Below are 57671 nucleotides of genomic sequence, written 5' to 3'. Positions count from 1 at the left end.
AGGTCCGCTCCTCGGCGAGTCCGAACAGTTTCGAGCCGCCGTAAAGCCCGACCGCATAACTCGGCAGGATGATGGCGGTCAGTGCGAAGACGGTGGGCACGAACAGTCCGCCGATATAATAGCTGATGGCACTGAAGACGGACGAGATCGAGAAATAGAGAACGACGTTCGCCCTGACGCGCGTGAAGTCGCTTTTGCCGCCAAGCCAGTAGGCGACAACAGGCGGCCCGCCGAGCTGCGCGGCGCCGCTGAAAAGCCCGGCGATTAGGCCGATGCCGCTGCTGAGTGCTGCCGAAGGCGCGCCGTGGTATCGCCATCCCGATGCGAGAAGCGCGAGTAGGGCGATCGCGATGATGGTAATGCTCCAGCGCAAAAGCAGCGGGTCGAGCAGCGCCAGCATCGCCGTGCCGGCCGGGACGCCGAGGGCCGCACCCGCCGCCATGACGAAGACCTCGGGTCGGTTGGCGCCGCGCCATGCGGGCGGGATCATCCCGACTGTCGCAATGCCGTCGATGACGAGCAGGATCGGCGAGACCAGCTTCGGCCCGACGATCGCGCCGGCGAGCGGAATGAAGATCAATGCGGCGCCGAAGCCCGAAAAACCGCGGGCGAGCCCGGCGACGACGGCGAACGCCATCAGCGCATAGATGCCATGGTCGGGCAGGGCGGCGGCAAACCAGGCGTGCACGCCGGCGATGAGCACATCGAGCGTCATGACGTCAGGAGGCGAGCATCAGGTCCATATTCTGCACGGCAGCACCCGAGGCGCCCTTGCCGAGATTGTCGAGCAGCGCCACCAGATTGACTTGCGAGGTGCCTGGCGTGCCGAAGACGAAGAGCTTCATCGTGTCCTTGCCTTCGAGCTCGACGGCGTTGATGCGGGGCAGGACCTTGCTTTCGGCGAGCGGCACGACGGTGACGATATCCTGGCCGGCATAATGGGCGACGAGGGCTGCATGGATGCTCTCCATCGTCGTGCCTTCGGCGAGGTCGCCGAGATGCAGCGGCACCTGGACGATCATGCCCTGTGCGAACTTGCCGACCGACGGCGAGAAGATCGGCGCGCGGTCGAGCAGTCCGTGCACGGTCATTTCAGGCACATGTTTGTGGGTCAGCGGCAGGCCGTAGAGGAAATGTGGTGCGGTGATCGCATCCGGGTGATCCGGGTTTTCCATCTGCGCGATCATCTGCTTGCCGCCGCCGGTATAGCCGGACACCGCGTTGACCGTCACCGGATAGCCGTCCGGCAGCATGCCGGCAGCACGCAGCGGCCGGATGAGGCCGATCGCGCCCGTGGGGTAGCAGCCGGGATTGGCGACAAAACGGGCCGCCTTGATCCTGTCGGCCTGCGCGCTGTCCATTTCGGCAAAGCCATAGGCCCAGCCGGAATTGACGCGGAAGGCGGTCGAGGTGTCGATGACGCGGACGTTATTGTTGGCCGAAACCATCTGCACCGCTTCCTTGGAAGCGTCGTCAGGCAGGCAGAGAATGGCGATATCGGTGCTGTTCAGCATGTCCTCGCGCATGGCCGCGTTGCGCCGCTCGGCCTCTGGAATGGACAGAAGCTCGACATCGCGGCGGCCAGCCATGCGCGTGCGGATCTGCAGACCCGTCGTGCCGTGTTCGCCGTCGATGAAGATTTTCGGTGCCATGTTAGACCTGCGCTTTCAATGGGTTCAGAAGGTTTCCGGATTCACTTTGGGATGATACGTCAGCCTTGTGACACGGCGATGGCGCGTCTCTCGGCATGAAGCCCCAGCATATACATCGCCACCGTTGCCCCCGCAATGGCGGTGATATCGGCATGGTCGTAGGGTGGCGACACCTCGACGACATCGGCACCGCGAATATCGAGCTGGTGCAGGCGCTGCAGCACCGAGAGGATCTTGGCGCTCGATGGGCCGCCGGCAACCGGCGTGCCGGTGCCCGGTGCAAAGGCCGGATCGAGGCAATCGATATCGAAGGTGAGATAGGCCGGCGCGCCGCGCGTATGCGAGATGATCGCCGAGGCGATATCGCCGGCGCTCATCTCCTCGACCTGATGACCATAGAGAATATTGACGCCGAAATCCTCCGGCGCATGGGTGCGGATACCGACCTGGATCGAGCGGTCGGGATCAATGATGCCCTCGCGGGCGGCCCGTGCCACGAAGGAACCATGGTCGATGCGCCGTTCTTCGTCGAACCAGGTGTCCTGGTGCGCGTCGAACTGCACAAGCGCGAGCGGCCCGTGTTTTGCCGCGTGGGCTTTCAGCAGCGGCCAGGTAACGTAGTGATCGCCGCCGAGCGTCAGCAGAAAAGCGCCGCTGTCGAGGATGACGTTGGCCTGGCGTTCGATGGCATCAGGCGTATCCTGATGATTGCCGTAGTCGAGCAGGCAATCGCCGTAATCGATGACGGCCATCTCGGTGAAGAGATCGCGGTTGAAGGGATATTGCGGATCATTGTCGAAGATCGCCGAGGCGCGCCGGATCGCTTGCGGCCCGAAGCGCGTGCCCGGCCTGTTCGAGGTCGCGGCGTCGAAGGGAATACCCCAGACGGCAACGTCGACGCCGGCGAGCTCCTTGGTGAAGCGGCGGCGCATGAAGGACAGCGCTCCGGCAAAGGTCGGGTCGCTGGCGGCGGAGGTGAGGCTGGTCGCCGTGAAGGCGTGGTCGATCGATCTGTTCGCCAAGTCATGCTCCTTTTTCGGTCGCAGAACCATTGTCGCGTCCGACGCCGGAGTGTCGGCGGCGGGATCCGCGCGGAGGAATTGGCCGATCCGCTCGCGCGCAGAAAGGGGTAGGCGAGGTGCGGAAAGATTTCAAGCAATCGTTCGGATGACGGCCGCTCGGTGTCATCGAGCGGCCGTCCTTTGGCCGTCTGCCCGTCAAGCCGGTTCTCGCAGGGACCACAATCCAGAAAGCGTTGTCAGCGCGGTCACACAGACATAACCCACGAGCGGCCAGGCGCTGTCGCCGCCGAGCAGAAGCACGAAGAAGGTTCCGGCAAAGCCGACGATGATGCTCTCGATGCAGAAATAGAGTGCGCCGCCGTTTGTTGCGGCCTATTTGTCCGCGGACTTGGTTGTTCCCATCACGCGCCCCTGACTTGGCTTTACTCTTCCCGAAGCGCTTTGCCGCGTTTCTATCTGCAGAACCCGATTGCGACAACGTCATGCCAGCACGCTTTCGCGTGGTTTAAACAGCGCAAAAGAAAAAGGCCGGGTTGCCCCGGCCTTCGTAATTCCGTCTGTCCGAAGCGATTAACGCTTGGAGAACTGGAACGAGCGGCGGGCCTTTGCCTTGCCGTACTTCTTGCGTTCGACGACGCGGCTGTCGCGGGTCAGGAAGCCGCCCTTCTTCAATACCGGGCGAAGGCCCGGTTCGAAGTAGGTGAGCGCCTTGGACAGGCCGTGGCGAACTGCACCGGCCTGGCCGGACAGGCCACCGCCGGCAACGGTTGCGATGATGTCGAACTGGCCGTCACGGGCAGCCGCAACGATCGGCTGGCGCAGGATCATCTGCAGCACCGGACGGGCGAAATATTCCGCGAATTCCTTGCCGTTGACGATGATCTTGCCGGAGCCCGGCTTGAGCCAGACGCGGGCAACGGCGTTCTTGCGCTTGCCGGTCGCGTAGGAGCGGCCGAGCGAATCAACCTTGCGGACATGGGCCGGAGCAGCAGCTTCGGAAACCGTGCCGAGATCCTTCAGGGAGGAGAGGTCAGCCATGATCAGGCGCTCCTTACGTTCTTTTTGTTGAGCACGGCAACGTCGAGGGCGACCGGCTGCTGGGCTTCATGGGGATGGTTGGCGCCGGAGTAAACGCGCAGGTTCTTCATCTGGCGACGGCCGAGCGGGCCACGCGGAACCATGCGTTCGACGGCCTTTTCGAGGACGCGCTCCGGGAAGCGGCCTTCGATGATCTGGCGCGCGGTGCGTTCCTTGATGCCGCCGGCAAAACCGGTGTGCCAGTAGTAGACCTTGTCGGAATACTTCTTGCCGGTGAAAACGACCTTGTCGGCATTGATGACGATGACGTTGTCGCCGTCGTCAACGTGAGGCGTGAAGGTTGCCTTGTGCTTGCCGCGCAGGCGCATAGCGATGATGGAAGCGAGACGGCCAACGACCAGCCCTTCGGCGTCGATGATCACCCACTTCTTCTCCACCTCTGCAGGCTTCTGGGAGAAGGTTGCCATAGTGAATACTCTCTTTTGAGACCCTTGGCCCGAAGGCTTGAAGGGCGTTTCTTGTTGCTTGGATTGGCAGGCTTGCGCCATGCCAAAAAGAAAGCAGCCCGGACAGGCTGCGTTCTGCGCGGTGTATAAAGGGAATGTGACATTGGGTCAATATCGGTCGTTCCGGCGAGGTGAAAAAAATACAAGCAAAAACAATTGGTTATGTATGAGGTATTATGGCACCACATATTGTTTGGGTGGCGGACTGCTATGCCGGGGCGTTTTTCATGTCCTCCGGGTTTGAAAAAGGCCCTAACCTTTAAATTCGCGCAGGCACTTCATGATGTCGCGGAGGCCGCGTGTCAGGTGTTTGTCGCGGCGCAGAACCATGCCGAGGCGGCGCGTGAGCTTCGGTTTCAGCGATGACGTCGTCACGAGGCTGGCCCGGTCGCGCCTCAGCGCCAGTCCCGGCAGGATCGACCAGCCGAGCCCGACGGCCACCAGTTCCTTGATCGCCTCGATGCTGCCGAACTCCATCGCCGGTCGGATACTGCTATCCGGTTCGGAAAGCCACGCATCGATTGCCCGTCGCGTATTGCCGCCTTCATAAAGCAGCAGTGTCTTGTCGCGCATGAAGGCGGCGTCCGGTCCGCCGTCGGGCATGAGACTGCCGGCGGGCGCGACGGCCAGCAATTCCTCCTCGTAGAATGGTTCGATCTCGAAGTTGCGTCCCGAAGCCGGCAGGGCAACAACGGCGATGTCGAGGCTGTTGGCCTCCAGATCGCGCAAGATGTCGTCGGCATCGCCGATGCGCACGACAATTTCGAGACCGGGCATGGATTTTCTGACGGCGGCAATGGCGCGAGGAAGCAGATGGATCGACGCCGTGCCGCCGCTGCCGATGCGCACGCGGCCGCTGGCGCCATCCCTGTAGGGCATCATCGCTTCCTCAGCTGCCCCCGCGTCCTGCAATAGTCGTCTTGCATGCACGAGCAGGTCGAGGCCTGCCGCGGTCGGCTGCGCCCGCCGCCCGATGCGCTCGATCAGCCGGACGCCGAGCCGCTGCTCGAGCCCCTTGACCTGCAGGCTGACAGCCGGTTGCGTCAGTCCTTCTTTGTCGGCTGCCGCCGTAAAGCTTCCGAGATCGGCGACGTTGACGAAGGTCGCGAGCTGATCGAGGTTGAGCGCCATACCAAGGAAATCCTTATGCATATCATAATATCCATAAGCTTCATTCGCTGCATTATCCAGCGCATCTTTTATCCATCGAAAAAAGGGAAAAAGAGATGGCCTTGGAGATTAGCGAGATCCTTGCGACACCGCGCGATATCGTTCAGTCGAGACTTCGCGGAACGGCGCGCTGGGGCCGGCGGCTGCTGGCAGCCGTCGCGCATCGCCTTGAAAAGCGACGGAGCCGCCGCAGGCTGTCGGAACTCACCGACAACGAGCTTTGCGATGTCGGTCTGACCCGTGCGCAGGCGAAGGATGAGACAGCAAAGTCCTGGTTCTGGTGCTGACTGTGCGGCTTGTGCGGAAAACGCGGATCCTGCTCGAAATTGCCGGCGCCTTGTGGCAATACGTGCCGTCTGGCAATCGAACGCAGGGAGCAGCATCATGGCCGAAATCGTAGCCTTCCCGGACGCAAACAAGGCGGATGGATTGCTGGTCCGCTCACTGCGCGACGGCGTGTTGCGCCTCGTGCTCAACAACCCGCCGGCCAATGTGCTGTCGATCGCGCTGCTCGAGAGGCTGATGATCGCGCTCGATACGGGAGGGTCGGATTCGGATGTGCGCGTCATCGTCATCGCCTCGACCGGCAATGTCTTTTCCGCCGGGCATGATCTCAAAGAAATGACCGCCCATCGCGCCGATGACGATCAGGGGGTCGGCTTCTTCGACAAGTCTTTCCGGGCCTGCGCCGATCTAATGCTCAAGATCGCGCATCTGCCGAAACCCGTCATCGCCGAGGTCGACGGGCTTGCAACGGCGGCCGGCTGCCAACTCGTCGCCTCCTGCGATCTGGCGGTCTGCACCGACAGTTCGACATTTTGCACACCGGGCGTCAATATCGGCCTGTTCTGTTCGACGCCGATGGTGGCCGTTTCCCGTGCCGCGCATCGCAAGCAGGCGATGGAGATGCTGCTGACCGGTGAGACGATCGATGCCTCGACCGCCAAGGATTTCGGCCTCGTCAATCGTATCGTGCCGAAGCAGTATCTGGCGCAGGTGGTGTCCAAATATGCAGCTGTCATCGCCAGCAAATCGCCGCTGACACTGAAGATCGGCAAGGAAGCCTTCAACCGCCAGCTCGAACTGCCGGTGCAGGCAGCCTATGACTATGCCACCAAAGTGATGGTCGACAGCATGTTGACGCAGGATGCGCAGGAGGGGATCGGCGCCTTTCTCGGCAAGCGCACGCCGGAATGGAAGGGCGAGTGATCACGCCAGTTTCAGAACCAGCCCGCCGATCGCGATGACGACGCCGGCGACGTAGCGCCAGGCACTGGCTTTTTCCTTGAAGACGGTAATCGAGATCACCAGCGCAAAGAGGATCGCGGTTTCGCGAAGGGCTGCGACAGTTGCGACCGGGGCTTTCGTCATCGCCCAGAGGGCCAGCCCGTAGGAAGCGATCGAGCCGGCGCCGCCGAGGAGGCCGCGCCACCAGTTGCGACGAACATGACGCGCCACGGCCAAGGTGCCGCGCTGCGAAACCGCCCAGGAGAATAATAGGACGGGTGGCAGTAGCGACATCCACAACGTGTAGGAAATCGCATTGCCGGAAAGGCGTGCGCCGATGCCATCAACATAGGTGTAGCTGGCGATGACGCAGGCATTGAGAAGCGAAAGCATGACGGCGTGGCTGCTGCCGCGTCGCGCCTCCAGAGCGAGCGTCAGGACGCCGGCGCAGATCGTCATCGTGCCGGCAAGAGCGCCGCCGGAAAGATCTTCCTTCAGGATGAAACCGCTTGTAGCGGCGATCAGCAGCGGCGCACAGCCACGCATCAGAGGATAGACGAGGCCGATATCACCGGCCCGGTAGGCGGCGGCCACCAACTGGAAATAGACGAATTGCAGGATGGCCGAGGCGCCGATGAACGGCCAGGCCGAGGCTTGCGGCAATGGCAGGAATGCCAGGAACGGCAGCGCCGAAACCGCGCCACCGGCCGAGATCAATGCCGCATCGAGGGATTTGTCGCTTCCCGCCTTGACGATGGCATTCCATATCGCGTGCAGCAGTGCGCCGAAGAGAACAAGCAGAATGACGTCGAGCGGCAAGGGAGTAAATCCGGAAAAGATGAGGGAAGCCGAAAACGCCTCGCCTTCGGCGTTTCAAATTCCTGAAAAGACAACTGGGATTTGCACGAAATGCACGGGCAGCGGTCGCAGACGCGTGCATATGTCGAATAACATTCTTTCAGTATGGAAACAATCGCGGCCGGTTGGGGCAATTTTTACGTGCGCGCGACATGCGTTCAATCCACGCGATCCTTTCAACTATGAGATGTTTCTAATGGATGCGGGAACGTAGCGCGGTACTATCGCGAACAAAACGGGAAACCATCTGAGGGATATAGGCGGCCGATTATTCTATGTTGCTGAAATGTAGATATTATTCTATAACTTTGACACACGGGAAATTTAAAGCTTTTGATTGTGCGTTCTTTGAAAAGTCGCAGCGCGGGATGAGCCCCGGCCTTTCGCAAGCGCGAAAGACATAGCGTTCCTACCACTGCTAGGACGGCGAAACCATCAGAGTTGATAATCGGGAACGAACAGCATCCCGTCAAGGTTGTCGATGTTCTGGCAGTTCAGCACTTGGCAGCGGGGATTGTCTTTCGAGGGGATATGCGTCCACTCCGCATAATCGGTCGCATCACAATAATTGCTGTTGCGGACATAGCGATCGTAAAGCGGCAAGCCGCGAGGAGACTGGTAGCGGAAGATGACGGCGCCCCGATTGTGGATGGCGGCACGCACGTTGGCGCAGCTCATGGTGAGCGGATTGTAGCGCGAGATCGCCAGCGCAGGGGATGCGGCGAGCACGAGCATGAGGGCAAGAGCGATTTTTTTCATCGAATCATCCTCCGGGAGCACTCGATTGATATATACGGAAAAGAAACGCAGCCGGTTTCACGGCAACGAAAAAAACTGCGGGCCGATCCAAATCAAAAATTGGGGCATGATGCCGTCCGAAAACCGCCTACACTTTTCGGCATCATGCTCTTGGGCTTTCGGGAGTGGAGAAGCAACATGAACCACGACAGCTATACGGATGATTATCTCGCCGGAATCCTCCATTCGGTAAAGACCATCGCGCTGACCGGCGCTTCGCCCAATCCGGCCCGGCCGAGCAACGGCGTCATGGGTTATCTGCTCTCGCGCGGCTACGAGGTCATTCCCGTCAACCCGGGGCAGGCGGGCAAACAGATCCAGGGCCGTACCGTTTATGCCCGACTCGCCGACATTCCGGTGCCGATCGACATGGTCGACGTGTTTCGCGCCGCCGAATATCTGGATGGGGTGGTCGAGGAGGCGCTGGCGCTGAGGCCGTTGCCGCAGATCATCTGGGCCCAGCTTGGCGTCCGTGACGATGCGGCTGCCGCAAAGGCGGAGGCGGCCGGCATCAAAGTGGTGATGAACCGCTGCCCGGCGATCGAGTATCCCCGTCTCATTGCCTGACCTCATCGTCCAGCTCATTGCTTGAGTTGCGGTCGGCTGAGACGGATTTTCCACCGAACGCCCATGGGTTGAAATGGATCGCGATTAACTTTCATAAGCGACAGGCTATGATCCTGCCCGTCAGCAACAAGTGGAGGACGACATGGCCAAGAACGATCCGGGATTCAACACGTTGGCGATCCATGCCGGCGCCCAGCCCGACCCGGCGACCGGCGCGCGGGTAACGCCGATCTATCAGACCACCGCCTTCGTCTTCAATGATTCCGATCATGCCGCGGCCCTCTTCGGCCTGCAGGCCTTCGGCAACATCTATAGCCGCATCATGAACCCGACGCAGGCCGTGCTCGAGGAGCGCGTCGCAGCGCTCGAGGGTGGCACGGCGGCCCTTGCCGTCGCCTCGGGCCACGCAGCACAAGTGATCGTCTTCCACACCATCATGCGACCCGGCGAGAATTTCATCGCCGCCAACAGGCTCTACGGCGGCTCGATCAACCAGTTCGGCCATGCCTTCGAGAATTTCGGCTGGCAGGTGCGCTGGGCCGATCCCGCCGATCCGGCAAGCTTCGAAAGCCAGATCGACGACAAGACGCGTGGCATCTTTATCGAAAGCCTGGCCAATCCCGGCGGCACCTTCGTCGATATCGCCGCCATTGCCGAGGTCGCGCACCGCAACGGCTTGCCGCTGATCGTCGATAATACGATGGCGACACCCTATCTCATCCGCCCAATCGAGCACGGCGCCGATATCGTCGTGCATTCGCTGACGAAGTTTCTCGGCGGTCACGGCAATTCCATGGGCGGCCTCATCGTCGATGGCGGCACCTTCGACTGGTCGAAATCCGGCAACTACCCGATGCTGTCGAGCCCTCGGCCGGAATATAACGGCATGGTCCTGCACGCGACGTTCGGCAATTTCGCCTTTGCGATCGCTGCCCGCGTGCTCGGCCTGCGCGATCTAGGCCCGGCGATCTCGCCCTTCAACGCCTTCCTGATCCTGACCGGCATCGAGACGCTGCCACTCAGGGTGCAGCGCCACAGCGACAATGCGATCGCCGTCGCGAAGTGGCTGAAGGCGCACAGCAAGATTGCCTGGGTGAATTATGCCGGCCTCGACGACGACCCGAACTATGCCCTGCAGCAGCGCTATTCGCCGAAGGGCGGGGGCTCCGTCTTCACCTTCGGCGTCAAGGGTGGCTATGAGGCTGGCAAGACGCTGGTCGAGGGGCTGGAACTCTTCTCCCATCTTGCCAATATCGGCGACACCCGTTCGCTCGTCATCCATCCAGCCTCGACAACGCACCGACAACTGAGCGACGACCAGAAGATTGCCGCCGGCGCCGGACCCGATGTGGTGCGCCTTTCCGTCGGCATCGAGGACGTCAAGGATATCATCGCCGATCTCGAACAGGCGCTCTCGAAGATCTGATGTTGTTCGTCACATACCTCTGACACCTACGTCAGTACCTTTGACAGCTTTTTGAGCAGGTTGTATTGATTCGGCCGCCGCGAAACCCCTGAAAACAGGGTGCTTTCGGCGGTCAAACTTTGAAAAAAGCAGATTTTTGAAATTTTTTTTGGTTGTGCTCCAAGGCCGTTTTGTTAACTCATTGCTGCGCGACAGAGCTTTTGGGATGGTGGTCCACGAGCCCAAATCGTGGGAAAATACCACCTCGGCGGGGGAGGACCACATCGAGACACACCCCAAAGAATTGTAGAACTCGCGGTGAAGGCAAGGCCGGCGGACGCGCTCAAAAGACGGTTCGTCCCGAGCGAAAGAGAGCCTATTTTCGAAGACTTGAAGTCGAACCAGAATTAAGGACCCCGACTGGCGTCTTTAATTCTGAAGTTTTCGTTCCTCCCCGGTACGCCCGGCTCACCTGACTTGAAAAGTGTAGTCAAAGAGCGACTGGGAGATCGTCCACGCTTCCTGTGCATCATTCAGCCCCGGTGCCAATGCGGCCGCAGTTAAAAGAAGACACCGATGCAAGAGCGCGCGGCGAGCGGGCTCTTCGGGTAAATTTGGAACTCGCAGTGCTCGACCTTCAAACGCCTACATCCCTGCGACGGTCGCCTCGCAGGTGCGGTGTGATGATGTTCACGAGCGGAAAAGTTAACGCGGCGGTGTCGTGGTGCCAATGAAGCCGAAATCGGCCCGGAACCCGTTAAGTTCTCTTTAAGCAGATGTCGACAAGCTCGACCTCGGCAAACGAACTCGATCACTATCCATCGTGACTTTCGGGGAGGAGGAGAGAGCCGGCCAAACTGGTTTGGCGACCGGCCCGGCTCTCTCATTGCCATCCTTCCGCGAAAAAGAAAGGAGGTATGCATGCTTTTGTAAGCTCTCTCACTATGACCGGTGGAGGTTAACGGATCGTTGACACGGCTGCTGTCCGTGCGCGTGACCGGTTTTCTGCGCCTGCTCGTTTGATCCCGCTTGACATTTCAGTTGTGTTCGCTATTTGTTCCTGCGATCGTCAGTTGAGGGCCATAGCGCCCCGATCCAACCGCAGGAAGAGCAATGTCGCACACGATGGCCCTGATAGTCCGAATATAGTGCCGCCCAGAAAACTGGGACGCCTTCGGATGCCATCTGAATGACAAGTCTTATTAGCTCACAGCGGGTTCTCCATGAGAAAGCTTCCCATCTCCCTGTTCCGAATAGGCCGTTAAGCGGCCTGACGTGACGCCATTCTGTTTTGTTCAGCGTAACCGGCCGCGATGCGCGCCGGAATGGAGAACTGCGTATGTTTGTTCGGATCAAACCAAACCCGCCACCATTCAGAATTTCTACCGCGCTCGCCCACGAGCTCGGTGTTCCCGCCGAAACGATCGCCGCAGTCGCGGTTCTCACTCCCAGCCAGAAGGGCGACGCCGAACGTGCGGCGAGGGGAGGCACCGATGCCAGGAAGTAGGTTGCCATATGGGTTCGAATTCGGCCACGAACCTGTCTATAAAGTGCCAAAACGAAAGAAGGGAGGCACCACTCCCAGTCACGTGCCGTCGCGAAAATCGGTATCTGGGAAAGGCATCCGTGCTGCCGACCCGTTAATGCGTGACTACATCTGGCACTTGGACGTCGATCCATCCATCCGCCTGATTTCTCCGTATCCGATGGAGATCGAGTATCAGACATTCGACCGCTACGGGCCGAATGGGACGGCCACACACATCCCGACGCTCGGTATTCTGAAGATGGACGGGACGGTGATCTATTCTGACGTGGTCACGGAGGCGATCCTAAAGGAACAGTGGTATCGCAGGCGGCGCATGCCACTACTGGAAGCGGCCTATGCAGATCAGTTCGGGGCCAGCTATTCGATCCTCACCGAACTCGCAATCCACATCCAGCCCCGCATGGACAACGTCCGTCGGCTTTGGCGGGACAACCGCACCAAAGCCCCGGAGGCGATGCGCGCGGTGCGCCGAGTGGTCGACGGCCATGACGGGACAGCAACGACCGTCGGCAGTCTCGTCGACATGATTGGCTGGCAGGATCGCGAGGTGGCGGTTGCGTGCATCCTCCAGCTAGCCATCGCGGGAGAAATCAACATCGAACTTGGCCGTCCGATCTCGGAAGGCACGACGGTCAGCTTCCCAATCGTTGACGCCGGAGAGGACTGAGATGTCTCTGGTCAGGCACAACGATTTCCTCAAGCGGGACAGGTTGCCGGTAGCAATGGACTTCCGACAGCTCGACCTCCCTACGGCTCCAGAGGCCGGTGGGAAGTCTCAAGTCTACAGCTTCCCGAAGGGCTATCGGTTTTCGATTCTCAACTCCGACCGTTCGAAGATCGGACATTGCATCGTCGTTTCCTACGGCGAGTGGGACGGCCTCGGCGGCAAGTTCCAGGTCCAGAACGTATCAGGCGATCAGCCTTTCCATCTTTCGAACTGGCAGATCAGCCAGCTCGAACGGCAGGGACGTTTCATCCCCCACGAGTCGAAGCTGACCGGACGGCAGATCGACACCTCGATTGCCCTCGATCCGGAGCAGACCAAACAGGCGCAGCGGAAGCTCGACTATGTCGTCTCGATCCTGAGGGAGAACGGCAAAGGCACCGTGATGCCGAGGCGGAAGGCAGTCCTCCGGGCGGCCCTCAAGCACGCGCAGAAAGCAGGGGACGAGAAACCATTCTGCTACAACACCCTCAAAACCGCCATCAGGGCTTACATCGACAACCCTTTCAATCGCCTGCTGGCGGTCGCTCCCGGGAGAACACGCGGCAACCGTGAACACACCTATTGCGATCGCCTTGAGGACCGCTTCAGGGAGGCGGCCGAGTACGCCTGGTCTTTGCCCAAAGGAACGGCACTCGACGCACGCAGGCGATACGAAGAACTTTTGCTCCTGCCAGAGAACCGAGACCTCATTCCCTTGGTGACCGACGAGGACGGCAACATCGTCAAGCCTAGCCAATCAACGATCGAGCGGCGGTTCTACGGTGTCGACCACTTTACCCGGGACGTCCTGCGCAAGGACCTCGAGAGCGCGATGCGCATCCACGACCTGCGCATTCCACAGCTCCAGCCAACCGTCCCGCTGGAAGTTGTCGAGGTCGACTACACCGAGCTGGACGTCTCGGTCATTGATGACCTCTACAGCTTCATCTGGGGCCGGCCCAATATCATTCTGTTCCGAGACCGCATGTGCGCCGGTATCCTGGGTTTCACGATCTTCTTCGGAAAACCCAGCTTCGAGGCATTTCTGCACGGCTTCAAGCAGGCCATTTACCCCAAGGATATGTCCGAATACCCCGGCCTCGACTGGACAATGCACGGTCTGATGAGCGTGCTCGTCGTGGATGCCGACACCCATCTGCAGAGCGACAAAATGCGCGCGTTCTGTGACGAAATCGGCGTCACGCTACACGAGGTCCGCCCCGGCGAGCCTAATTCGAAAGGCGGCCTCGAGCGGACGATCAGGACGCTGAACGACAGCCTCATCCACAATCTTCCCGGGACCACTCTTTCCAACGTCGTGAGGCGCAAGGAGGGCGGCAAGGAAAAGGAGCTTGGTCAGCCCAAAATCAAATTCAGCGAACTCGTCAAGCACGTGACAGCCTGGGCCTGCGACTACAACAGGTCGTCGCATAAAGGCCTTGGATTCCTCAGAAGCCTCAAGGGCGTTCCGCAGCAGCTCTTCGACGACAACATCCATAAGGCGGGCAACCGCCAGCCGATCAATCCCGAAATCTTCGCCAGGCTGTCGGGCGAGCAACACGAGGCGGCCATTCAAGACGGCTGCATCGTCTGGGACTACATCCGCTATTCATCACCCGAACTGGTGGTCATGGCAACGTCGCCGACGAGCACGCCTCCAAACCGCGCAAATGCCAGAAAGCCGCGCAAGCCGACTACGCTTTACCAGTGCTGTCGTGATCCTTCCGACCTTGGCTTCATTTACGTGACTGTTCCGGGTGCAGACCTGGCGGTCAAGGTGCCCGCGGTCGCCGCCGATCTGAGCTATGCGAGCGGCCTTCGGCTCTACCAGCACAAGCGGGCCATCCAACACCACAACAAGCACAGTCGACGACCCGTGACCAACATCAGGGACCTCGAAGCTTCCCTCGCGGCTGATGGGGACGACCTGACCAACATCCACGCCGAGCGAAGGAAGCACAAAACAGCCGATCAGCTTGCGGCTTTCTATCGCGGCGTTGCCACCAAGACCCGTCGTAGCCGTATCGTCGAGACGGTCACCAGCGCCGCCGCGAGCTCGAACTTCATCGATCCAGCGAACCCGTTTTCGCCGCCCGGCCGGAAGCGGGCTTCTCCGGCCGCCAATGACTACCGCCCCGAAGATACGCCCCCAGAAATCCATCAGCGCGACGAGAACGGTCAGCTCATCCCCGGCGATCCTCTTGCGGCGAAGGTCGAGCAACATGCCGCCCGGAAATCACGCAAGCCGAAAGCCGGCGTAGCCGAACAGAGGGAACACCTGTCCGGGTACGACAACACCGACGACATCGAATTCCTGCGGAAACTCTACGAAAACGACGAGGACGATTGATGATCACCCCAGCACTCAGCAGGCCGGAGTTGAGGTTCTTCCCGGAATTCCACATCACCGCCTTCAAGACCGACGAGGAAAGGCGGGCCGCTGCCAGCCTCTCTGTCACGGAACGACAGAAAATGATTACGAACCTGATCGTGCCGCACCGTCGTTTCAAGAACGGCTTGGAGTTCGTGAGGGACAGATTCCACCGGCCTGTTGACGGTGGGAATCACGCGGCCGGTTGGATTGGCGGTGTGATCGGAGAAGCGCGGACGGGTAAGTCATTCCTTGTCCAGTACTACGCTAGCAAGAACCCGCCGGTTTTCGGCGAGAGGGGTTGGCGCATCCCTGTTGCCTATCTGGAGGCGAGAGAAGACTGGGATCGCATCGAATTCGCCCGCCAGATTTTCACAGCTACGGGGGCGTCTACAATCCCCCGAATGACGATCGCGTCCATGAACTCGACTGTTACACGTCGACTCCGGCAAATGGAGACAGAACTGCTGATCATCGACGATGCGCATTTTCTTTTCCAGGTGTCGAGATTCCGGTCGAGCTCTCACGCGTCGTTGCTCCAGCACATCGCGAACCAGAAGCAATGCAACATTCTGTTGGTAGGTCTGCCGAACGTCAAAGAGGCCATTGTCGCAAACGACCAGCTCTACGGCCGAGGACAGTTCCCCTCGTTTACGATGAAGGAGTTTGACCATGGTAAGCCCAGTGGGCGCAGCCGTCTCAAGATTTTCCTCGCGGACGTCGACGCCCGTCTGCCGTTCCCGTCGCTCTCCAATCTCCATAAGGAGGAATACCTACACGACTTCATCACGTTCGGCGGCGGCTCCGTTGGGAAGATCGTCATGAACCTGATCATTCCTGCCGGCTACATGGCGATCAACCGAGGATCGCCGTTCATCACCCGCGAATTCCTGCGCATCGCCGCAGAGGACCGTCTTCCGAGCGGCCAGACGTTGGTCCCCTTTCGTGACCGGGAGGAGCCAAAATGATCGAAGGTGTTCTTCCCTTCAGTCGGTGGAATTTTGCGCCTGAGCACGATGAACCCGCCCACGGATACAGCCTCCGGCTGATCGATGCCCACGGCGTGAACAGCGCCGTGACCTTCAACATCTGGAACGGCATCGAGAGCGATGCGGTGAGCCCTCACGGTTCCCTGTCTTTGCTGGAGGCGCATCCGCTTCCCGCCGATTGGCTGGCGACCCTTCGTCTGGCGACGCCTCGTGAGGAACCGAAGGTCGCACATATGGGCGGGCAGACGTTCTCGGCAGCCCAGATTTCGCAATGGAACCGACGCTGGTGTCCGGGATGCATTGCCGAAAAGGCCTACCATCGAAATTGGTGGGACATCGTTGCGTTGCGCAAGTGCCCTTTGCACGGCGTGGAACTCGTTCAAAAGGACGCGGAAGGCAACGCCGTCTCCTGGACGTGGCCTCAGTTCGGGTTTTCCCGAGCAGGCTGGGACCTTGGCAAACGGATGGCCCGCGTCGAGACTAATGGTATCGGTCGCTATGTGCTCGGACGTCTCGGATATATGGAAGCCATCCAGATCGACGCTTTTAACGGCGTGGCGTTGAGGGATGTCATCGACGTTTCCGAAATCTTCGGGAAATTCCTTGCGAACCCGCGGATGGAGGAAATCCCGAAACCTGGCGTCGACGATATCGACAACGGCTTTCATGCCTTGAGCGGAGGAGGGCCTTCCGTCGCAGAGGCGGCACGTGCTTGGCTCCGACGATTCCCACCTCCTGCCGACAGCAACCCGGCAGTCGACGCCCAGTTTGGTTGGCTCAGCAAAAAGACGTCGGCAATCAGAGACCCCGGTCTCAAACGATTGCTTCGAAGAGCGCTCAAGGAGGCGAGGACTTTTGAAGTCTCGGGCGTGAAGCGGCATATCAGGGCCGCAGATTTTCTTGTCGAATACGTTTCGCCGGCACACCTGGCACGTGATCTCGGGCTGCAGCCCGCGGGCCTCATTGCCATCGCTGACGAACTGGGTATCCGCCACACCGCGCGGTTGCGTGATCAGGTGGCAAAGGGCGACGCTGATCGGATCAGGGCCTTCGTAGGGTCCTTGATCTGCCCAGAGGAGACGGCAAAGCGGCTGGGTATCCATAAGGACGCCATCAGACATCTAGTCCATGCAGGCCACCTCAAAGTCTTCAAGGGACTGAACCCGGGGAAGCGCAACGGGGCTCGCTATGACCTTGGCAGGGTCAACAAGCTTCTTTCGATTATCGGGGACCTCCCCATCAACGGCAAACCGGATTTCGGCATCACGTTCGATCTCTATCGCAAGCGAAACAAGCTAGTCCCCGGAAAGCTCGCGACCGATGTCCTGGAAGGACTGCACACGCTCGCAGATAGGCGGACTGACGCTCCTGGCTTCAAAAGCCTCATGATCGAGACGACCCACAGACGGCAAAGGCACGCTTTCGGACGAGATCACAAGATGGTGACAATCGGGCAAGCCCAGGCAATCCTGAACCTCAGCCATGTTACCGTGATGATCCTTGTCGAGAGGGGACTTCTGGGTTCAATCGATCGGCGGCCAAGGTTTACCCTCCTGCATCGCTCGCTTGTTTCGATGTTCGCCAAGCGTCATGCGAAGGTGGCTGACTTCGCTCCGGCGCTTGGCCTTCATCCCATCCAGCTTTTCAAAAAGCTATCGAAAGCAGGGGTGAAACCCGTCATCGCTTGGAACCACAACGGGCAGCGAACGGAAACGGTTGTGCGTCGGAAAGACGTCGTAGCCGCGCTTGGCCTCGATCACGATCCCTCCGTGGTCCACAATCCTAAGCTGGTCGAGTACTGGACCTCTTTGGTAGCCAAGGTTCGCAATCGTTGCCCGTATCTTTTCATGCCGGACTCCCTGCCGTTTGGCGGGCAGAGGGCTTGGCAGAACTCGACGTTCTCTGCGGTGTTCTGTTACGATCCCACTTGGTCGCGGCTGCTCGTTGAGATGGTCCCTTATGGAAACGAGCGCGAGTTCATTGAGCTAGACGTGACGGAACATGCCGATCGCGGTGAGGTCGACCGATTTCTTGACGGGCTCGTCCTTTCGATCGAGCGATCGCAGGAATTCAGCCGCATGAAAGTTCGGGAGAGCTATCATCGAAAAAGAGAGGCGAAGCTCTGACGAGAGTTACCAACGACCGCCGGCCAGAGAGTCGACTTTGCCCTGGCCCACAGTTTGCCAGCCGTTACATTGCCTTCAGCACGACATATGTAGGCCATACTCCCTTTCGAGACAGCATAGTGTTCGCTTTGCTCATCGACACCGCTTGAGCGTGGTCCGACTGCTTGAAGTCGTGGGTCGTGCGACTGTCGCGGACAGTCGGGGACCAAGCGCCGAACCCTTGATCAAAGATCACGGAGGCCGTGCGTCCGTCCGCGAAGGACAAGTCCAGGAAACGTCCATGGCCGCACTCGCCCACGACGACATCGACGTTTACGTTCTTGAGCAAGCCGTATTGCTTCTGCACTGACGACAACGCCACCTGATCCGGCCAGTCATTCCAGAGATACTTAGGGGGAAATACTGCGGGCTTTGGTGGCGACGTCGTAATTTTCAGGAACCCGGAAGCTGATCCCTTTAGCAGCGCAGACGCGGTGTCGATCAGCAACTTGGCTGTGAGGGGCGATCGGACATAGGGGTCCTTGTATTCGATCCGGGTGATTGACGCACCAGCCTCGAAGCCGAGCTCGAGCAGGTTCGCCCGGATAAGGCTTGCCATTCCACTTCCGAAAAGGCTCATAGCTCGGTCGAGATTGTTCTCGATGAGAAGCACCTTGGCGCTCGATTGGGGCAGTAGGTCGGATGGAGGGGTTGGGGACGTGGGTTCGATTTCCGAGACCGTGCCTCGGTAGATCGAGCTTTCGCTCGGCTGACCCCACGCTACCCCGGGGTAGCGCGACGCTCCGTCCCGCGTCACCCAGACTGCGGTATCCGGACCACCGGTGACGCTGGCGAAAATCGGTGCCCCGCTTCTGCTGATCGGCGCGGGGCCAATATGGATCGCGAAGTCTCCCTCGGCTTGGGAGAGACGATGACCCAGTGCGTGGAGTGTGAGCTTGGAAGCCTGATCAGCCTGCGCGATCGCTGAGCGCGGCACCACGACGACGGTTCGATATCCTCGATACGCCCAGGTACTCAGGGTCTGCATGATTGGCCAGGATGGAACCTGGCCCAAGTCGGCGTCCTCCGGGAAGTAGATGCGGACGACTGGATTGTGTCGACGCTTGAGTTCCCGGTCGATTTCGTCAGTGACGGAAATGGACAGTTTGGTGTCGTCGGAGAAACGTTCCGCTGGGTCAACCGCAACTCCGAAGCTCAAATGCGATCTGACGAAGGCGAGCGCGGTCGTTCTGTCGAGCTTGCCGTCCTCGAACGGTGCGTCTGGCGTCAGCACACATGCGGCGCAGCCATCGACGCATCCCGGGTTACGACAGTCGAGAATAGTTTCCGCATCGCGCAGGACTTGCGCGATATCGTCGCCCATCGAGATCGAGAAGCCGGCACCGCCTGCGTTCCTGTCGAAAACGAGAAGCGAGCTGCAGTCGCCGCCGAGTTCGTTTTTCGACCGGTGAACCGAGTATCCCATCTCATCGGCCTCGACGCCAAGAGCACGTGCGAGCGCCTCGCGCAGCGCGATGACCAGAGCTGTTGCTGCAGCGTCTGAAATCCGGAACGAGGACTGCAGCTCGAAGACGTCGGTCGTTATCTCATAGCCTAGAGCGAGATGACGCTTGATTTTCCACCTTTTCTCGACGCCTTCGCAGACGATCGGGCCGTCGGCGGCCTTGCGTCTCAGCGGGCGATGGCCGTCGAGCGGAGACGGTGAAATCTGTCCGTCGGCGGCGGGAACCGTTTCCTTCTCGGGTTCGGCGCGCCCGCAGTGCAGGCAAACCGCATAACCGTTCTGGGATGGGCCATTGTTTGAATAGTAGACGCTGCCTTCCCGGCTGCCACGATATCGCCCGAGCGAAGGTATCGGGAGAGCAACCCACTGCTCGTCCGAGATCGACACGATTGGTTCTTCTGGCGGAACGTATTCGATCCTGTCGGTGTCGGCATGTTCCTTTTTCCAGTAGTCCACGGCGAAGCCGCTCGGGCGGAGATACTCGACACTGAGAACCTGAGACCCGCATTCCCGGCAGGCGCGGACATCCTGGAGGCTGGTTTCGGCAGCTCCGCACTGGGCGCAGTGCCAATGCCGCTTGATGCTCTGAACTTCTCTTACCTTCTCCTCGGTCGCGGGTCTCTTCCAGTTGAGCAGCACGCCGGCCGATCGGTGGACCAAACCGTCTAAGACCACTTCCGATCCCGGCGCGTAGTCGCGGATCGCTAGATCGAGCGATCGTTGTGGTCCCGACAGGCGGGTATGCCTGCGACCGTCTTTTGACGGCTCCTCGTCCTTAGCCTTCTTCGATCGATGTGGGATGAACGTCACTACGTTCGTCGGGAAGCCGTGGCCTGGGAGAAACCCGCGGTCGGCCAGTGCGCTCAACAGGAACTCGCCGCACAGCCTTTGGAGTTCAAGAGACATGCGGGCGCGCCCAGCTTCCTTCATCGTCTCGCCTTCGTCGCGGGCGAGTTGACGCAGGCCTTCCCATTCGTGCACGAAGACTTCCTCGACCTGCTGCATCGCCACCCTGCAGTCCTCGATAAGCGTGTTTTCCGTCTCCAATACCGATCTTGCGACGAGTTTCTTGAGGTGCTGCTGGCTGGCAACGGCCGTTGACGGTTCTCCCAGCCAATGCAGGAATTGCGATACCGGAGAATTTTCGGCCCGGCCTTCCAACACCTTCACTGGGCATCCCATCAGCGCGCCGATGGTCAACTTGAGCGCATCACCGCCCCGTGACAGCATATATTGACGGAGTAGGTAGGCGTTCACGTGCCTTTGAACGATAGGGCGGCTGTTGAGCGCCACTTTAGGCGGGGACATCGATCTTTCGAGATAGGCGAGCGGATTACTGAACGCTTCGCGATCCAACGGCCTATCTCGGCAGAACGTAAACGCCATGGAGAAGGGTTGGCGGCGGCGGCCAGCTCGACCTACACGCTGTCGGTAGTTGGCGATCGATGGCGGAACGTTTGTCATCATCACGGTGGACACCGACCCGATGTCAACGCCCATCTCCATGGTCGTCGAGCAATTCAGGATGTTGATCCGTCCGTCTTTGAAATCCCGTTCGTAGTCCCTGAGACGTTGGCTCTCCTGCTGTGCTGAATGCTCGGCCGACCGGAAATAATCCACGAACAGCGCGAGGCGGTCCGAGATGTTGATCCAGATTCCCGCCTGTTTCAGGTCGGCAACACGTTCGTCTGCAGTCAACCATTCCGAAACAGTCGACCTTGCCGAGGCTGGGTCATCCGGCGCAATGAGCTGCACCGGCATCACCGGCATTTTCAAAGGGGTAACCAAAGCCGGCGCAGCGTTGACACGAACATACGGAGAAAGTCCGAATGGTGCGATCTCCACAGCCTTCCTCGTCACCGGGCATCTGTACGCTTCGGTCACGGGAGCGATCACCGCCTTGCTGAAATCGAGCGCGGGATTGTCGCGGTCGGAATTCAGAACGTGTTGCAGCTGGTCCCAAGCCATCTGCAGGCAGTTTTCCATATCGTCTTGGTCGCCTGGGTCGGCGATGTTCAGGTTCAGGCCCAGGACTAGGAGCGTCTGAGGCGTGGACAGGCTCGAGAGGTTCCGCGGCACCTTGGGCCATAGAACGTAGCGCTTGTCGCCGCCGCTTGATCGTCCGGGGCCGAGTAGGGGGCGCAATCTGATTTGAGGGGCGATCCACCGCATGGTGCGAGGATCAACTGCCACCGCGGATTTCGCCCGGATGAAATGATTGACGATGGCTGTGAGGTAATGACGCCAGTCTGTCAGCGTCTTGCCGCGATCCGTGAACGAGCGAGGCATTGTGGTAGCACGTTCGATGGATGGGAACTTCAGGCTTGCCAGAGCCAGGGTCTCCAACGAGTTGGCGCGGCGCGGCCGCCGGAACAGCTCTCTCAAGACAAGGAATTCGGCAAGCTTTCGCGGATCGCCTAAGCGGTCGGGATCGCGCGGTTCCCAGACTTCCTTGAGCCAGAACTCGATCTCCGGGCGTTTGGACAGGCGGTCAACGAGTTCGTTCCATCCGACGCCAGCCATACTGGCGCTAGTCAGCTTGGCGATCTCGGCGCGCTGCTGGTCGATAATCTGTTGAAGTCCGGGGTTTGCGGCAACCATCGGTTCCATCTGACTGATAACATTTCGCAGATTTGCGACTTCCGGAGTGTCGGCGGTGTCCGACAACGAACCTTGAACAGCATGATAGATGAACGAGCGGACGAAGTTGCGTTCGGACTCGGCCTGGAACTTCGCGGACATTCGGGCCGTCCCTTGGCGGCTGTCTGTGAACGAAATCAGGCCTCTTCCCGACGACGGCAGAGTACGTTGACTATTCGGCCTCGGATCGACGGCTTCAAGAAGGATCGGTGCTGCCGCCGTAACAAGGAATGGCGCGCCAAACCTTACTGGTCGAAGGAGATTGTCGATCCCGCGTAGCGCGTTCGTACCACAGCATGGGCATGCTCCGTCGGCATTCGATTTTTCCTCGTAACGCAGGGTTATCGCGCCGTCGGAAGGGCCCGCCAACACGCGCCAGTCCGTCGTTGAGAGAGTGATCGTACGTGACGCGCGCGACGGTTTGGCAGCGAAAAGGATCGTTTGCTTAGCCACATACTGCGCCTGCGTGGCCGGCTCCTCACTGTCATCGTCATCATCGGATTCTTCGGGGTCGAGTCCTCCGTCGCGTTCGGCCTCGTACTGAAATTCATCACGGGCGAGACCTCGTCGGGACGGGCGGAGCTTCCCGGCTGTTCGGTCCTCCTCCGCCTCCAGCATCGGCTCTCCGCACTCGGTACATGTGATCAACTCGACCACCGGGGCGTCGCAGACGTCGCAAGTGTCGAACTTGACCGAGAACAGCTTCCCGAAAGACCACCCCGCTGGAGACTTGCCGCAGCCAGGATTGATGCATCCCCAGATGCCCGGGATCGCGCGCTCGAAGCTGTGCACCCTCATCGGTGCGAGCCGTTCGGGCTCTCCGGTTTCCGGATGCGGCTTTTCGGCCGACGCAAGAAGAGAGAGCAATGCCTCGACATCGGTTCCCATCGACTTCGCCAACCTTGCCAGGGAGGTCAGCGGCTGCGGCTTCTCCTTGAGGGCTTTTACGAAATCCCATACCTGGGATTGACCGCCCAGATGGTCGTATAGTGCGGCAGGCGACGCCGTGGACACATCCAGCTGCGGAACCGTGCCGCCGTGTGGCTGATGCGGAAGTGTCCGTTCTCCCTTGATGACGTGGACCTGACTATCGGGTACCCCGGCAACCTCCGCGAGGAATTGCCGCAACTTATCGTCCGTATCGCGGTCATCGCCGATCGTGGCCGAGGTGGCGACGAAATGCACATTCTCCGGTGCGGTGTCGAAGGCGAGTAGAACGCGGCGGATGAGCAGTGCCGTCTCGGCGGCGGCGGCACCAACGAGAGAATGAGCTTCGTCGAGAACAATCCAGCGGAGTTTCCCGTGGGATTTTTCGATGATCGGCTGATCCTCGGCACGCGCGAGCATGTATTCGAGCATCGTGATGTTGGTGACAAGGATCGGCGCGGGAGAGGATCGCAACTGGTGCCGGTCGATCTGTCGTTCCGGATTGGCCTTGCGTTCACTCTCGGGTTGCGCAGGCTGGGGCAGGTCGCCGTTGTACAGGCAGTAGCGAACTTTGCCTTTGAGAGGTCTTGTCCATGCTGAAAGACGTGCACGCTGGCTCTCGATCAGTGCATTAAGGGGATAAAGCAGGATTGCCTGAACGCCCTCGAGTGTGGCGGAATTCCCCTCGGTTTGCCTCACCAGATCGCTCAGGATCGGAAACAGAAAGCACTCCGTTTTTCCGGAACCCGTACCGGACGTTACCAAGACTGACTGTGGGGTCCCCGGTCGGGACAACGTTTCCCAGGCTTCCATCTGGTGTCGGAACGGCTTCCTGGATTTGGGAAATCGATACTCGTCATCTTCGGCAAGCCCATCGAGAATGGAGACCAGCTTCGGGTGTAGTACCTCTGCCGGGACCTGCTCCATGTTTCTTGAGGCGGCGACGAATGGATGCGCGCCCTCGATGACGGGGTCCTGGATTACAGAACCTTCCGCGGCGCTCTCGCTGCCCAGCATGGCGCGCAGATGCCTGTTGAGGTCATCGTTGTTGGTGCCAAGCTGCGCCACGACAGCGTCGACCGAACGGCGTCTGATGTCGGACAGGGTTTCGAAAGGCTTCATTGTTTGGTCCTGAGCATGCTGAAGAAATGGGGGTAGGCCTGGGAGACAAAACCGCCGTGATCACGGAGCGCTACGCGTAATAGAACCTCGAGGTCTGGGTCGATAGTAGCTCGGCCCAGCGCCGCGGCGGCCAGAAGTATCGGCGCGTTTACTGCATCGAATTCTGAAAGGGTGAAACGGGTCTGGAGTTCTTTGGGCAGTGCCATGCGGAGTTCCCCCAGCCGAACTGCTAGAGGAGAGGCTCGAAGAACACGGGTGTCCTCGGTTTCGCGCTCGCGCTCGTCTTTGATGAAATTCTCGAAGATGCTCTCGATAGACTTAGCCGAGGTGGCGAGCGGAAATCCGATTGCTGAGACGATGACAGCTAAGGCCGGCTCGATCTCGACGAGATCGGCGACCTTATCCCGGAAATATTTTACGAGAATTTCCATCCGGAATTCGTCGGTGCCGGGAACTTGCGAGAGCGCTTCTTCGAGCATCGTGCGTTCGATATCGAATGCCTCTTTCCAGCAGCGAAGTGGGATAGCAAGCCAGATAAAGGGAAGTTGCCCCTGCAGTCCCCACACCGACAACCGTTCCTGCGTATCGGCAGCCCCCAAGAGGGCGCGCACCAGGGTCTTTGGATGCTGAGGGAGATGACGCAAGGCTTCCATCGCAGAAGGCGGCAAGCCCGCGAGATTGGTGATCATCGACCTGAGGTATTTGAGGTCGTCGACGGCATCCGTCTCGGTGCCCATTTTTTCCAAGCGCTTGGAAATGGCCGCTTGCAGATCGTTGAAGGACCGAATGGCGAGGCCGCACCGCAGGGAGCCTGCCGGGAAATCCGGAAGGTCGGCGGCACCAAACAAGAGCGCGGGCCTAGTCAAGATATCGGGTCCGTCCCGCAGATAAGCGAGGCATGGTCCGTACGCATCGTCAGGCAGCCTGTACCTGCCGTCAGCATCCCTAACCAGACTTCGTTCAAGCTCCGGCGCTAGAACCGCCCGAAACACTGCTGAGCCGACTGATGGGAGGGTTACCGCGCCACCCTGGATGGGTGGGCGATCCAAGCGATATCTCGCCAACCGGATTGGCGGCTTGGAATCGCCGACAAAATGTAAATCGAGCTGTACGTCCTGCTGGTCGGAGCTCGCCAGAATTTGCTCGATCGACGGCTTCAAAGCGGAGATGGCCAGCTCACCATCGACTTCCACGCAGATGTCCTGTGACTTCGAGCCTTTTCTCGAAATTACGAGAGTGGCTTTATGGGACGAGACCGCCCGCGACCCACGCAGCAATGCTAGGTCTATCTGCTGTCCTTCCCGCACCAGTTTTCCCGCGCCGTCCACCACCATGGCCTCGCGTGCCGAGACAGGTACGACGATCGGAATAGGGTGGCCCAATGCTGGCACCAGTTCGGCAGAAATCCGGTACTTGGGGGTCGCCAAATATTCGAAGCTATTACCGGTCAAGTCTGCGTTTACGGTTCTGACCGCGCTATCCTGTAGGCGGACTTTCCACCCGGGCAGATCGGTGATGGACAGCTGCCCTCGAGTCTGGGCGGCCATTTTGCCCTTAACAGAAGCGCCGTGCGCAACGACCGCGACTTTGCGTTTCTCGATCTGGATGTTCGCCTTGGGATCACGCCAGGATATCTCCAGCATCCCGAGATCGGCGATCTCGCCGCGGAGAACAGCCCTCCACTGGCCGCCAGGCACACGGTAGAACAGCTCATCGCGCTCGATGGATCGTTGCACCCCGTCTCGTAGAATCCTGAACGTCAAAGGTGTTTCCAGGATGTCGAAGTCACCGTTCGCCATCACGCCCGCGGAATGACGCGCGTTAAAATCTAGGGTTTCTTCTCGTCCTTCCCGGCCAGCCACGACCCGGTATCTCCCGTCCGCGGAAGCGCCTGGCTCCGAGAAGTAAAGGGTTCCAAGCACCTCGACGAGAGACTTGTCATCTATCGACCAAATGCGTCCCAAGGCGTTGTCGTCGCCGTCTACCGTCCACGTTGCGGGAACGAGGACGTAAAGCTTCTTTGAGGGCAGGCTGGCTGACCCGGTCTTTACCAAACGCAACAGAGAAGGGTTCTCTGTCGGCTCATCTTCCTCGAAAACCAGGACTTCCGACGAGACCCGATGTCCATTCGGCCAATCAAACGTGTGAAACCTGCTGTTGGCGCTCAGGTCGACACTCACCGCCGCTGAAAAGGGGAAGCCGACAATCAACCGGCTCAGGTCAGCGAGGGGGCGGACGCGCCACGTTTGCTGGTCCTCTGACGGCGGCTCGAGGAGTGCGAACTGGCTGGGCAGGTAGTCGGCGAGTGCGCCCGTGGGAATGGCCCGCCAACGGGGTCCCGTCGAAACACCCTGGAGCTTGCCGACAGGAATATCGCCCGTTGCCTGAATGCGCAATGCAGGTTGCCAACCGCCGGGTTCAAGGCTGAGATATCGTTCGCAGCCGATCCCCACACCCGTGAACGATTCAATTTTCTCGGCAATGAGGCCAGTCAACAGGGCTCGTGTCGCAGAGTCTTCTCCTGGCGGCAGGTAGACCGGGATCGTGTCCTTCCACGTGGGGTACTTCGCATCCAGGAAGGAGACAGGATCAATGCCTGAAAGTGCTTCGCTCTCCACGACAGCGCGCCACTTTGCGAGTTCGGTGGCAAGTTCGGCACAGAGGTCGACAAAAGTGTCGTGCCTATAGCTCGGCTTGACGCGGTAGGACTCATCATGCGCGAAGCTGCGGACAGCCTGAAGTTCGTGGGCTGCAATCGCGTGGCGCAGCAGCCGTCGCAGATAGTCCCGGAGCCACCCAGCGCCTTCGTCGGCGATGACTCTAACCGGGACGCCACCTTCGAGGGCAAGCGACAGCAAGTATTCTTTCGCTCCGTCGATTTCAATTACACGACGACGCCAGAACAGAAGGCCGACCTCCGCCATCTCCCGCTTCTGGTTTCCGTGGATGGCGGGAAAGATATCCGGTGCTAGGGCGTCCCACTTGCGAAAGGTCGACTTCGCCTCTCGCCTGAACCACTCCGCGCAGAACGCGGCGAAGATACCACAGGCGTTGCGGTTGCCCGGGACAAGCTTGCCGCTGGTGGCGAGCACATGAAGTAGCGTTCTGCCGGCTTCGAACTCCCGATCCGTCATCCTGTATCTGTGAAAGGGGCGTCCGTCAGGTTGGCCAAGGCCACGGGCTTGCAGGAATGCGTTCATCCAGTTCGTGGCTGGATCGGCGCTCGATGGAAGCGGGCTTGCCGAGGTTCGCAGTTCTCTGAGCCGCCGGACGACCAGCATCTGCAGTTCGTTGGCGGCGTCGGAGTACCGCTTTTTTAAAACTTCATTGAGGCGTTCAAGCGTTGGTAGATGATGGTAGCAGCGCCTGAATTCTGCGCGCAGTCCATCGTCATCAATATCGTTTGAAATCACAACCGTCCCCGCCCAGCGATTCGAACTTTATTGTTATCTAAAGTTGAGCTCGCTTCAATATTCAGAAAGCATATAGTCAGGGTAGAAACGACCGGCTTCAACGGTTTCGATTCTTAAAGTCAGAGACCGGAAGGCGTTAACGCAGTAATTCACGTTTTTTGCAATTTGTTTACAGCACGTATTGAGCGAGACGCAAGTATTGGAGCCGACGGCATCCAGCCATGTATGCGATGGACACTTACGTTCGAAACCCAAAAAGCAACCTCTGGGGCCGCATACTTGCAGCCTGTCCCTATTCCTGGTCCCCTCGGAAATAGAAGCTATCCACCTTCCGTTCGGTCGTTGGCCGGAATAGCTCGCCGTCTGCCAACACCGTTTCGATCCTGCTGTCTTTCTCCCAGACGCGGTCCACAAGGCACCAGTCAAGATTGACGTGCTGACCGTCTTTCGAAATCAACAGACCGATGCCTTTGGTCGCCTTCGCGTCATACTTGGCTGCTTCCGTGAACATCGCCAACGCTCCCATGCGCATGCGCTCTCCATCAGGACCAGACGACGGCCAGTCAGGGTCCATGGCGGCAACCATATACGTGCAATCGTTCTCCGGCCAGGTGAACCGGAATGGTTTGATGGCTTCTCCCGCACGTGCGGCATCAAGCGATTTCACCAGACGAAGCTTGAATTCGCGCCAAACCGAGCGGGAGGAGCGGGCGAACTCGATGAGGATACGGTAGTAATCGTTGTCGTCATCGCGCTTCACAATGTGGGATGCCAAGTCACCGAGAATGGGACTTAGATCGAATGCATCCAAATCCTGCACGAATGAGCGGAGCCGCTTTTTCGACCCTGGCTCGGGAAGGTCTTTCTCGGTGAGAAAGGCGACCATTATGTCCGGCTCGTCGACTTTCGTGTCCTGCTCTCGCAAGCGGGGCAGCACGGACTGTCGGTACTCAAAGTACAGACGGATGTCATTCGGAACGCGAAGCTTGTCCAGAATGCCCAGATAATCGTTCGCGGCCAGCACATGGATGAATCCCGCTGAGCGGCTGATATAATACTGGGTCTCCCAGCAATCAGCTGGAAGCGCCTTGGTCGCCGAGAAGATGACGACTTTGTTGATGTCGGTCAGCTCTGGTCCTTTTACGTCAACGGTATGACCCTGAGCGTTCTTCAGAGTGATACTGTCGTTGTCGGCGAGATATCTAAGAGAATCGCGGATTTGTTTCGTCGCTTTCCCGAGTACCTTGTTGTTGAACCAGCGGCGCTCGACTTCCGGGTCGTCGCTCGCGTCTGTCCGTTCCTTCAACTGGTACACGTAGGCCAGCGGGCCAATCAGCACTATCCCATCGGCCAGCTCCACCTTGTCCTTGGGGCGAGGGTAGAACCATGTCTCCGAGTACGTGAACTCTTTCCAGAAGGTGGCGCTGTTGAGCTGCGCGGTGAACTCTTCGAGTGTCATGAAATCTCCATGCAGATGGATTGCTTTTGGTCTCGGTATAAGCGGAGGCGGCTTTATTCGGAAGCCGGCTTGCCCGGATTCTCAATGCTGAAGCAAACACTTGAGCCCACGTTCGTTGTTGATGGCGATCACCTCCCGGATGGCTTCCGCCGACAACTCACGGTCCTTGAGCAGCCTGCCATGGAGATCGAGAAGCGCCCCCCGGTTTTCTTCGAGCAGGGTTTTCGCCCTCTGGAACTGGGTCTTCAACGTGTTGTCGACGACACGCTGCAAACCTTTGCGCTTCATCCGCATCTTTTCCAGGCTCTTCGGTGAGTCCACCAATTCAACTGCAAGACTGCCGCCAAATCCCCACTTGACTTCGATCATGGTAGCAAGCTCGGTCGCGAGATTGAGGTCGGCTACCTTGTGTCCCGCCGCTCCGCTGCCGAAGTCGCCAAACAGCACTTCCTCCGCCGCGATGCCGCCCAACAGAATTGCGATCCTGTCCAGGAAGTAGGTAGACGTCTTCCTGTCGAACGCGCGTTCCATGAACTTGGCGTGTCCAAGAGACTGGGCTTGGCCGTCGTCTCTGAATTTCTCGCAGATGGATACCGAGATAAGCGGGTCGGCCCCCACCAACACCCCGACGATCGCATGTCCCAATTCATGGCCTGCGATCAGCCGCTGCATGGCCATCGGGATTTGCTGCGTCGGTGGCAATGCCCCTTTGACATCGGAAACAATGATCTCGCGGCCCTGTCGCCTCGCGGTTCTACTTGCCTGACGAACGCACTTCTCGATGTCCGCGCCCGACCAGCCTTCAGAGTCCGATGCCACCGTCCTGACCTCCTGATCGGAGAGACGTCCGCGCAGGTAGAAGCGGAAGATGTCCGCGCGCGTTTTCTCGTCGGGAAGGCCGATTTCGAAATGGCGCTCGAGACGGCCGGAGCGCAGCAATGCGGCGTCGATCAAGAGCGGATAATTGGTTGCGCCGAGGACGATGACGCCATCACGCGCACGACCGCCGTCCAGCAACTCGAGGAGACCATTGATCACCTGACGAGCATAGGACGAGTTGCGGCCGACGTCTTCGGTTCGGCTTCCGATGGAGTCCAGTTCATCGATCAGGAGGACACACGGTTTCGCAGCTTCGGCGTCATCGAAACTTTTCTTCATCGCTGACAGCATATCTCCGAGGTAGCCGCCTCCCGAGGATTGCCATTGTGCCGCGGAAGCGTAGACGAAGTTCGTCTTGCAAGTGCGCGCAAGGGCGGAAGCGAACGAAGTCTTGCCAGACCCCGGAGGTCCCGACAGAAGGACGCCGCGATCGACATCGTCCCAGGTAATCTTGCCAGCGCGCCACGCCTCCACGTCGTCGGCGAGCTCCAGACCCCATGCCTTCGCCTCACCGTAGCCAGACAACTCTTGCAAGCTCGGTCCTGCGGGGACGTTCGACGGAACACCCATATTGGGATAGAGGCGTAGCCTTCGAAGAGCGGCGGCAAACGGACGATCCCGGCGGATGGCGATCGCCGCGCGGACCGCCGGCTGGCTGGCGAGGAGAGCAGCGTCTTCGTCGGTGAGATTCCCGAAGCCCATGCTGCGTGCGGCGATGCGATGATCGCCAGCAGAGGGAGATGGGAGTTCCGCGACGACGTCAGCCGCCAGCCTGATTTCGTCGGTGACCAATTTTTTATTGGCTACAAGAATGATGGCCCGCCGGAGCCTCTTCAGTTTCCTGTATTCCGAGAAGCCCTCGTCCAAGTCGGTCTCGTCAAGCACCGGAACAACGTAGTTGTAGCCTTCATCCTTGCTGAGGGGCAGGGTTCCCTCGAGCAGAAATTGGGCCGCCCGTTGATAGGCATTGAAATTAGCGTCCGGCGGCAAAACGAATGCCACTACGAACCCCGATCTCTTCTTTAGAAAGAGCCGGATAACACGGGACATGGTGATGACCGCCAGATGGGTAGGCAACGAGAGGGCATCGCTTTCTTCGTCGCCATAGGGGTCGAGATATCGTTTCGGTAGACGTTTGCTGTTCTTGCCGGTCATCGTTGCCTCGGTGTTCGGGATTGGAGCGCGGATTAAAAGTCACGCGCATATCCGTCGCACCGCCGTCTCGGGACCGATCAGGCCAGCATCGAGGTCCACCGAGATGAAGCCCTGAATGATCAGGGTTGCAAGGCCAGCCACTGCTTTCGTTTCAGTGAAGGCGGCCAGGCTTTCCGCAACTGTCAGGGTTCCGTTTTCGTCGAGCCCGGCGAGCAAACGTAGCCGATCCCCGAGCGACACCGGATGGTTCGCATATCTCAAAAGGTCCTTCGCGTTTCGAAGTCTCGGACCGCCATAGATTTCGTCTCGCCGAAGCTGGCGGTAGGACATTCCCATCCTGCGAGCGGATGCCATCAGCACATCTACATCGACATCCCTGTCAGGGGCGTCCACCAACTCCAGGCAGCCGTCGGCATCGAGGATTTCGAAATCGGGGACATGAGCTTCGCCCCCATATGGGATGGAGAGCGGCAGACATTTCCAATGGACGACGGTCGGATCGAAATCGAAGATGCAGGCGGCGTCACGGGACACTTGGGATCGGTAGATGGTGACGCCGTCACACTTGATGGTACCGGTTGGATAGAAGGTTCTGATTGACGCGGTTTTTCTATTAGCGCGCAACGTCAATGCGCGGGACGCAATACCCATAAGGCACCTCAAAGCTACAATAGATGACCGGAGCCGCCGCCGACGGCTCAGAGATCAACGTATTCGTATGAGGGCAGGGCGCTGTTTCATGCGGAGAACATTTAGAGAACGGCGCGTGCACAGTCAATAGGCCGCACGCGGCAAAGTTGAATTTTTTACGGGAAGCTGTGAGTATGCTCGGCACCGCCTCATTTGAAGAGCTTGAGACGTTGTTGCCTTGAGGACGAAGATGCGTGGACTATCGAGGGCTTTTGCCGCTGTCTTTCTCGCAAGTGTGGCGGTCAATTCGCCCGTGATGGCCGATGGTGGCTTCTCCGGAAAATCGTCACCGCTCTGCCTGGTACCCGTCCAAAACGGCCTGCCCATAAAGAAGGATTTGTATCAGGCGTTCCGCATGATATCGAAAGTGGTCGTCGTCCCCGGACTGGACCGACCGATCATATTCCCCAGGAACCGCGGCGGCGTCTGGACAATAGACGACACCGGGTCCTTCGTGCCATTCGGCGGCGATTTTCCCAACCACTACGGTGATGAGTATGCATCGGACACGTCGAACGGAGACGTGATCGGCGTGAGCGACAAGCTGGGTGTGTTCAGACTGAGACGGGGCGAGAAGGAATTCCAGCGTATCTATGCTGCCGACGGAAAGCCGTTCGTCCGTCCTTTCTCGGCCGTCTATGTTGCCAGGTTCGGTGGAACTGTGATCTCGGATAATTCGGGACTGTATCTCCTGAAATCGTCCGGCGAAGTCGAGAACCTGCCATGGGACAAAAGCGTAGCAGCCGGTGGACCTGGTCGAGTGTTTGGCCTTCCCGAACTGAACCTTCTCCTCTTCACCGATTACGGCCACGCTTACCTGAGGGACGATAGCGGAAAGATTACCGTCTTCGACGAGGGCTTCAATGGGATTCAGGCCGCGCGAGTCACGGCCAAAAAGGAAATCTTCATCCAGCCGACCAGCAATGACAATTTCACAGTGCCTTGGCCACCGACTGACCCGACACGCCTTCCGGCACACCAAGGCACGAGCACCTATGAAAACTTCGAAGGCATCACGGTCTACGTCGGCGACATCGTGGCCATACATGGGCGGAAGGTTTCGATCGATTTGCCATTCAGAACCGATTATCCGCCGCCCATGGAGTTTCCAGTCGGCGATATCTTGGTGAAGCCTGCCGAAAACGGCATCTACACGCTGAACTCCGAAGACAAATGGGATTTCGTAGACAGGAGTGGTGAAATGGCAGTGAGGAGGTCGCCACCTAACGCATTTCACCTTCCCGCGGAAAACAAGGCGTTGCTTATAAACGGCAGCCAAGGGCTACACATGCTGGTTCTCAAGACGGACGAACGGGCTGCCGGGTGTCTGAAATAATCTTACCGTCTGTTCGTCCGATACGCCGTTGAGTGTCCCACCTGCCCATGGATAAACCGATGCCAGCTCCGAACTAGCGCCGGAATCATGCGCCCGTAGATGCAATCGAGCGGAACCGGGAGGCTAGCCGAGTTTCAAGCCTAGCCAAGCCTTCGCCATTATTCAGGTAGCCAAGATATCTGTGATGTCGCAGGTCCGCTGGAACGTCGCCATCATTCTGAGTAAGCGGCACGACGTGCTTCCCGAGCGTGTGGGCAATGCCGGCTTCGTAGAAGACGTTCGGGTTCTTCCCTGAGAAGTCACAGACAACAATGTTCGATCTTAATATTAGGTCGAAGATATCCTGAATCAGGACCGAGTTTTCCCAGATGTCGTCCGCGCGGGTGCATCTTAAAAACACGCTCGCAGCAGCGCGCTTGATGGCCTCGTATACCGGAGTGAACTGCGAGGAAAATGGCATCATCACCGAGACCAAGTCTGCCTCCAGGGTGACGTTCTGGAGCTTGAATACATTTGGCTGGATGTAGTAGCGCGGCCCTTCAACAGCATTCCCTGAAAGGGAAACACCACCGCCCTGAAGTTCGTCCACATAATCGGATATGATCTGAAAGTTCGCGGGATCGTTGCCCACGATTGCATTCAGAACCGACAGGACATTACCTTCATAATCAGGGTCGCCAAACGAAAGGCTTCGGAGCAGTCGTGGATGGTTCGTGACGAGCTCGTAAGAGTCGGTGAGCGTCGCTAATTCAATCCAGTTCGTATCGTCGAAAAGTGTTTTGATCTTCTCTTTGATCGGCAGGAGGGCACGGCGCACTGATGGATCGACATACATTTTTATCGCCTTCATATCGCATGGGTTTTTCGTGGATTACGAACCAGCGAGCGTCGCGAGCCTTGGAGCCAACTGGGCAGTCAAACCGGCAAGACCCTCGCCGTTGTTGAGGTAAGGGATATACCTGTGATGGCGGAGGTCGAACGGAACGTCTTCATGCGACTGCGTTATCGGCACGACATGTCGGCCCAGCATGTGCGCTATTCCGGCCTCGTAGAAGACATTGGGATTTTTTCCGGTGAAGTCGCAGACAACGATGTGTGAGCGGTATATCAATCCGAAGATATCTTGGATTAGTACCGAGTGGTTCCAGATATCGTCCGCTTTTTGGGCGTGAAGCCCGACATTCTGGGCCGCATTGTGTATGGCTCCGTAAACCCCGTGAAAGGGCGGCGAGAACGGCATCATGACGGCAACAAGCTTGCGGTCTATGGGTTGGTCTGGGACTTCGAAAAATTGGGGCCGCACCTGTATCGCGTCGCGAGGGCTTCTCTTCGGCCTGGAGTAGGGCGCTTGAGGGCTGATTTGCGTTCTGTCAATAATCCGTCGATCATGCAGCAGTCCTATAAGATCGACATTCTTGACGGCCCAATGTGTTCGATGCCCTTCGAATTCACGTTTGCCCATTCCGATATCGAGATTTGGAGCAAGCTCGATAACCATGGGGAAGGGGATTTCCGGGACGAAAGGATCAAAAGCAAACTTGATTTGCAGGTTGCGGCCAGCGGGTTTGATTTCTTCCAGCCAGCCAACTCTCGCACCCTTTTGGTTCGCACGCTCGTACCAGAACAGGGCGGGCAGCGACAGAAGAGTGTCGATTGCTGTCTCGTCGAGTTTATCGAACTGGAGGAGGATATCTTCGTCCGTGTATTCGCCGAAGCGGCCTTTTTCCAGTTCCCATGGAGATTGGTCAAAGGCGGTATCGAGGCCACTCATCAGCAAGTTATACATGCACAATGCCTGCGAGAATTCGTTGCGGAACGCCAATATGGCCGGACTAAATCCAAATTTAAAGTTGCAAGATGGGAAGGAGCCAATCATTCCCCGTTTTATTGTTTGGATTGAGTCAGGTAGTAGTGACGTGCCTCCTGGTATGATCTGAAATTTTCGCCAGTCGAAGCTTGGAAACGCGTCGGACAAAAAACAGGAGGAGCGGAGGGCGATGAAAATCGATCGCGGGGAAGGTGTTCTACCCACAACGTACAAGGGGGTAGATTACCGATCAAGAACCGAAGCCAGGTGGGGGGTGTTTTTCGATGTACTCGGTGTTTCCTTTCACTACGAGCCCGAGAAATTTACGCTCTCCGACGGGCAATGGTACCTACCGGATTTCTATGTCGATGATTGGCAAGCTTTCATCGAAGTCAAACCGGACAACGATGAAATCGTGACCGAAGAGGCGGCGAAGGCACGTCTCCTCTCAAAGGACGAACCGGACCTGAACGTCTGGATCGCAATGGGCGCTCCCCATCCGGCGGCCTCGCCGATTATCCTCCTCAAGGAGTGGAAACCAGACGTTCCAGTCGCGACAATTCTTGCAAGGCCTGAAAACAAGTATCGTATCCTTGAGGATCGCCGTGACGATGGCATCTACTGGCTTCAGGCGGATTGGGAACCTGGGGCGTTCGCAAGATCATTTGCAATCGGAGGGCCTGGCAGCTCCACGGATCACGACCGGTTACCAATGCTTCACCGAACCGTCGAGAAAGCCTTTGTAGCGGCCAGGCAGGCGTCCTGGAATTAAGCCAAAGTCTCTCAGCGGTAATCGGGGCGCTCGGGCTATGGTAATTCATGAGGCCGCGCAGGGGCCAGTGGTCACTCATTGAACCGCCGAACGCTTGTGGCATGATGCGATTACGGCGGAGGATTGGGATGGTGTTCGGCAGCAAACCAACAAGCGAGCTTGAGCGCGACATCGCCGCGCATAGGGAAGCCATCGAAAACCCGCCTTTCGATATCCATTTGCCTGATCCAAAACAGCCAGTCGACCTTGACGGGATGGGCTTCGGCGAGATTACGGACGGTGATCGTGAGTTTTTCGCGAGGACGACAGGCCTTGGGCAGTTATTGAACCGACTGATGGTCCGCTCGTCATGGGCCGTCGTCGAAAGCGACAAGGCTTTGGCAGAAAGATGGGCAGGACATATCGGCAAAGGAAACGTCGGTCGACATTTTGATTTGTATTTCAACGAGCTCAGGGCAGGGGCTCTCGTGATGGGAGCCGATGTCAACCTCGATGGCGTCCTTGACGATGTCAGGCTTAGCCTGACCTTCAAGTATCCGTTTCTCTATTGCTACGACGACATCTACGAAATGCTACGCTTACTTGTCGTTCAGATTGGCGATAACACCGCAGACGATTTCAGGAACCGAGACCTGGAAGTCGCGAAAGTTTTGCTTAGGACGCTGTGGAACATGAGGCACGACGAAGCCCATTGGTTCGCCTTCACCCAAGCCGGCCCCTGCACAAAGTTGTTTGGGAACCTGAAATGATCGGGAAAGCCGCTAGGCGGCACGACGCCGGAAGGTATGACGAATGGCAGTGACAGGAAAAGTGCCTGTGCCCAGCGCGAGGGTCTTATTCTCCTAAGTACCAAGAGTGATATGCTGATGTTGTTCTTTATTCTTTTTGTTTTGCCGTACATCGTCGGTTTCGTCGCGCTCGCTTTCTGGCGACAGGGGTGGACGCTTATGGCGGCAACTGTCGCAATGATTATTGTCTATTTGTTTTCCAGAGGATCAGGGGATGGCCCAGGCGCGTTCGCGGCGGATGCCGTTCCAGCTGTCCTCGCGGTTGGAATTGCAACCGGGTTAGTAACCAGCGTCATTGCCATGATGTCGAACTACCGACCCGGCTACATCGTAGCGGCAATGCTCCCTCTCGGATATATCGCTGGGTATATGGTAATCCGGTAACTCTGAAGCCCTCTGGGCTATCGCTACTGACGGCATCGCCAATACTGATTAGTGCATAATCCGGTCGATGCAGTTGCTTTCTGAAGTACGGGCCAATAGCCTCAGCTTATTCGTCAGGCGGACCAGACGAATAAGAACATGAGGCAGCCGAAACTGCCCGAAGAACCTCCAAGCGGTACTCAAGCCGCCCGCCATTTTTCCCTGTGAACCGAGCTTGCGTCGTTTCGGGCGTTGCTCATGGCTGTTTGGAGATGACATGAAATTCGCCCTCATAGACGGAATCCGTCAGGAAGCAACAACAGGTGTCCGCGGAACATGCCCTGGATGCGGGTCGCCGATGATTGCCAAGTGCGGTTTAAAGCGACTGCATCATTGGGCGCATGCAAGTACGGTGGTTTGCGATCGATGGTGGGAGGCCGAGACCGAATGGCATCGGGCATGGAAGAACCTGTTTCCGGCTGAGTGGCAGGAAATCCGCCATGTCGCGATTGATAGCGAGATTCATATCGCCGACGTGAAAACGGCAAGCGGTACCGTGGTCGAGTTCCAACATTCGGCGATCACGCCGCAGGAAAGGGTGTCCCGCGAGGCATTCTACAATGTCATGGTGTGGATCGTGGACGGCGCTCGGTTGAAACGCGATCTGCCGTCATTTCGAGACGCGCTCACCTATGCCCCTTCTGCCGACACTGAGGCCCGCGGTTGGCTACTATCGGATCGGACAACGGAAATCGTCGAACGATGGAGGGGAGGGAGCCGGCCGGTGTTCGTGGATTTCGGAGATGCCGTATTCCCGTTCTCATGGCTTTCTTCGACAGGAGTGGTGTGGTGGCTAAAGTACGTTCCTGGCGGTCGTGTGATCTCGACCCCCGTGCATCGGCAGAGCGTGATTGACCATCTGCTTACTGGCGCATCCATACGAGGTTTTCGTCGGCCGACGCCGCCCCTGCGTCGCCTACGATTTTAAAATCGGTAAACCATTGAATGCTGAAGGTAACGGTTAGGCCCCTGCATATCCTTTTCCGGGCTCTTTGCATCCTCTTTAGCCTGGCGGTCGCCGCGACGAATGCATTCACCCAAGAGGGCGTCATGATTCATCTCGGGAAAGATAGTCCAGTGCTGCGCATACCGTTCCATTCCTTGACGAGGAAGTAGGCACACGATAGCGCAAGGGTGCGACCCAGGCGAGCGAATTCAGACTCGGTAAATCCTACGGGGACATGAGAACCCGGGCTGACGAAGCGATAAACTCCAGCCAACCCCTTTTCTTGGTCCAGCGAAATGAATCCTGCCTCACGAAGCCCAGCGAGTGCCTCTCCCCATTTTGAGGATATGGTCGAGCCAGGCGGTGATATCTCGCGACCAATCGATTTTCCTGTTGTCTCGAGAGCCACGCGCGCGTTGTTCAGACATCCATTATTATCCCCGCCCAGAAAGGCTTTCGCGGAATCATCGATAAGCCGGAGAATCTCGTCGCTATCGGGAAGCTGCGACAGTCTAAGCTCCCTGGATAGGTCGTCTTCGACAGGGTGCGAACCCTCTATCGTCGGCTCGAGTGGCACGAATGGTGCAATCTCATGACCGTAGTCATCCACGGCCAACCAAATGCCATCGAGCTTCGCACAGAGGGTGAAATCCTCCCACCGCTCGTCGAACAAGCTTCTAGGCGAGACCGTGTGTCGGATCGACTGACGGGTGCGTGCCAATTCCTGCGCCAGTTCCCAGACTTGCGGTGGGGTTGCGGCCGATATCGCATCCGTTAAAGCGCGTAGCAGTGGGTAACCGGTATGATACCCATCGATGTCGTCCGTCGAGATGCCGTACTTCCGAAGGATGACGATGCACTCGTCTCGGCTCAAGACAGCGTCCATCAGCTGACATAGCGAAAGTCTTGAACGATGTCCGATGTCCATGCTGTTGCCTATGCCAGATGAACGGTTGGAATGGTTGTACTCTTGCCTCATCATCCAGGTCAACGAGCCTGCGGCGCGGGAGGATGAGGCCGCAACCCTGTTGGCGTCACGTCGGCTTCGCCATTGACGCTAGAGCTTCGGGGCCGCATTCCCGACATTCTTGGCTTTCGCCGCATCGATCCGTTTTCGGGCGTCGATGTTGTCCGCATCGAAATCCTGCTCCAAGTGCAGCTGGTCCATCATCTTCATGTTGAGTTCGGTCGCTAGGCCCGTCTCGTCTCCCCGGACGTCCAAGTCGATATAGATGCCGCACATGCTTGCGGATTGCTTTGCTTTCTTCGCCGTGAATTCGTCAAGGCCGACCGGGAAGTCGCTGATGCCGATGCAGCCCAATGGCGATTCCAGTTTTTCGGCCGTTGCGCCCTCGGCAGCGAATTTCCACGCTGCCCAGATGCCGCCGGTGGAACTCTTACCCGTTACTGAAGGCTCGCCGAATTTCTGAATGGCTGCTGCAAACACCGACTTGGTCGTCGGTCGTTGCGACGGCCTGAACTTCAACTCTCGGCGGACCGCAAACAGCTTGTTTCCCGACCCCAATCCTGTGAACGCGAATTGCATCCGCTCATGTTCCATATCATCCGGATTGGCGAGGTCGTTATACAGGGTCCTCCCATTTGCGACCCATTCAGTGCCTTCCGGCAACTTCCACTTCACAAACTCGTATTGCGCGTCTGGCCGGACTTCCTGGAATTTCGCGATGACCTGGTCGGCGCTCATACCCAGAGCCATTCCGTTGATGTCGATTTCGGCCGCCTGCGTCGCAGCCGCTCCTCCGAGGAGTATCGCGGCAATGGCGGTGAGAAACGTGATTTTCATGATGTCCCCGGTGTCTCTGTTGAGGTCTGAAATCGGTCGCATCGAAGTGCGCCCGAACGTGGAGACAATCCCTCATTCGAGTTTTGTTTTCGGCAATTTTTGACGGGGATTTCACCCTCTGCGCGAATTCAAGACACCACAGCAGGTAGCAAGGTTATCGATCATTAAATAGGGTCTGTTCCCAGAGTCGAGAACCGGGAGGGTAGCGATGGCCGTTGTTAATATCAGAATGGATACTCGAAATTCGGTAGCCGGGGCGCTGCTGCCGCAGGATATCGAACTAAACATTCTGGCGATCGAGCTGTTCTACTATGCCTGCGCATCCTGGCGTTCCAAGGGCTTCCGGAGGGCGGCCGATGACATAGGCGTATTGGTCGAAGTAGACCAGATTACATTCTCCAATCCGTTCGACATCTGGGCGTTCTTCAAAAGCATTCCGGTGGGCTTGGCTGTCGAAGTTCTCGACCGGACGCTGTATTACCGGACCGAAGTAGAGCGTCGGTCGGCCGAGGCTGCGAAAGTCCGTCAGAGCGTTATCTCGGACAAACTTGATAACCTTCGGAAGGCAAACGAAATTCGTAACGAGCTGCTTTCGGCCGGCACTGATCCCGAAGAGATTACCCATCTCCTTGCGCAGATTCTTTCCGATCAAGGGGCTACGCTTGAGGTGCGTGATGGCAGCCAGCGGAAACGATTACCATCGTCGCGCTGAAGCCAACCCGGTCAAGTCTGTCAGTCAGATCGAACGCGCGACGAGATCGTGGAGCGTTCTCGCTCCAGTCAGCGCCTTGAGGCGCTCGACGCGATGCTCCACTGTGCGTGGAGACAACTCAACCCGATGACCAATCTCCCGCATCTGCAAGCCTTCTCGAAGCAGCTGGAGGATTGCGAGATCGATGCCGTCGAGGTCCTTCGGTATTGCGGAAGGCCTCAAGATATAATTCACGACACCGAAGACGAGGCACCAGTCGCCTCCTGATTGCTCCGTCTTCCGCGGAAGCGACAACATCTCGAAGTTGGTTTGCATATTGTCGTGGCGCAGTGTTTCAGAGACGAGCGAAGGGCGACGGCCGGCGATCGCCTTCTGGATGGAAGGGTGAAGATGTCCGCCAGGCAACAACGGAAGTCGTGATTTCAAGACGTCAGGCACGTCTGCATAGCTCGTCGGGATGCTGTAATCGCGGACGAGGTTCACTCCAAACTCAGTAGAGCCGCTGTCGGCCACTTCAATGACGGCAAGCGCCATATTCGCGGAAAGCTGCTCGCCAACCAAATGGGAGAGTATGGCTGGCCGTTCGACCTCGCGGGAAATCCAGACGTCGATCAGCCGCTGGGCGAGCTCGCCGAAAGAAACGGACCTCATCGGCGGATGGTGTGCCGTAAAGTGTTTGCAGGCGTGGCCAGAAACGACCGTTTTTGTCATCGGTCGTCCGTGTTTTTGTCCCTTGCCTAAATCATTGCAACTATTCCCGGATTGTAATCATGCAGTTCCGCGCATCCGCCCGTCGAAAACGGTCGTTTCTGTCAACGCGCGGGAAATGGAATTCGATGACTAAAGTCGGTTATGCCCGGGTATCGACGCACGATCAGCGCATTGATCTTCAGCTCGCAGCGTTGCGCACGGTGTGCGACCGAGTTGTCGAGGACCAAGGTGTTTCGGGTTCGACCAACAAAAGACCTGGATTGATCTCCGTGTTGCGCTCGCTGAAACCCGGCGACACACTAGTCGTATGGAGGCTCGACAGGCTCGGTCGCTCGATCCAAGACCTAATTGGCATCATCGAAAGGCTTGGCAAACGGCAGGTAGATTTCCAGAGCCTGACCGAAAACATAGACACCACTTCCGCCGGCGGTCGCCTCGTTTTTCACCTGTTGGCCTCTATGGCAGAGTTCGAAAGGTGTTTGATCAGGGAACGAACCTGCGCGGGGCTTGAAGCCGCCCGTGCCCGTGGACAGCGCCTCGGTCGGCGACCGTCTCTAAATGAAGATCAGCGCCGCTCGGCCTACAACGCAGTGGTGTTGCAGGGAGAGGACGTCGACGAGGTCGCCAGACGATATCGGGTTCACCCCAGAACTCTGACCCGGCACCTTCGTCGCATGCGCTGATTACTGGAACAGCTGAATTAGGTTTCCGGGTGCGGCATTTGCGATGCCAAGGCTCTGGACTGCGAGCTGCTGCTGGGTCTGCAACGCCTTCAGCCTGCTCGCCGTGGTTTCCATGTCGGCATCCACCAGGCGGCCAACGCCGCTCGTCACGGAGTCGATCATCTTGCGGTTGAGGTCCTCGTACATCTCGAGGGATTTCTGCACCGTGCCGACGTACGCCATCTTGGATGTCAGCTGCTGGATTTTCTGGTCGATGCTCGCGACGACGTTGCTGTACAGCCCCTTGCGGTCCGATCCGAAGCGGACGACGTTGTTTTCGATCGACTGGAGAACATAGGTCTGGTCGACCGGGTAGGCCTCCGGATCACCGGTCGTCGGATTGGACACCGGAATGTTGTACCAGTAGATCGAGGCCGGCGTGAACGATCCCGGCGCGTCGATGATGTCGCTTCCGTCAAACAACGTCTTTTCCGGATTGAACTCACCCGGGAATGTTGTTGGAAAACTTCCGAAGTCGTCGTTGAGAAGCAGTGAATCCATGGCGTCGATGCCAAGGGTCTGGACCGTGCCGCCGACGTAGCCGACGGTGAAAGAGAAGACTTGTTGGCTGGCCTTATCGGCTTCGTTCTTGCCGTGATAGAGGAGATTCACGCCCGAGAACGATGAGGACAGCATTGCTGCCTTCGCCTGATCCTGGAGTTGCTGTATGCGCTGGTCGATCTTGTAGACGTCGGATTTCGCGTATTCCGGGTCGAGGCTGAATGTCGGCTTGACCACGTCCTTAAAGCCCGGCTGCGGCATGTCGGTCGCGGTGATGACGAGGTTCCTGATCTCGACGAAACTTTCGAGTACGTTTTCCATCCCGGCATAGGCGGTGTCCACCACGCCCTGAGCCAACCCGACGCTGTCGTTGACGACGTTCATGGCCTTCACGTCCGAGCGCATCGTGGTGGATATGGACCAGTAGGCTGCGTTGTCTGCCGCTGTCTTCACCCTGAGACCGGACGACATCTGCTGCGAGGTGTCGGTGAGCCGCCCACTGATCGAACGAAGCGTGCCCAGCGCCGCCATAGCGCCGTTGTTGGTAATGATGCTGCTCATGGTTCCCCGTGCGTCGGCCGGGCTCCTCATGAGCCAATTCCCGCATTCATGACGCTTGGAAAATCAGCGACGCGGGTTAACGGCTAGGCGAACGCGAGAGGGGGAAACTACCCTGGCACCCAAAAAATGTGACCTGAGCGGGTCGTGGATACAAAAAACACGGGAACGGCGTGTTCCGAGGCATTGGCAGTCACGGATTCGTCTGCCTATCATCCGCATATGGCCAAGAACATCACGCAGAATCAACTGACTGGTGAGATTGGGGAGGCGGCGGTCCGCCTGCGCTTCCTCAAAATCGGTTTCCAGTTCGACGTCCGCTCGCGGCTCGAAGCGGGCATCGACGCTATTGCGGAGGTGATGATCGAAGGACGGCCACTCGCCCACATGATTGCCGTTCAGGTCAAAGCAACGAAGACCGGGTTGTATCCGGGCGAAGACGACAACGGATTCCATTACCTCCTGAGGACGGAGGACCTCGATTACTGGCGAGGGAGCAACCTTCCGGTGATCATCGTCGTCTTCCGCGAGGCCGACGATAGTTTCTACTGGAAAGAAGTCCCGATCGGCGACGCCCCAGCCGAACGTCGATTGAATTTCAACAAGCGGGAAGATGTGCTTGACGCTTCGTCGGTAGATCGGCTCGCCGCCCTGACAGTTCCAAAAGCAGGCTTCGGATACTACGTCCCTCCGCTGGGAGGCGGCGAAGAGGGTTTGGTAAACATTCTCCCGATCGCTCTGCCGCGGGAAGTCTTCGTATCGACCACGCCCCACTCGCACAAGCAGGCGATCGCGATACTACTCGATGACGACGAGCCAGCGCGGTTCGACTGGATAATCAAGGGCGGCGCGTTCTGGTCCTTCCACGACCCGAGAACGACGGTATGCAGTAAGATCGTCGACCTCGACCAGGTCGAGGCTATCGATGTCGAACATCTGGCCTATCACGACGACGAAGATGAAAGGAACACATTCGCCCATCTCCTGCGGAAGACGCTGGATCAGCAGGTGCGGGCAGAACTCGCCTGGAACAAGGATCGGAAGCTCTTCTATTTCCGGGCAAGGGCGCAGAATGAGAGCCGGATTTTCAAATACCAATCGTCGAAGAAGAACACCGAGGCAGAGGTCGTCAATGTTGCCTTGAACAAGATCGATAAGACGAGGGTCGAATTCGTTCGCCACCACGCCTTCGTGCCGCGATTTGAAAGCTTCTTCACCGAATGGTTCTTGGTGATCGAGCCCACCTATTTCTTCACAACGAACGGCTTTACCCCGCATTCCTACCCCGACGCGCTGCTTTCCGGAAAGAAACGGCTGGACAACAGCTCGGCACTCCGCGGGCAGGTGATCATGTGGCATCGGTTCCTGGCCAGCCTGGAACCCAAAACGGGCGACCTCTTTGCCGAGAGGGCCGACGAGCCACGCATTTCGTTCGGAGAACCGCCTTCGATCGCGTTGCCGACGCGGGTCCCCGAAGACGTCTGGGGAAGCCAGAAGAAGGCCGATGGCGACGATGAAGAGGACCTGCTCAATTGGGCCTGAAATTCGAGACAACGATATTCGAAGAGCCACAACTGGAATTCGGCGACAGGTATCAGAACCCCGATCCCCGGCGCGGGCTGTACATGGCCGGCCCACTGCAGACGCCTGTTGGTGACGTCCTGAAAATCGCTGTCGTTGGCAGCTCCAAGACGGTGGAGGATACGGCGAAATTCCTGGCCGCCGCCTCTGTGGGCTTTACCGGAAAGACCGACAAGCACCCGAACATGCATCCCGATTTCCCCGGGCTCGGCAATCAGAACCCCTTCCGCTGCAAGTTCGAGATTGCGGATGGGGCCACGGCGACTGTGACCCAATCCAAGATCGACCGAATTCGGAAAGAACCGGATCATCAGAAGGCGGTCGAAATGGCCGTCGAGGAGATTTATCAGCAACTCCTCGCGATCGACGAAAGCAGCAATCGACCGAACGTGGCCATTGTAGCGCTTCCGGTCAGCCTTATCGAGCGCGTCTGGAACGCCAAAGTCGATGGCGGTGGCACCGTCGAAAGGGAGGACAGCAGCGGTTCCGACGCACCGAATTTCCGTGGCATGCTGAAAGCCCGGACGATGCATCTGAGTTTCCCGATCCAGATCGTGTGGGAGGATGCCCTGGACGAGAAGACTATCATTCCCCGGAAGGTCAAGGAGAGCAGCGCGCGCAAAATCCAAGACGAGGCAGACCGGACCTGGAATCTTCTGACGTCCCTTTATTACAAAGGGTCCGGCCGCATTCCCTGGAGGCGAATGCCACAGGAGGGCGAGTTTTCCGCATGCTACATCGGAATCAGCTTTTACCGTGAAGCTGGGGGGCAGCAGCTCTTCACCAGCGCGGCCCAGATGTTCGACGAGCGGGGCCGGGGATTCATCCTGAAAGGCCGTCGCGCTCAGACGGAGACCCGTGGCAGGCATCCGTATATGACGCACGAGGACTCTCGAGACCTCGTGCAGGAAGTGCTAACCGCCTACAAGAACCATCATCGGCACTACCCGGCCCGTGTTGCCGTCCTGAAGACCTCGCGTTTCCGCGACGAGGAAGCGGACGGAATCGTGGAGGCGCTCGACTCTGCGGGCACGGAGATGAAGGACCTCGTATGGGTCCAGGAATCCTCGTCGGTGAAAGTCCTACGCGACGGGAACTATCCCGTGATGCGCGGCACCTTTGTCGAACTCGACGGGAAGGGGCTTCTCTATACGAACGGGAGCATTCCCTACTATGGAACCTATCCGGGCCAGTATGACCCGAGGCCGCTGCTGCTATGTCCGCACAAGAGCAGCGACAGCACCGTCGCGCAGATCGCCAAGGAGGTGCTGTCGATGACAAAGATCAACTGGAATTCGACCCAGATGAACCAGAAGCTGCCCATTCCTATCCGGGCTGCCCGAAAGGTTGGTGAGGTTCTAAAATACGTCGGCGATGGAAAGGTCAGTTCCGACTACACGCGATATATGTGACCGCTTCTATAGGCCAGTGTGCTCCCTGTAGGCGATCGCGGAGATTCGTGCTTCAAATGACGCTCTACCGCGAAGCGCCTTTTACATTTCGAAACGACGAATTAGTGTGGGGGAGCGGAATCGAACCGCTCAGCGGGACTTCCGGCCAACCTCGGCTTTCAGACATCATCTTGTCGATGGCGTGGCTGCTCGCCCACCTTGGCCCCACAGTACCGCTAGAGCATCCAATCCAGTTCTGAGCGCTGCCTTCATGAACCCCTCCGTTCGCAAATCAAGGTTGAGAAACCAGTCAATGCAGAGCCAGATGGGGAACAGCCACGCCCCGACATCTCCGATGGTGAAACCCAAGGTCACTAACGCCGAACCCTGAATTCGATACTTCAATTACGAATTTTCTGGATGCGCGCGCAATACCTTTCAGCGTGACCTGAAGAAAATCGATATCAGCGATAAGGCGGAGACTCTATCCCGCGAGGCATCGCGAAATGAACCGGCTGACAAACATGCAGAGCCACCGTAGGGTTGCGCCTTCAATCCGGGGTGGGGCTATGGTTGGTTTAAGGATCATCAGAATACTGGATGCTAGTGACGAGTCTGAATGGCCTGGTGGGGTCATTCTGGAGGACACCGATGATTTCGTTACTGTCGACCTCGGGGAGGAGATCGCGTTTCAAAATGCTGAGGGCCGGCTGTTAATCCAGAAAGACTACCGGGTCGATGGGATTGTCTGGCAGGTACATAAGACCGACGCTGACCCGTTCCCTTCTCGTCCCCATGCACATTGTGTTAGCGGACCCTCACGATACGTCGGCACCAAACTTCACCTCGGCAGCAGGGAGCTCTTCGCTGGAGCCAAGTCTCTTGGGTTATTTTTGCCGAAAAAGCCGTTTGATCGTCTGATCAAACTCATTCAGCCGAAGTTTCCGACTATCAAGCTGCCGCTTCCAGTATAATCGGTTCGGACCCTTGAGGGGCTTTCCGCCGGCCGTAGTCTCTCCCAAAATATTCGATATCAAGATCGAGGGAGCGCCATGGTTTCAACTGAGGCAGAGCAGCGAAGGGAACGTGCGGTCATCCGCCTCATAACGGGGTCGGTAGCGATGGGGCACCTGCAGCTCGCGAAGCATTGGCTTGTGAAGAAGGCCGATGTTCTCGGTAGTCTTCAACTGCCAGAGTGCCGCGCTGAATTTGAGCGTTGTTCAGGCGACATCGCAAGAATGGAAGAAATCGAGGCGGTTCATGGCATGGGGTCCGCTCTTGTCCTAGACGACCCTTCGATTGTCGCCTTGATGGAACATTCCTTGATTCCAGAGGAGATCATCATGCGTGCGAGGAGCACCGGGCAGCTATTTTCTCCATCCTGTTGAACTTGAATTCGTGACAGTTTCGTCCGCCATAAAACCCTTAAAGTCGAGCCAAGGTCCGTCCGCGTCCTCGAAGGAGCCTATAGCGAATTTCACGCCATCGTCTTGAGATATGACCGCAGTGGTCGGCGGAAGATCGAGCTCTGCAATTGCGTCGACCTCGGACACAATTTCCAAAGCTGCTGCCTCATCTATTGACGCTAGATGCCCCAAAATGTTCGCTAGTCCGTCGGCATCCATGCCTTCCAGGACTTGTCCGTATCTGGTCCGCACCCAATAAACTAGATGAGGCTTTCCATTGATCTGCAATTGCTCGGTTCCGTCTGGACGGCGGATCAAGATACAAGCGGAATTTTTATCGATTTCAACTACAATTGCGGTCATTGCCGGCTTTCCACTGTCGATTCAAGGGGCGCTGAGACGACGGCAGACACTTCGCACTTAGTCGCGGAAGCAGCTGCTTGGTCTTCAAGAACCCGGGCATATGGTCATGGCTGTTCGCCTGCGGTCCTCCCCTTGCGTCCGACAACCAGTTCGAAGCAAGTTCCAGATGCGACATATATCCGTGAAAACAATGATTTAATTTGTGGTTGTAGAGTTGGTCAAGGGTATTTGACGTAAGGGACATACTTGAGCAAAGGTATGTGAGGAAACAGCCAGACGTACGTGACGCTTCCGCAGGAAAAGCTCTATGATTTCAATAGGGAAGTTGTCAGAGGTTTATGACGAACCACATCTGAAATGACGTCCGCAACAAACGTCTGAGATTCGCAAACTACTTTTTCTCACGCTCATCCGATGGGCGAGATAAACGAAGTTTGGCTGATGCGGGATCATTTCGACAAAAGGTGAGGGCGCAGGACGCCAAAATTCGGCCTTTTGAGTTGGTTTTCGAGTGGAGTTGATCACGTTTTTACGCAAATCCAACCGACAGTTTAAGCCTGCGTTAACAAAAAGGCCCCGCGAGGGATCGCGGGCGCGGCTTTTTATCTTGTGCGGCCATGAAACGAATCATGTTTCAGTGCCTTATAGAGGCCTGATGAATCATCGCATTCACTCTCACCCGCCCGTTTGGCAGGCGAGACACCAATTCGCAGACCGCTCATTTACCAGAGCGATCGAACACTGGGTTCCAGTCGGCTTTCATGTCCACTAAAACCCATTGCCGGCGGACGGCCTCGTAGGACGACAGGCCAAAGAGCGAAGCCGAGAAGCAGCGTCACCCAGCCGCCTACGGTCACGGCCTGCGCCCAAGGGTGATTGCGTTTCTTGGCGATCATGCCCGGCAGCATTACGAGGAATACGACGACGGCGACGGTGCTCGCCACCAGGACTAACAAGGCGATCCATGCAAAGACGCCGATCGTGCCGTCTACCCCTTGTTGGGAACCGCTAGCACCGGAGTGTTCACCCAGCCTTCGATGAACGCAGAACTGGGTCGGCGATATAAGCGCGTTACGGCAACATTGATCGCGCTCGGGCGTTTTCGTGGCCAATGTTACCGTAACGTACTCCCTGTCACATCGCGTTCATGCATAATCCGTCGATCCCGTTGAACGCACCGCAGCGAATGGAACGGGCGAAAGATCGGGGACGATAGCGCGCACATGCAGCAGCGACTTCACCAGCGTGGCCTTCTTCGACTGATGCTCAAGCTGCCCGCAATCCGCGGGGAGCTGCAGGTGCGCGTCGGTCATGGAGAAACGCTCAACGGTCTCTGTGCCAATTATGAAGAGGCGTGTGTGGCGCTCGAGCGCTTCAAGGCCAGCAAACGTCCGGAGGAGCGTGCCGTGATCGAGGAATACGAAACCCTCTGTTCGAATATCGAATCCGACATCATCCTCATCTGTCTCCAAGACAGGTCGATGCCTCGCAAATAGTGCGAAGCCATGCCCCCACCGCGGTACCAATTATCGAAACTTCCCTTGCGGGTTGTCGGCTTATGAATAATAACTCGATCTGCTCATGTAGCGATTGATGATACATGGGGAGGCGACCATGGACTCAGACAGCGTACCGCAGCTGACGCGTCAGGCGGATATCGCCGAGGCAAAGGCGGAGCTTGCCTGGCGGACGATAGGTTCCAGTCCACCGACCGGAACAAGGCCTTTCTCAGTTACATTTGCCGGGAGCATTTCGAAGGTCGCGAGGCCGGGATCAAGGCATATACCATCGCAGTGGACGTCTTCGGGCGGTCTGCCAGCTTCAACGGCAGTATCGATCCCATCGTTCGTATCGAGGCGAACCGACTGCGAAACAGCCTCGATCATTATTATCAGGCGTACGGAGAGGTCGATGCGATCAGGCTTCACCTTCCCAAGGGGCGGTATGTGCCATTGTTCACAAAGACCTGCACCGTTCCGGAAACGGGAGGCGGGGACGACGGCGATCTGGCAACCTTGATCCAGAACGGAGACCGCATCATGTCCTTGCTTTCCCGGCGAACAGTCAACGCCACCTTGCTCGCTGCCACCATCCTCGCGTCCCAATTCGGCACCTCAGCGGCTCTGGCGGCGGAGATGGCCCCAGACGCCAAGACATTGACAGATGCCTATGTCTACCTTCTCGGCCGCGCTTTGGTGGTTCGACAGGAGGTGGGGGACCTCAAGGAGAAAGGCGTCCAGTTCAATACCATCAAGTACAATCCGCTCGGCTCGGCGGACTTCGTCAATCCGAACTTCGACGTCGCTTATTTGGAGGCCTGGCTCGCGGTCGATGACAACTCGGCCGTCATCCTCGAGGTGCCAGAGATCAAGGATCGCTATTACACCGCACAGATTCTCGACGAATGGGGCGAAGTGATCGCCAACATCAACGAGCGAACCATGCCGACCAAACCCTTTGGGAAGTTCGCGCTTGTTTCTCCGGGCTCGAAGGTCAAGCTGCCGAAGAATGTGATGCCGATCATTCTGCACTCTGACAAGGCCAAGATGCTTGGGCGCATTGAACTGAAGGGTGATCCCGAAGGGGCGGCCAAACTTCAGCATGCTTTCAAGGTCAGTGTCATCGGCAAGCCGAAGATTGCCAAGCCGCCTGCGCTGGCCCCTTTCGAGAATAGGAGCCTGATCGGCGTGGACCTCTTCGACAATGCGGACGGACTGCTTGCCAGCGCCCTCGACGTCGCGCCCAATGCCGCGGAGTTGCAGGCGAAGGTGCATGCGGTGGCAAACTATGTGTCATCGGGGAAGGAAGCCCGTACTGCCGTCGCCGATCAGTTGAAAACGATCGTACCGACTTTCCAGAAAAACGTTCTAGCCACGACGGCTCCTTACAAGAACCATTGGCTGTGCGGCGCATTCGGCGGCAACTATAGCACCAAGTTCGAACAGCGAACCGCAGCGAACTATGCGGGCATCTGGGCAAACAATCCGGCGGAGGCGATCTACTTTCCTGCAAGCCGAGATTCCAACGAAAACCTGCTCGACGGCAGCAAGAACTACGTGATTCATTTCCCGGCAGACGCCCTCCCTGACAAAGTCGTCGACGCCTACTGGTCGGTCATTCTCGTGAGCGTGCCTGACTACCGCGTCATTCCCAACGATCTCAGGCGTTACAATTTCAACAGCTATTCCGACTTGAAGAAGGAAGTAGACGGGTCGCTGAAGATCGCCATCGGCCCCAAGCCGGTTGCCGGCATTCCTGACACGAACTGGCTCCCATCGGCGGATGGCAAGCCATTCTCGCTCACCTTCCGCACCTACGTGCCGAAGGACATCGTCAAAACGTGCGACTGGACGCCGGCACCTGTGACGGAGATCAAGTGACATGAGTGGAGGAAAGACAATGCGCACCTTCCGTCTGCAGATTGGAGCCGCGCTCTTTCTTGCTTCCATCTCCGCGGTCTCGGGAACGCATGCCCAAGAGCAGCTCGCTCCGTCGCCGGGTTGGGGGCGGGCGCTTCCACCAGGCCCTGACACCCGCGTCAAGATCACTGAGGAATATGCCAGGCAGATCGGGCGGGAAGCCTATTTCTGGGCTTGGCCGATGGTGAATGTCTACAATCGACGGCTGACCTATGCACCGCTTAAAGAGCCAGCCAAATCCGGCCCGCTGGTCATGGCTCCGCTGAACACCTTCGCGATGTTGACCGACTACGTGGTGCCGGAAGAGCGCATCGTCGCCTGCCCGAACCAGGATGTCGTCTACGGTGCAGGCGCGCTTGCCCTCGACAAGTCGGCTGTCGTCGTTCAGGTGCCCGATTTCGGCGACCGCTTCTGGGTCTACCAGATGGTCGATCTGCGCACCGACAGCTTTGTGCAGCTTGGCAAGATGTATGGCACGACGCCGGGGTTCTACCTGCTCGTCGGACCGGAATGGAAGGGTGAGGTCCCAAAGGGCATCACCAAGGTTTTCCGCTCGCCGACACAAACGGGTTTCGTAGCCCCTCGCGTCTTCATGGATGACACGGCTGAGGACCGAAAGGCTGTCCAGAGCGTGTTGCACGAGGTCATGATGTATCCGGTCGCCCAGTTCGACGGGACGATGAAATCGACCGATTGGTCGAAGCTGCCGGGCGGCGATGAAACGGCGGCTCCGACCGCTGACCAGGAAGTCAAATGGGTGGTGCCGGACAAGTTCTTTGACGAGTTGCCGATGGTGCTCGGTGACGCCCCGCCGCTTCCCGGCGAAGAAGCCCGCTATGCACAGGTCGAGGCGGTTCTGGTCGCGGCGAAAGCCGACGCCAAGATCAAGGCGGCGTTGACCGAAGGGGCGAAGGAAGCAGACGAGAAGATCGTCACGCCGTTGTTCCAGTTCCGGAATTACGGTCAGCAGTTGCCGCATAACTGGAGCACGATCTCCAACGAGGCCTCGTTCGGTACCGACTATTTCACCCGTACCGCCGTCGCCAAATCGAACATCTTCGTCAACTCTCCGAACGAGACCAAGTACTTCTATCAGGACCTTGACGCATCAGGTGGACGCTTGAACGGAGCAAAGAGCTACACGGTGACCTTCCCGAAAGGCGAGACCCCGCCGGTCAATGGATTCTGGTCGATGACACTCTACAACGAACATCACTTCTTCTCTCCGAACGAATTGAAGCGCTATTCGCTCGGCACCAAGAACAAAGACCTGAAATACAATGATGACGGCTCGCTGACGCTTTACGTGCAGGCGACATCGCCGGGCGACGAAAAACAATCGAACTGGCTACCTGCGCCGCGGGAGGATTTTTCGTTGTACATTAGGTCTTACTGGCCAAAAGCGGCAGTGATGGAAGGAACCTGGACTCCCCCAGCCGTGCAGAAGCGGTAACCGAAAGAGGAGACCGAACGGGCGCAGGCTCGAAAGAAAATTAGTTGGTGTCGTTGTCAATTGTCGAGCGTATATACCGTTCTGACGAAGATGGGTCACCGGCCGATGAACTTGCTAGACAATGCCTGAGGGTTTTTCGTGCGTTTCGCGCGGACAGAGGGAAGGCTATAGCGCTGCCACGGTTTCCGATCTGCGAGAGCGTGTCTCTCGTCAATCGACCGTAGCGAAGATTGCGTCGACAAAAGGCACCTTTCCCGGGACTCGGGAGGGCGTCCGCCCACGAGCAAACACCAATGTGCGCCATGCATTGCGTCCGACGACAGCAACCGTGACCTCCACGTTTGTGTCGTCAAGTTTCACGCTTCTCCCATCCGCACGTAGAGCCGGGATTCCATGGACCGTCGTCTGGATCCAGTCCGATGTGATGCTGACATCCGACGCCACCGCTCCCATGATGGGGTTGGCATAGGCGACATTGGTGACACCATCGGCACCAAAGCGCTCATAACCCACCAACACTTCGACAAGGTCGCTTGGAGAGTTAAAGTAAAAGACACGACCGCTGTTGGTCTTCATCTCCTGACTCTCCCAAGCCTTCGCGATGGAAGCCGTTTTGTTGTTGATCGGGTTCACCCAGGATTGCCTGGCGTTGAGGTCGGTCGTCGCCTGTTGGTCCAACACCCTCAAGTACACGTTTGCCGCGCCGAGACACGCGACGACGATCAATCCGACAAAAAACCTCGCCTTCGACGGATTGGCTTTGACGACTGTGCCCATATCTTTGTCGTAGCTAGCGGGCTGGCTGGCGGCGAGGAGGCTATACTGCCGTGACTGGGTGTAGAGGTTGAGGATCGGAATGCCCAACCCCCACCCGGCAGCCCGCACCTTCAGTTCCCTCGAAAAGAAAAATGCGACACGATTTCTGCCCTCCGGAACTAACACCCGGACACCTACTATCGCTTTGCCGGGGGTGGTTCCGGTCAAAACCATCAGGATGGCCAGCAGTAGACCCAAGGCCGGTAAAACGATGATACCGAGCAGGCCCGCGTTCATTGCCATCATTTGGAGATAGAGGTCGGGGGCATGGAAAATGAATGCGACCGCAGCACCAAAGATGATGACTGGCCCAAGCAGCAGGGTGTCGATCGAACGTGCCCAGAACCGAGGCCACGGCCGCGACTGCAAAGGTAAAGAACGCTTGGCATCGATAGCGACGTTCGCCACGGCCACGACTGGCAACGCCTGCACAGGTGGCGGCTTCAAAGGGAGGGTAGGCGGCGTCACAAAAGCAGCAGAAAACTCCGGCAGCTCAGAGACGGGCTGCCACACAGACATTCCGTCCCGCCAAAGAAGAGTCTCCCAGGTCGCTTGGCACTGCTTGATCAGGTCGCGCAATTCCCCCTCGCTGATAGGACCCATATGTTCCTGCCCAACGGCATAATACCAAATTTTCACGCTGAAGCCCCCGCTCGCCTTGTGCAAGCATTAGCAGTGAGGATGATGGGCGTAAAGTTGCAATCCATCGGTCTCCCACTGGAACATCGTTCCATCATTGGAAGGCACGGAGCAGCCTCCTTCGCGCCAATCAGGATTGCCGGTTTTCGCGGCTTGCCTTATGGAACAGCACGAGCACCGCCTCTGATTTTGAAAAGAGCTGTCATATGGAGAGGGTAAGAGCCGTCGTACGTCCAACCCACATTTTCTTGGCCGCGAACAACATCTGAAATCAGAGGTCCTGACGACCATGGCAAATTTCATCACCCTCGGCATTGACGGCGTCGAACCCGAGTTCGGCGCCCCTGAGCCCGGTCGGATCATCTCAGGCGATCCGCATTTCCGCACCTGGAACCTGGAGGAGGCCGAAGGCGGGCTCTATTCCGGCATCTGGGAGGCGACGCCGGGCAAGTGGCGGATCGTTTATGAGGAATGGGAATATTTCAGCCTGCTGTCCGGCTATTCGATCGTCACGGAGGAGGGCGGTGAGCCGGTTCATCTGAAGACGGGCGACCGGATGATCTTGCGACCCGGCTTCAAGGGAACGTGGGAAGTCGTTGAAACGACTCGCAAGGATTATGTGATCAAGGTTTAAGCAGCGCCAGCAAACCGGCGCTGACGATGGCGGGCCTGTCCCGATTTGCGGCGATGACGGCCCGTCTTTCTGCGGATGGCTGCGCTTCTTTGCCGGATAGAACGCTTTTAACCAATCCCGTTAATCGGGTCTACATCGTCAAAATGCTATATCTTATCTGCAGCGCATAGCGGACATGATGTCTCCTGCCGTCCCCACAGACATGGCCTTGCAATTAATCTTTCCGGAATATGCATGTCGTCGAATCTTGCAGGTAGGCACGTTCGCACCCAGACCTCTTCCATCATTGCGACAACGGTCTGTTTCCTTGTCGTCGCCCTCATCCTGACCGGCCTGATGGCACATGTCGTCGTCAAGATGACCCGGTCGGCGAATGAGATCGACGATGCGCGGGCCACGCGCGCCGCCCGCGCGGCGATCGGAGCCTTTGTGGCTCGTCTGAGCGGGACGACGACGGACAATGCCATATGGGACGATGCCTATAGTGCGGCCTCATCTCCTACCGCCGCCGACTGGGCCTATGAAAATTGGGGAAAGACCAGCGAGGATTACGCGCTCTATGACGGCGCGATCGTAATCGGCCCTGACCGGTCGTCGATCGTCTCCGCATATGCCAAGGGCAAGCCCTTCGAGCCGAGCGCCTTTTTCGGCGAAGGCTTTTATCGGCAGATCAACGCAGCCGCCGATCCCGAGCGGGCGCCGATGGTCAACTTCATCAAGACCGAAAGCGGTATCGCCCTGCTCGCATCGCAGGCGATCCAGCCCTTCGAAGCCTCCGGAGAGCTTCCGAAGCTCAGCACGCTGAGCTTCTACAAGGAATTTACCCCCGAGGTTCTCGACGCGCTCTCGAACGAACATGAACTCGAAGGCTTGCACCTTGAAACGAAGCCCAGGCCGGAATTTCTGAATACGCCGATCACCGACATGAAAGGGGCCGTCATCGGCTACCTCGTATGGCCGAGCAAAGCGCCTGGAAGCACTGTGTTTCATCGGGTAACGCCCTATGTCGCTGCCGCCGTCGCCATTCTTGCGCTGTTCCTGATCGGCGTTCTGATGGTCGGGACGTCCGAGGCACGGCGCCTGCGCCAGCTGGCGGAGGCAGCGCTTTTCGAAGCCGGCCATGACAGCCTGAGCGGCCTGTTGAACAGACATGGACTTCTCAGCCTGCTGGAAGAGTTGGACAATTCGGGCTCTTCGCCACCCCGACTCTATCTGGTCGATCTCGATGGCTTCAAGGCGGTCAACGATGCCTGGGGGCATGCGGTCGGCGATGATTTGATCCGACTGGTTTCGAACGCGCTGATGGCCTGCCACCCCGAGGTCGTCGCCGCGGCTAGGCTGGGGGGCGACGAATTTGCGCTGGTGCATGTTGGATCTGCCACGTGCGAAGATATGGAAAAGACCATTCTCGCGCTGTTTGCCGAGCCCTTCAAAATCGGCGGACGAACGATCGAAGTTGGAGCAAGCATCGGAGCTGCCGCGCGCGACGGAGGCATCGAGCCTCTGGAGCTTCTCCGCAGAGCGGACATGGCCCTCTATCGCGCCAAGGCAAGTGGCAGAGGCCAGGCGATCGAATACGACCCCGAACTGGACGAGGAACGCCAACGGGTCGCCGAACTGGAAGGTCTGTTGAAGCACGCCATCAGCACTGGTGCGATCGAGGCCGTTTTCCAGCCTCTCGTTTCCGCCACAACAGGCGCTGTCACTGGTCTTGAAGCGCTGGCGCGCTGGCGAACGTCAACCGGAAACATCAGCCCGGAGATTTTCATCCCTCTCGCCGAGAGGTGCGGCCTCATCGATGCGCTCGGCGTTCACATGCTGAGGACATCAATCGAGCATGCCAAGAGCTGGCCCGATCTGGCACTGTCGGTGAACGTCTCGCCAATCCAACTCTGCAATCCCGAATTTGCCGCGGAGGTAATCTCGGTCCTGCGCGAGCTCGATTTCGATCCGAAGCGCCTGACCTTGGAGATCACCGAAGGCGTTCTGATGACAAATCCGGATCAGGCCCGGCGGTCGATAGACCAGCTGAAGCGCGTCGGGATAAAGTTCGCGCTGGATGACTTTGGCTGCGGCTACGCCAGCATCGGCGCATTGCGGCAGTTCGGGTTCGATCGCATGAAGATCGATCGCTCGCTTGTGTCCGCTCTCGATGAAGGCGCCAACGGCGCCGATGTCCTTCGGGCGACCATTTCGCTGGCGACCGCTCTGAAGATTCCCGTGACCGCCGAAGGTATCGAGAACAGCCGCCAGGCGGCGATCTTGCGAGAGGCTGGCTGCGATCAGCTTCAAGGCTATCTGATGGGAAGACCTATGTCGGCGCACGACATATCCGGCAGGCTGCAGGAAGACTCGGCCGCATGACGCGCGATCGATGGGTCGCCCGCCTGAGGGCGAGTTCACCATCGTCATCGTCACCCACAACATGCAGCAGGCAAGCCGCATCTCCGACAATACCGCCTTCATGTATCTTGGCGAGCTGATCGAATACGGCCCGACCGCTGAGATTTTCCAGTCGCCGAAGGTCAAGCGCACCGAAGACTACATCACCGGCCGTTACGGCTGATCTGCGAGGCTATGGATCACCACCACAAATCCAGCCGGTCCAGCCCGTGGAAATGGTAGACGTCCTTGACTTCAGGCGTCTTCGCCAGCTTGAGACCGGCAAGCCTTGCGAACAGGATCGGGAGCACGACGTTGAGCTCCAGCCGCGCCAGCGGCGCGCCGATGCAGAAATGGATGCCGGCGCCGAAGGAGAGGTTCGCCGCCTCGCTGCGGTCGGGCCGGAAGGCCAGCGGATCGGTGAACTTCGCCGGGTCGAGATTGGCGGCGGCGAGGATGAGGCTGACCTTGTCGCCGCGCTGGAAGGAGACGCCGTCGATTTCCGCAGGCTCCAGGGCCCAGCGCTGGAAGATGTGGACCGGCGCGCAGGTGCGCAGGGTTTCCTCGACGGTGCGCTCGGTCGTCGCCTCGTCGCGGAAGAGTTCAGCCGGATCTGAGCCGCTCTCGAGGATGATGCGCACCGAATTGCCGATCTGGTGCACAGTCGCCTCGTGCCCGGCATTGAGCAGCACGATCGTCGTCGAGACCAGCTCCTCCTCGGTCAGATACTGACC

At 58.3% G+C, this 57671-nt stretch carries 48 protein-coding genes and 2 pseudogenes (2 of these 50 only partly in view); 26 read left to right on the top strand and 24 right to left on the bottom strand.

The genetic code is table 11. The annotated features are described in order from the left end of the window. The 7 genes and pseudogenes from HJB84_RS02800 to HJB84_RS02775 form a co-directional block, all read right to left on the bottom strand. Positions 1-715, bottom strand: partial view of a sulfite exporter TauE/SafE family protein gene (locus tag HJB84_RS02800; protein WP_221115236.1) — the 5' portion only. The gene continues 77 nt to the left of window position 1, outside the view; 715 of the gene's 792 nt are visible here — the first part of the coding sequence; the start codon lies at positions 713-715; its stop codon lies off the left edge, out of view. Between the two features lie 4 nt (positions 716-719). Further along, positions 720-1652 (bottom strand): N-acetyl-gamma-glutamyl-phosphate reductase, encoded by a 933-nt coding sequence (argC, locus tag HJB84_RS02795; RefSeq protein WP_207583765.1) that lies wholly within the window; start codon positions 1650-1652, stop codon positions 720-722. Positions 1653-1711: 59 nt separating this feature from the next. Next, complete coding sequence (gene speB / locus HJB84_RS02790) at positions 1712-2674, bottom strand: agmatinase (protein ID WP_207583766.1); 963 nt, start codon at positions 2672-2674, stop codon at positions 1712-1714. Positions 2675-2869: 195 nt separating this feature from the next. Beyond that, positions 2870-3028 (bottom strand): annotated as a pseudogene (locus HJB84_RS33435) (CmlA/FloR family chloramphenicol efflux MFS transporter); the annotation flags it as partial. A 216-nt stretch (positions 3029-3244) separates the two neighbouring features. Then, positions 3245-3712, bottom strand: a complete 468-nt coding sequence (rpsI, locus tag HJB84_RS02785; protein ID WP_221115235.1) for a 30S ribosomal protein S9 — start codon at positions 3710-3712, stop codon at positions 3245-3247. Between the two features lie 2 nt (positions 3713-3714). After that, a complete protein-coding gene (rplM, locus tag HJB84_RS02780; protein WP_221115234.1) occupies positions 3715-4179 on the bottom strand; it encodes a 50S ribosomal protein L13 in 465 nt (154 codons plus the stop codon). A 291-nt stretch (positions 4180-4470) separates the two neighbouring features. Next, positions 4471-5370 (bottom strand): LysR family transcriptional regulator, encoded by a 900-nt coding sequence (locus HJB84_RS02775; RefSeq protein ID WP_221115233.1) that lies wholly within the window; start codon positions 5368-5370, stop codon positions 4471-4473. 74 nt (positions 5371-5444) lie between these two features. Between HJB84_RS02775 and HJB84_RS02770 the strand changes: the two genes are divergently transcribed. Together HJB84_RS02770 and HJB84_RS02765 are read left to right on the top strand one after the other, a co-directional pair. Beyond that, positions 5445-5675, top strand: a complete 231-nt coding sequence (locus HJB84_RS02770; protein WP_221115232.1) for a DUF1127 domain-containing protein — start codon at positions 5445-5447, stop codon at positions 5673-5675. A gap of 97 nt (positions 5676-5772) precedes the next feature. Further along, entirely contained in the window at positions 5773-6597 is an 825-nt protein-coding gene (locus HJB84_RS02765; protein WP_221115231.1) for an enoyl-CoA hydratase, read from the top strand. Here the strand turns inward: HJB84_RS02765 and HJB84_RS02760 are convergent, their stop codons facing one another. Next, entirely contained in the window at positions 6598-7434 is an 837-nt protein-coding gene (locus tag HJB84_RS02760; protein WP_221115230.1) for an EamA family transporter, read from the bottom strand. It abuts the gene before it with no gap. Positions 7435-7908: 474 nt separating this feature from the next. Further along, positions 7909-8232: a hypothetical protein gene (locus tag HJB84_RS02755; protein ID WP_221115229.1), complete on the bottom strand. Its 324-nt coding sequence runs from the start codon at positions 8230-8232 to the stop codon at positions 7909-7911. Positions 8233-8409: 177 nt separating this feature from the next. Here HJB84_RS02755 and HJB84_RS02750 point away from each other — a divergent pair, with 177 nt between their 5' ends. The 7 genes from HJB84_RS02750 to HJB84_RS02720 all read left to right on the top strand — a co-directional run bounded on the left by HJB84_RS02750 (position 8410) and on the right by HJB84_RS02720 (position 17984). Then, on the top strand, positions 8410-8838 hold the full coding sequence (locus HJB84_RS02750) for a CoA-binding protein (RefSeq protein WP_221115228.1): 429 nt from the start codon (positions 8410-8412) through the stop codon (positions 8836-8838). A 142-nt stretch (positions 8839-8980) separates the two neighbouring features. Further along, a complete protein-coding gene (locus HJB84_RS02745; protein ID WP_221115227.1) occupies positions 8981-10264 on the top strand; it encodes an O-acetylhomoserine aminocarboxypropyltransferase in 1284 nt (427 codons plus the stop codon). A 1318-nt stretch (positions 10265-11582) separates the two neighbouring features. After that, a complete protein-coding gene (locus HJB84_RS02740; protein ID WP_221115226.1) occupies positions 11583-11750 on the top strand; it encodes a hypothetical protein in 168 nt (55 codons plus the stop codon). 136 nt (positions 11751-11886) lie between these two features. Then, entirely contained in the window at positions 11887-12459 is a 573-nt protein-coding gene (locus tag HJB84_RS02735) for a hypothetical protein (RefSeq protein ID WP_221115225.1), read from the top strand. Position 12460: 1 nt separating this feature from the next. Continuing rightward, positions 12461-14848, top strand: a complete 2388-nt coding sequence (locus HJB84_RS02730; protein WP_221115224.1) for a hypothetical protein — start codon at positions 12461-12463, stop codon at positions 14846-14848. After that, entirely contained in the window at positions 14848-15837 is a 990-nt protein-coding gene (locus HJB84_RS02725; protein ID WP_221115223.1) for a TniB family NTP-binding protein, read from the top strand. Before HJB84_RS02730 ends, HJB84_RS02725 begins: the two co-directional genes overlap by 1 nt. Continuing rightward, positions 15834-17984 (top strand): TniQ family protein, encoded by a 2151-nt coding sequence (locus HJB84_RS02720; RefSeq protein WP_221115222.1) that lies wholly within the window; start codon positions 15834-15836, stop codon positions 17982-17984. Before HJB84_RS02725 ends, HJB84_RS02720 begins: the two co-directional genes overlap by 4 nt. 64 nt (positions 17985-18048) lie before the next feature. Here the strand turns inward: HJB84_RS02720 and HJB84_RS02715 are convergent, their stop codons facing one another. The 5 genes from HJB84_RS02715 to HJB84_RS02695 all read right to left on the bottom strand — a co-directional run bounded on the left by HJB84_RS02715 (position 18049) and on the right by HJB84_RS02695 (position 31617). Further along, a complete protein-coding gene (locus HJB84_RS02715) occupies positions 18049-24177 on the bottom strand; it encodes a DEAD/DEAH box helicase (protein WP_221115221.1) in 6129 nt (2042 codons plus the stop codon). Next, the gene (locus tag HJB84_RS02710) at positions 24174-27590 is read right to left on the bottom strand and encodes an STY4851/ECs_5259 family protein (RefSeq protein WP_311044989.1); all 3417 of its coding nucleotides are present in this window, start codon (positions 27588-27590) and stop codon (positions 24174-24176) included. The genes HJB84_RS02715 and HJB84_RS02710 overlap by 4 nt, the downstream gene beginning before the upstream one ends. Positions 27591-27882: 292 nt before the next feature. Then, positions 27883-29049, bottom strand: a complete 1167-nt coding sequence (locus HJB84_RS02705) for a hypothetical protein (protein ID WP_221115220.1) — start codon at positions 29047-29049, stop codon at positions 27883-27885. Positions 29050-29130: 81 nt separating this feature from the next. Further along, positions 29131-31083 (bottom strand): AAA family ATPase, encoded by a 1953-nt coding sequence (locus HJB84_RS02700; protein ID WP_221115219.1) that lies wholly within the window; start codon positions 31081-31083, stop codon positions 29131-29133. A 39-nt stretch (positions 31084-31122) separates the two neighbouring features. Further along, entirely contained in the window at positions 31123-31617 is a 495-nt protein-coding gene (locus tag HJB84_RS02695; protein ID WP_311044988.1) for a hypothetical protein, read from the bottom strand. 346 nt (positions 31618-31963) lie between these two features. On the opposite strand from HJB84_RS02695, the gene HJB84_RS02690 reads away from it, so the two are divergent. Continuing rightward, the gene (locus tag HJB84_RS02690; protein ID WP_221115217.1) at positions 31964-33109 is read left to right on the top strand and encodes a hypothetical protein; all 1146 of its coding nucleotides are present in this window, start codon (positions 31964-31966) and stop codon (positions 33107-33109) included. Between the two features lie 85 nt (positions 33110-33194). On the opposite strand, the gene HJB84_RS02685 is transcribed toward HJB84_RS02690, so the two are convergent. After that, a complete protein-coding gene (locus HJB84_RS02685; protein ID WP_221115216.1) occupies positions 33195-33944 on the bottom strand; it encodes a hypothetical protein in 750 nt (249 codons plus the stop codon). Positions 33945-33980: 36 nt separating this feature from the next. Continuing rightward, the gene (locus tag HJB84_RS33430; protein WP_259671011.1) at positions 33981-34895 is read right to left on the bottom strand and encodes a hypothetical protein; all 915 of its coding nucleotides are present in this window, start codon (positions 34893-34895) and stop codon (positions 33981-33983) included. Between the two features lie 211 nt (positions 34896-35106). Between HJB84_RS33430 and HJB84_RS02675 the strand changes: the two genes are divergently transcribed. The 4 genes from HJB84_RS02675 (at position 35107) to HJB84_RS02660 (ending at position 37827) form a co-directional block, all read left to right on the top strand. Beyond that, positions 35107-35688: a hypothetical protein gene (locus HJB84_RS02675; protein WP_221115215.1), complete on the top strand. Its 582-nt coding sequence runs from the start codon at positions 35107-35109 to the stop codon at positions 35686-35688. Positions 35689-35816: 128 nt separating this feature from the next. Continuing rightward, positions 35817-36437, top strand: a complete 621-nt coding sequence (locus HJB84_RS02670) for a hypothetical protein (RefSeq protein ID WP_221115214.1) — start codon at positions 35817-35819, stop codon at positions 36435-36437. A gap of 111 nt (positions 36438-36548) precedes the next feature. Beyond that, a complete protein-coding gene (locus tag HJB84_RS02665) occupies positions 36549-36860 on the top strand; it encodes a hypothetical protein (RefSeq protein WP_221115213.1) in 312 nt (103 codons plus the stop codon). 256 nt (positions 36861-37116) lie between these two features. Next, entirely contained in the window at positions 37117-37827 is a 711-nt protein-coding gene (locus HJB84_RS02660; RefSeq protein WP_221115212.1) for a competence protein CoiA, read from the top strand. Between the two features lie 127 nt (positions 37828-37954). Here HJB84_RS02660 and HJB84_RS02655 read toward each other — a convergent pair whose 3' ends face one another. Both HJB84_RS02655 and HJB84_RS02650 read right to left on the bottom strand, forming a co-directional pair. Then, entirely contained in the window at positions 37955-38773 is an 819-nt protein-coding gene (locus HJB84_RS02655; protein ID WP_221115211.1) for a hypothetical protein, read from the bottom strand. A 129-nt stretch (positions 38774-38902) separates the two neighbouring features. Further along, on the bottom strand, positions 38903-39649 hold the full coding sequence (locus HJB84_RS02650) for a hypothetical protein (RefSeq protein WP_221115210.1): 747 nt from the start codon (positions 39647-39649) through the stop codon (positions 38903-38905). A gap of 208 nt (positions 39650-39857) precedes the next feature. On the opposite strand from HJB84_RS02650, the gene HJB84_RS02645 reads away from it, so the two are divergent. Continuing rightward, entirely contained in the window at positions 39858-40361 is a 504-nt protein-coding gene (locus HJB84_RS02645; protein ID WP_221115209.1) for a hypothetical protein, read from the top strand. Positions 40362-40385: 24 nt separating this feature from the next. Here the strand turns inward: HJB84_RS02645 and HJB84_RS02640 are convergent, their stop codons facing one another. Further along, the gene (locus HJB84_RS02640) at positions 40386-41072 is read right to left on the bottom strand and encodes a winged helix-turn-helix transcriptional regulator (protein ID WP_221115208.1); all 687 of its coding nucleotides are present in this window, start codon (positions 41070-41072) and stop codon (positions 40386-40388) included. Positions 41073-41197: 125 nt separating this feature from the next. On the opposite strand from HJB84_RS02640, the gene HJB84_RS02635 reads away from it, so the two are divergent. Next, entirely contained in the window at positions 41198-41755 is a 558-nt protein-coding gene (locus tag HJB84_RS02635) for a recombinase family protein (RefSeq protein WP_221115362.1), read from the top strand. Here HJB84_RS02635 and HJB84_RS02630 read toward each other — a convergent pair whose 3' ends face one another. After that, positions 41756-42856, bottom strand: a complete 1101-nt coding sequence (locus tag HJB84_RS02630; protein WP_259671010.1) for a flagellin — start codon at positions 42854-42856, stop codon at positions 41756-41758. It lies immediately after the preceding gene. 144 nt (positions 42857-43000) lie between these two features. Between HJB84_RS02630 and HJB84_RS02625 the strand changes: the two genes are divergently transcribed. From HJB84_RS02625 to HJB84_RS02610, 4 genes are all read left to right on the top strand, one after another. Then, positions 43001-44395 carry a DUF4365 domain-containing protein gene (locus tag HJB84_RS02625; RefSeq protein WP_311044987.1) on the top strand — a complete coding sequence of 465 codons (1395 nt, stop codon included), beginning with the start codon at positions 43001-43003 and terminating at the stop codon, positions 44393-44395. Beyond that, the gene (locus HJB84_RS02620; RefSeq protein ID WP_221115361.1) at positions 44392-45846 is read left to right on the top strand and encodes a hypothetical protein; all 1455 of its coding nucleotides are present in this window, start codon (positions 44392-44394) and stop codon (positions 45844-45846) included. Before HJB84_RS02625 ends, HJB84_RS02620 begins: the two co-directional genes overlap by 4 nt. A gap of 485 nt (positions 45847-46331) precedes the next feature. After that, positions 46332-46799 carry a hypothetical protein gene (locus HJB84_RS02615; protein ID WP_221115206.1) on the top strand — a complete coding sequence of 156 codons (468 nt, stop codon included), beginning with the start codon at positions 46332-46334 and terminating at the stop codon, positions 46797-46799. A 78-nt stretch (positions 46800-46877) separates the two neighbouring features. Then, the gene (locus HJB84_RS02610) at positions 46878-47213 is read left to right on the top strand and encodes a hypothetical protein (RefSeq protein ID WP_221115205.1); all 336 of its coding nucleotides are present in this window, start codon (positions 46878-46880) and stop codon (positions 47211-47213) included. On the opposite strand, the gene HJB84_RS02605 is transcribed toward HJB84_RS02610, so the two are convergent. Further along, positions 47193-47594 carry a hypothetical protein gene (locus HJB84_RS02605; RefSeq protein WP_221115204.1) on the bottom strand — a complete coding sequence of 134 codons (402 nt, stop codon included), beginning with the start codon at positions 47592-47594 and terminating at the stop codon, positions 47193-47195. The genes HJB84_RS02610 and HJB84_RS02605 overlap by 21 nt on opposite strands. A gap of 722 nt (positions 47595-48316) precedes the next feature. Next, positions 48317-48574, bottom strand: a complete 258-nt coding sequence (locus tag HJB84_RS02600) for a DUF3302 domain-containing protein (protein WP_221115359.1) — start codon at positions 48572-48574, stop codon at positions 48317-48319. A 243-nt stretch (positions 48575-48817) separates the two neighbouring features. Between HJB84_RS02600 and HJB84_RS02595 the strand changes: the two genes are divergently transcribed. The 3 genes from HJB84_RS02595 (at position 48818) to HJB84_RS02585 (ending at position 52466) form a co-directional block, all read left to right on the top strand. Beyond that, positions 48818-49090: a hypothetical protein gene (locus HJB84_RS02595; protein WP_221115203.1), complete on the top strand. Its 273-nt coding sequence runs from the start codon at positions 48818-48820 to the stop codon at positions 49088-49090. Positions 49091-49633: 543 nt separating this feature from the next. After that, complete coding sequence (locus tag HJB84_RS02590; protein WP_221115202.1) at positions 49634-50974, top strand: DUF1214 domain-containing protein; 1341 nt, start codon at positions 49634-49636, stop codon at positions 50972-50974. A 19-nt stretch (positions 50975-50993) separates the two neighbouring features. Beyond that, a complete protein-coding gene (locus tag HJB84_RS02585) occupies positions 50994-52466 on the top strand; it encodes a DUF1254 domain-containing protein (RefSeq protein ID WP_221115201.1) in 1473 nt (490 codons plus the stop codon). Positions 52467-52676: 210 nt separating this feature from the next. On the opposite strand, the gene HJB84_RS02580 is transcribed toward HJB84_RS02585, so the two are convergent. Beyond that, entirely contained in the window at positions 52677-53921 is a 1245-nt protein-coding gene (locus tag HJB84_RS02580) for an RDD family protein (RefSeq protein ID WP_221115200.1), read from the bottom strand. Between the two features lie 289 nt (positions 53922-54210). Between HJB84_RS02580 and HJB84_RS02575 the strand changes: the two genes are divergently transcribed. From HJB84_RS02575 to HJB84_RS02565, 3 genes and pseudogenes are all read left to right on the top strand, one after another. After that, positions 54211-54555, top strand: a complete 345-nt coding sequence (locus tag HJB84_RS02575; RefSeq protein WP_207584288.1) for a cupin domain-containing protein — start codon at positions 54211-54213, stop codon at positions 54553-54555. A 234-nt stretch (positions 54556-54789) separates the two neighbouring features. After that, positions 54790-56919: a bifunctional diguanylate cyclase/phosphodiesterase gene (locus HJB84_RS02570; protein ID WP_221115199.1), complete on the top strand. Its 2130-nt coding sequence runs from the start codon at positions 54790-54792 to the stop codon at positions 56917-56919. A gap of 25 nt (positions 56920-56944) precedes the next feature. Continuing rightward, positions 56945-57121, top strand: a pseudogene (locus HJB84_RS02565) (phosphate ABC transporter ATP-binding protein); the annotation flags it as partial. Positions 57122-57137: 16 nt separating this feature from the next. Here HJB84_RS02565 and HJB84_RS02560 read toward each other — a convergent pair. Next, positions 57138-57671, bottom strand: partial view of a cytochrome P450 gene (locus tag HJB84_RS02560; protein WP_221115198.1) — the final stretch only. It continues 711 nt past the right edge of the window; the window shows 534 of its 1245 coding nt (coding positions 712-1245); the start codon falls outside the window, past its right edge — the gene reads right to left on this strand; the stop codon is at positions 57138-57140.

The organism is Rhizobium sp. NZLR1b, assembly GCF_019685155.1.
Classification (GTDB): Bacteria; Pseudomonadota; Alphaproteobacteria; order Rhizobiales; family Rhizobiaceae; genus Rhizobium.
This window is presented reverse-complemented; position numbering and strand designations above follow the sequence as displayed.

Coding starts and splice junctions, on each gene's coding strand:
- HJB84_RS02665 (WP_221115213.1), top strand. CDS start 36,549: ATGCTGATGTTGTTCTTTATTCTTTTTGTTTTGCCGTACATCGTCGGT.
- HJB84_RS02725 (WP_221115223.1), top strand. CDS start 14,848: ATGATCACCCCAGCACTCAGCAGGCCGGAGTTGAGGTTCTTCCCGGAA.
- HJB84_RS02595 (WP_221115203.1), top strand. CDS start 48,818: ATGCAGCAGCGACTTCACCAGCGTGGCCTTCTTCGACTGATGCTCAAG.
- HJB84_RS02705 (WP_221115220.1), bottom strand. CDS start 29,049: ATGACACTCGAAGAGTTCACCGCGCAGCTCAACAGCGCCACCTTCTGG.
- HJB84_RS02690 (WP_221115217.1), top strand. CDS start 31,964: ATGCGTGGACTATCGAGGGCTTTTGCCGCTGTCTTTCTCGCAAGTGTG.
- HJB84_RS02655 (WP_221115211.1), bottom strand. CDS start 38,773: ATGGACATCGGACATCGTTCAAGACTTTCGCTATGTCAGCTGATGGAC.
- HJB84_RS02745 (WP_221115227.1), top strand. CDS start 8,981: ATGGCCAAGAACGATCCGGGATTCAACACGTTGGCGATCCATGCCGGC.
- HJB84_RS02715 (WP_221115221.1), bottom strand. CDS start 24,177: ATGAAGCCTTTCGAAACCCTGTCCGACATCAGACGCCGTTCGGTCGAC.
- rplM (WP_221115234.1), bottom strand. CDS start 4,179: ATGGCAACCTTCTCCCAGAAGCCTGCAGAGGTGGAGAAGAAGTGGGTG.
- HJB84_RS02650 (WP_221115210.1), bottom strand. CDS start 39,649: ATGAAAATCACGTTTCTCACCGCCATTGCCGCGATACTCCTCGGAGGA.
- HJB84_RS02610 (WP_221115205.1), top strand. CDS start 46,878: ATGGTTTCAACTGAGGCAGAGCAGCGAAGGGAACGTGCGGTCATCCGC.
- HJB84_RS02635 (WP_221115362.1), top strand. CDS start 41,198: ATGACTAAAGTCGGTTATGCCCGGGTATCGACGCACGATCAGCGCATT.
- HJB84_RS02730 (WP_221115224.1), top strand. CDS start 12,461: ATGTCTCTGGTCAGGCACAACGATTTCCTCAAGCGGGACAGGTTGCCG.
- HJB84_RS02735 (WP_221115225.1), top strand. CDS start 11,887: ATGCGTGACTACATCTGGCACTTGGACGTCGATCCATCCATCCGCCTG.
- HJB84_RS02770 (WP_221115232.1), top strand. CDS start 5,445: ATGGCCTTGGAGATTAGCGAGATCCTTGCGACACCGCGCGATATCGTT.
- HJB84_RS02755 (WP_221115229.1), bottom strand. CDS start 8,232: ATGAAAAAAATCGCTCTTGCCCTCATGCTCGTGCTCGCCGCATCCCCT.
- HJB84_RS02740 (WP_221115226.1), top strand. CDS start 11,583: ATGTTTGTTCGGATCAAACCAAACCCGCCACCATTCAGAATTTCTACC.
- HJB84_RS02575 (WP_207584288.1), top strand. CDS start 54,211: ATGGCAAATTTCATCACCCTCGGCATTGACGGCGTCGAACCCGAGTTC.
- HJB84_RS02585 (WP_221115201.1), top strand. CDS start 50,994: ATGCGCACCTTCCGTCTGCAGATTGGAGCCGCGCTCTTTCTTGCTTCC.
- HJB84_RS02660 (WP_221115212.1), top strand. CDS start 37,117: ATGAAATTCGCCCTCATAGACGGAATCCGTCAGGAAGCAACAACAGGT.
- HJB84_RS02720 (WP_221115222.1), top strand. CDS start 15,834: ATGATCGAAGGTGTTCTTCCCTTCAGTCGGTGGAATTTTGCGCCTGAG.
- HJB84_RS02640 (WP_221115208.1), bottom strand. CDS start 41,072: ATGACAAAAACGGTCGTTTCTGGCCACGCCTGCAAACACTTTACGGCA.
- argC (WP_207583765.1), bottom strand. CDS start 1,652: ATGGCACCGAAAATCTTCATCGACGGCGAACACGGCACGACGGGTCTG.
- HJB84_RS02570 (WP_221115199.1), top strand. CDS start 54,790: ATGTCGTCGAATCTTGCAGGTAGGCACGTTCGCACCCAGACCTCTTCC.
- HJB84_RS02775 (WP_221115233.1), bottom strand. CDS start 5,370: ATGCATAAGGATTTCCTTGGTATGGCGCTCAACCTCGATCAGCTCGCG.
- HJB84_RS02590 (WP_221115202.1), top strand. CDS start 49,634: ATGTCCTTGCTTTCCCGGCGAACAGTCAACGCCACCTTGCTCGCTGCC.
- HJB84_RS33430 (WP_259671011.1), bottom strand. CDS start 34,895: ATGTATAACTTGCTGATGAGTGGCCTCGATACCGCCTTTGACCAATCT.
- HJB84_RS02615 (WP_221115206.1), top strand. CDS start 46,332: ATGAACCGGCTGACAAACATGCAGAGCCACCGTAGGGTTGCGCCTTCA.
- HJB84_RS02675 (WP_221115215.1), top strand. CDS start 35,107: ATGAAAATCGATCGCGGGGAAGGTGTTCTACCCACAACGTACAAGGGG.
- HJB84_RS02685 (WP_221115216.1), bottom strand. CDS start 33,944: ATGTATGTCGATCCATCAGTGCGCCGTGCCCTCCTGCCGATCAAAGAG.
- HJB84_RS02700 (WP_221115219.1), bottom strand. CDS start 31,083: ATGACCGGCAAGAACAGCAAACGTCTACCGAAACGATATCTCGACCCC.
- HJB84_RS02630 (WP_259671010.1), bottom strand. CDS start 42,856: ATGAGCAGCATCATTACCAACAACGGCGCTATGGCGGCGCTGGGCACG.
- HJB84_RS02670 (WP_221115214.1), top strand. CDS start 35,817: ATGGTGTTCGGCAGCAAACCAACAAGCGAGCTTGAGCGCGACATCGCC.
- HJB84_RS02645 (WP_221115209.1), top strand. CDS start 39,858: ATGGCCGTTGTTAATATCAGAATGGATACTCGAAATTCGGTAGCCGGG.
- HJB84_RS02750 (WP_221115228.1), top strand. CDS start 8,410: ATGAACCACGACAGCTATACGGATGATTATCTCGCCGGAATCCTCCAT.
- HJB84_RS02765 (WP_221115231.1), top strand. CDS start 5,773: ATGGCCGAAATCGTAGCCTTCCCGGACGCAAACAAGGCGGATGGATTG.
- HJB84_RS02605 (WP_221115204.1), bottom strand. CDS start 47,594: ATGACCGCAATTGTAGTTGAAATCGATAAAAATTCCGCTTGTATCTTG.
- rpsI (WP_221115235.1), bottom strand. CDS start 3,712: ATGGCTGACCTCTCCTCCCTGAAGGATCTCGGCACGGTTTCCGAAGCT.